This is a genomic window from Rhizobium sullae (assembly GCF_900169785.1).
In the GTDB taxonomy this organism is placed as follows: domain Bacteria; phylum Pseudomonadota; class Alphaproteobacteria; order Rhizobiales; family Rhizobiaceae; genus Rhizobium; species Rhizobium sullae.
Map to the genome: position 1 here is coordinate 1 of NZ_FWER01000043.1, position 48,282 is coordinate 48,282.

45 protein-coding genes and 1 pseudogene are annotated in these 48,282 nt (G+C 59.4%); 24 read left to right on the forward strand and 22 right to left on the reverse strand.

The genetic code is table 11. The features are described 5' to 3' along the window. From BN1800_RS28325 to BN1800_RS28335, 3 genes are all read right to left on the reverse strand, one after another. Nucleotides 1–1,003, reverse strand: a 1,003-nt coding sequence (locus tag BN1800_RS28325; RefSeq protein ID WP_179213913.1) for an SH3 domain-containing protein, incomplete at its 3' end; no start/stop codon positions are given. A gap of 86 nt (nucleotides 1,004–1,089) precedes the next feature. After that, the gene (locus BN1800_RS28330; protein WP_087002208.1) at nucleotides 1,090–2,811 is read right to left on the reverse strand and encodes a tetratricopeptide repeat protein; all 1,722 of its coding nucleotides are present in this window, start codon (nucleotides 2,809–2,811) and stop codon (nucleotides 1,090–1,092) included. A gap of 95 nt (nucleotides 2,812–2,906) precedes the next feature. Further along, complete coding sequence (locus BN1800_RS28335) at nucleotides 2,907–3,218, reverse strand: hypothetical protein (RefSeq protein WP_425299073.1); 312 nt, start codon at nucleotides 3,216–3,218, stop codon at nucleotides 2,907–2,909. 176 nt (nucleotides 3,219–3,394) lie between these two features. Here BN1800_RS28335 and BN1800_RS28340 point away from each other — a divergent pair, with 176 nt between their 5' ends. Further along, on the forward strand, nucleotides 3,395–4,189 hold the full coding sequence (locus BN1800_RS28340; protein ID WP_087002210.1) for a hypothetical protein: 795 nt from the start codon (nucleotides 3,395–3,397) through the stop codon (nucleotides 4,187–4,189). Nucleotides 4,190–4,204: 15 nt separating this feature from the next. Next, nucleotides 4,205–4,519 (forward strand): hypothetical protein, encoded by a 315-nt coding sequence (locus tag BN1800_RS28345; RefSeq protein WP_179213914.1) that lies wholly within the window; start codon nucleotides 4,205–4,207, stop codon nucleotides 4,517–4,519. A 61-nt stretch (nucleotides 4,520–4,580) separates the two neighbouring features. Here BN1800_RS28345 and BN1800_RS28350 read toward each other — a convergent pair whose 3' ends face one another. From BN1800_RS28350 to BN1800_RS28365, 4 genes are all read right to left on the reverse strand, one after another. Then, on the reverse strand, nucleotides 4,581–5,006 hold the full coding sequence (locus tag BN1800_RS28350; protein WP_143534121.1) for a hypothetical protein: 426 nt from the start codon (nucleotides 5,004–5,006) through the stop codon (nucleotides 4,581–4,583). Between the two features lie 78 nt (nucleotides 5,007–5,084). Next, complete coding sequence (locus tag BN1800_RS28355) at nucleotides 5,085–5,360, reverse strand: hypothetical protein (protein WP_087002214.1); 276 nt, start codon at nucleotides 5,358–5,360, stop codon at nucleotides 5,085–5,087. 2 nt (nucleotides 5,361–5,362) lie between these two features. Continuing rightward, nucleotides 5,363–6,115, reverse strand: coding sequence for a hypothetical protein (locus BN1800_RS28360; RefSeq protein ID WP_087002216.1), 753 nt, complete (start codon nucleotides 6,113–6,115; stop codon nucleotides 5,363–5,365). Then, nucleotides 6,115–6,726, reverse strand: coding sequence for a hypothetical protein (locus BN1800_RS28365; RefSeq protein ID WP_087002218.1), 612 nt, complete (start codon nucleotides 6,724–6,726; stop codon nucleotides 6,115–6,117). Before BN1800_RS28365 ends, BN1800_RS28360 begins: the two co-directional genes overlap by 1 nt. A 450-nt stretch (nucleotides 6,727–7,176) precedes the next feature. Between BN1800_RS28365 and BN1800_RS28370 the strand changes: the two genes are divergently transcribed. The 4 genes from BN1800_RS28370 to BN1800_RS28385 all read left to right on the forward strand — a co-directional run bounded on the left by BN1800_RS28370 (nucleotide 7,177) and on the right by BN1800_RS28385 (nucleotide 10,215). Next, nucleotides 7,177–7,761, forward strand: coding sequence for an SLATT domain-containing protein (locus BN1800_RS28370; protein WP_087002221.1), 585 nt, complete (start codon nucleotides 7,177–7,179; stop codon nucleotides 7,759–7,761). Continuing rightward, nucleotides 7,761–9,077 carry a reverse transcriptase domain-containing protein gene (locus tag BN1800_RS28375; protein WP_087002223.1) on the forward strand — a complete coding sequence of 439 codons (1,317 nt, stop codon included), beginning with the start codon at nucleotides 7,761–7,763 and terminating at the stop codon, nucleotides 9,075–9,077. Before BN1800_RS28370 ends, BN1800_RS28375 begins: the two co-directional genes overlap by 1 nt. A 494-nt stretch (nucleotides 9,078–9,571) precedes the next feature. Continuing rightward, the gene (locus BN1800_RS28380) at nucleotides 9,572–9,817 is read left to right on the forward strand and encodes a hypothetical protein (RefSeq protein WP_087002225.1); all 246 of its coding nucleotides are present in this window, start codon (nucleotides 9,572–9,574) and stop codon (nucleotides 9,815–9,817) included. 20 nt (nucleotides 9,818–9,837) lie between these two features. After that, nucleotides 9,838–10,215 (forward strand): hypothetical protein, encoded by a 378-nt coding sequence (locus tag BN1800_RS28385; RefSeq protein WP_087002227.1) that lies wholly within the window; start codon nucleotides 9,838–9,840, stop codon nucleotides 10,213–10,215. Nucleotides 10,216–10,609: 394 nt separating this feature from the next. Here BN1800_RS28385 and BN1800_RS42875 read toward each other — a convergent pair. Continuing rightward, nucleotides 10,610–10,714: pseudogene (locus BN1800_RS42875) on the reverse strand (SOS response-associated peptidase); the annotation flags it as partial. 354 nt (nucleotides 10,715–11,068) lie between these two features. Here BN1800_RS42875 and BN1800_RS28390 point away from each other — a divergent pair. Then, on the forward strand, nucleotides 11,069–12,232 hold the full coding sequence (locus tag BN1800_RS28390) for an MFS transporter (RefSeq protein WP_087002229.1): 1,164 nt from the start codon (nucleotides 11,069–11,071) through the stop codon (nucleotides 12,230–12,232). 3 nt (nucleotides 12,233–12,235) lie between these two features. On the opposite strand, the gene BN1800_RS28395 is transcribed toward BN1800_RS28390, so the two are convergent. Next, a complete protein-coding gene (locus BN1800_RS28395) occupies nucleotides 12,236–14,998 on the reverse strand; it encodes an ATP-binding protein (protein ID WP_087002284.1) in 2,763 nt (920 codons plus the stop codon). A gap of 197 nt (nucleotides 14,999–15,195) precedes the next feature. Between BN1800_RS28395 and BN1800_RS28400 the strand changes: the two genes are divergently transcribed. The 5 genes from BN1800_RS28400 (at nucleotide 15,196) to BN1800_RS28420 (ending at nucleotide 19,545) form a co-directional block, all read left to right on the forward strand. Then, complete coding sequence (locus BN1800_RS28400; protein ID WP_087002231.1) at nucleotides 15,196–15,609, forward strand: GlcG/HbpS family heme-binding protein; 414 nt, start codon at nucleotides 15,196–15,198, stop codon at nucleotides 15,607–15,609. 33 nt (nucleotides 15,610–15,642) lie between these two features. Then, a complete protein-coding gene (locus BN1800_RS28405; protein ID WP_087002233.1) occupies nucleotides 15,643–16,455 on the forward strand; it encodes an SDR family oxidoreductase in 813 nt (270 codons plus the stop codon). Nucleotides 16,456–16,539: 84 nt separating this feature from the next. Further along, on the forward strand, nucleotides 16,540–17,043 hold the full coding sequence (locus tag BN1800_RS28410) for a nuclear transport factor 2 family protein (protein WP_087002235.1): 504 nt from the start codon (nucleotides 16,540–16,542) through the stop codon (nucleotides 17,041–17,043). Nucleotides 17,044–17,057: 14 nt separating this feature from the next. Further along, nucleotides 17,058–17,882: an oxidoreductase gene (locus BN1800_RS28415; RefSeq protein ID WP_087002237.1), complete on the forward strand. Its 825-nt coding sequence runs from the start codon at nucleotides 17,058–17,060 to the stop codon at nucleotides 17,880–17,882. Between the two features lie 79 nt (nucleotides 17,883–17,961). After that, complete coding sequence (locus BN1800_RS28420; RefSeq protein ID WP_087002239.1) at nucleotides 17,962–19,545, forward strand: Na+/H+ antiporter; 1,584 nt, start codon at nucleotides 17,962–17,964, stop codon at nucleotides 19,543–19,545. Between the two features lie 70 nt (nucleotides 19,546–19,615). On the opposite strand, the gene BN1800_RS42880 is transcribed toward BN1800_RS28420, so the two are convergent. Next, a complete protein-coding gene (locus BN1800_RS42880) occupies nucleotides 19,616–20,053 on the reverse strand; it encodes a hypothetical protein (RefSeq protein WP_244564687.1) in 438 nt (145 codons plus the stop codon). Nucleotides 20,054–20,306: 253 nt separating this feature from the next. On the opposite strand from BN1800_RS42880, the gene BN1800_RS28435 reads away from it, so the two are divergent. Further along, nucleotides 20,307–20,525: a hypothetical protein gene (locus BN1800_RS28435; protein WP_087002241.1), complete on the forward strand. Its 219-nt coding sequence runs from the start codon at nucleotides 20,307–20,309 to the stop codon at nucleotides 20,523–20,525. A 293-nt stretch (nucleotides 20,526–20,818) separates the two neighbouring features. Here BN1800_RS28435 and BN1800_RS40650 read toward each other — a convergent pair whose 3' ends face one another. Next, nucleotides 20,819–21,205, reverse strand: coding sequence for a hypothetical protein (locus tag BN1800_RS40650; protein ID WP_143534123.1), 387 nt, complete (start codon nucleotides 21,203–21,205; stop codon nucleotides 20,819–20,821). 219 nt (nucleotides 21,206–21,424) lie between these two features. On the opposite strand from BN1800_RS40650, the gene BN1800_RS28440 reads away from it, so the two are divergent. From BN1800_RS28440 to BN1800_RS28480, 6 genes are all read left to right on the forward strand, one after another. Continuing rightward, a complete protein-coding gene (locus BN1800_RS28440; protein WP_244564684.1) occupies nucleotides 21,425–21,628 on the forward strand; it encodes a dehydrogenase in 204 nt (67 codons plus the stop codon). Then, on the forward strand, nucleotides 21,625–21,978 hold the full coding sequence (locus tag BN1800_RS28445) for a hypothetical protein (protein WP_087002244.1): 354 nt from the start codon (nucleotides 21,625–21,627) through the stop codon (nucleotides 21,976–21,978). The genes BN1800_RS28440 and BN1800_RS28445 overlap by 4 nt, the downstream gene beginning before the upstream one ends. A 444-nt stretch (nucleotides 21,979–22,422) precedes the next feature. Continuing rightward, nucleotides 22,423–23,118, forward strand: coding sequence for an HNH endonuclease (locus BN1800_RS28455; protein ID WP_143534125.1), 696 nt, complete (start codon nucleotides 22,423–22,425; stop codon nucleotides 23,116–23,118). Nucleotides 23,119–23,607: 489 nt separating this feature from the next. Beyond that, a complete protein-coding gene (locus tag BN1800_RS28465) occupies nucleotides 23,608–24,894 on the forward strand; it encodes a trypsin-like peptidase domain-containing protein (RefSeq protein WP_087002249.1) in 1,287 nt (428 codons plus the stop codon). A gap of 788 nt (nucleotides 24,895–25,682) precedes the next feature. After that, nucleotides 25,683–27,548 carry an adenylate/guanylate cyclase domain-containing protein gene (locus BN1800_RS28475; RefSeq protein WP_087002253.1) on the forward strand — a complete coding sequence of 622 codons (1,866 nt, stop codon included), beginning with the start codon at nucleotides 25,683–25,685 and terminating at the stop codon, nucleotides 27,546–27,548. Between the two features lie 288 nt (nucleotides 27,549–27,836). Then, nucleotides 27,837–28,781, forward strand: a complete 945-nt coding sequence (locus BN1800_RS28480) for a lysozyme inhibitor LprI family protein (protein WP_087002255.1) — start codon at nucleotides 27,837–27,839, stop codon at nucleotides 28,779–28,781. A gap of 45 nt (nucleotides 28,782–28,826) precedes the next feature. On the opposite strand, the gene BN1800_RS28485 is transcribed toward BN1800_RS28480, so the two are convergent. The 5 genes from BN1800_RS28485 to BN1800_RS42885 all read right to left on the reverse strand — a co-directional run bounded on the left by BN1800_RS28485 (nucleotide 28,827) and on the right by BN1800_RS42885 (nucleotide 33,061). Continuing rightward, on the reverse strand, nucleotides 28,827–29,699 hold the full coding sequence (locus BN1800_RS28485) for a DUF4238 domain-containing protein (RefSeq protein WP_179213915.1): 873 nt from the start codon (nucleotides 29,697–29,699) through the stop codon (nucleotides 28,827–28,829). A gap of 4 nt (nucleotides 29,700–29,703) precedes the next feature. Next, complete coding sequence (locus BN1800_RS44090) at nucleotides 29,704–30,153, reverse strand: ATP-binding domain-containing protein (RefSeq protein WP_087002259.1); 450 nt, start codon at nucleotides 30,151–30,153, stop codon at nucleotides 29,704–29,706. Continuing rightward, nucleotides 30,153–31,628, reverse strand: a complete 1,476-nt coding sequence (locus BN1800_RS28495; protein WP_087002261.1) for a UvrD-helicase domain-containing protein — start codon at nucleotides 31,626–31,628, stop codon at nucleotides 30,153–30,155. Before BN1800_RS28495 ends, BN1800_RS44090 begins: the two co-directional genes overlap by 1 nt. 162 nt (nucleotides 31,629–31,790) lie before the next feature. Further along, entirely contained in the window at nucleotides 31,791–31,976 is a 186-nt protein-coding gene (locus BN1800_RS28500) for a hypothetical protein (RefSeq protein ID WP_087002262.1), read from the reverse strand. A gap of 26 nt (nucleotides 31,977–32,002) precedes the next feature. Next, entirely contained in the window at nucleotides 32,003–33,061 is a 1,059-nt protein-coding gene (locus tag BN1800_RS42885; RefSeq protein ID WP_179213916.1) for a helix-turn-helix transcriptional regulator, read from the reverse strand. A 313-nt stretch (nucleotides 33,062–33,374) separates the two neighbouring features. On the opposite strand from BN1800_RS42885, the gene BN1800_RS41600 reads away from it, so the two are divergent. Both BN1800_RS41600 and BN1800_RS28515 read left to right on the forward strand, forming a co-directional pair. Then, nucleotides 33,375–33,539, forward strand: coding sequence for a hypothetical protein (locus BN1800_RS41600; RefSeq protein ID WP_179213917.1), 165 nt, complete (start codon nucleotides 33,375–33,377; stop codon nucleotides 33,537–33,539). Next, nucleotides 33,536–35,188 (forward strand): hypothetical protein, encoded by a 1,653-nt coding sequence (locus BN1800_RS28515; RefSeq protein ID WP_087002268.1) that lies wholly within the window; start codon nucleotides 33,536–33,538, stop codon nucleotides 35,186–35,188. Before BN1800_RS41600 ends, BN1800_RS28515 begins: the two co-directional genes overlap by 4 nt. Nucleotides 35,189–35,298: 110 nt before the next feature. Here the strand turns inward: BN1800_RS28515 and BN1800_RS28520 are convergent, their stop codons facing one another. Beyond that, nucleotides 35,299–36,654, reverse strand: a complete 1,356-nt coding sequence (locus BN1800_RS28520; RefSeq protein WP_087002270.1) for a hypothetical protein — start codon at nucleotides 36,652–36,654, stop codon at nucleotides 35,299–35,301. A gap of 251 nt (nucleotides 36,655–36,905) precedes the next feature. Beyond that, a complete protein-coding gene (locus BN1800_RS28525; protein ID WP_244564685.1) occupies nucleotides 36,906–39,152 on the reverse strand; it encodes a YecA family protein in 2,247 nt (748 codons plus the stop codon). 406 nt (nucleotides 39,153–39,558) lie between these two features. On the opposite strand from BN1800_RS28525, the gene BN1800_RS28530 reads away from it, so the two are divergent. Beyond that, nucleotides 39,559–42,807, forward strand: a complete 3,249-nt coding sequence (locus BN1800_RS28530; protein WP_143534126.1) for a hypothetical protein — start codon at nucleotides 39,559–39,561, stop codon at nucleotides 42,805–42,807. A gap of 62 nt (nucleotides 42,808–42,869) precedes the next feature. Here the strand turns inward: BN1800_RS28530 and BN1800_RS28535 are convergent, their stop codons facing one another. Together BN1800_RS28535 and BN1800_RS28540 are read right to left on the reverse strand one after the other, a co-directional pair. Continuing rightward, nucleotides 42,870–43,316 (reverse strand): hypothetical protein, encoded by a 447-nt coding sequence (locus BN1800_RS28535; protein WP_087002275.1) that lies wholly within the window; start codon nucleotides 43,314–43,316, stop codon nucleotides 42,870–42,872. A gap of 82 nt (nucleotides 43,317–43,398) precedes the next feature. Continuing rightward, nucleotides 43,399–44,151, reverse strand: a complete 753-nt coding sequence (locus BN1800_RS28540) for a hypothetical protein (protein WP_087002276.1) — start codon at nucleotides 44,149–44,151, stop codon at nucleotides 43,399–43,401. 996 nt (nucleotides 44,152–45,147) lie between these two features. Here BN1800_RS28540 and BN1800_RS28545 point away from each other — a divergent pair. Further along, nucleotides 45,148–45,339: a hypothetical protein gene (locus tag BN1800_RS28545; protein ID WP_087002278.1), complete on the forward strand. Its 192-nt coding sequence runs from the start codon at nucleotides 45,148–45,150 to the stop codon at nucleotides 45,337–45,339. A gap of 382 nt (nucleotides 45,340–45,721) precedes the next feature. After that, a complete protein-coding gene (locus BN1800_RS28550; protein WP_244564686.1) occupies nucleotides 45,722–46,075 on the forward strand; it encodes a helix-turn-helix transcriptional regulator in 354 nt (117 codons plus the stop codon). Here BN1800_RS28550 and BN1800_RS28555 read toward each other — a convergent pair. Then, entirely contained in the window at nucleotides 46,072–48,021 is a 1,950-nt protein-coding gene (locus tag BN1800_RS28555) for an AAA family ATPase (RefSeq protein WP_087002280.1), read from the reverse strand. The two genes, BN1800_RS28550 and BN1800_RS28555, sit on opposite strands and share 4 nt — an antisense overlap. A 3-nt stretch (nucleotides 48,022–48,024) precedes the next feature. Further along, a partial coding sequence (locus BN1800_RS28560) for a hypothetical protein (protein ID WP_179213918.1) occupies nucleotides 48,025–48,282 on the reverse strand: 258 nt, incomplete at its 5' end.

Below are 48,282 nucleotides of genomic sequence, written 5' to 3' on the forward strand. Positions count from 1 at the left end.
CGAAGACGAGGAGTTCCGCTGGCACGTCCGAGTAGAAAACCTTCGGCACGCCGCTCTCGCCGAACTTCGTCGCGGGCAGGGCGGCCTTCACGTCCTTCCAGGCGTCGTCGTCGGGCAGGCTGGATAGCTGCGGAGGAAGCGTCTCGGCTTCCGTCCAGTCGCCATCGAGGCTCGTCGACTTCAGCCAGCTCTTCTCGTCACGAAGGTAGAAGGTCTTGTCTGCGTCGGTCCGGAAGACGTCCCAGTTGGTGTTGACCACGAAGGAAAGCCCTTGCACGCCCTTGGCTGGGGACACCACCGCCTTGCCGTCGGTCTGCACGAGGATCGCAGGCGTCTCGCTGGTGAATACGGGCGGCGGGTCAGCCTTCAGTCCCGAGACGTCGTTCAACCGCTTGTAGTCGGCGAGGCTCGCCGTTAGGCGGTCCTGCGAGACGGTAATCGGATCCGTCGGCATGATCTTGCCGACGCCGAGGGCGAGCTTCGAAAGCTGCTCCTTGTCGAGCGTCGAGAAGTTCACTTCGGTCGGCTGCACGTCGGTCAGGACGACGTTGTCCGTCTCGTCGTCGGCGACCGTCTTCGCGGAGATGCCGATCACGCCGTAGACGGGCTGGGCGTCCTTCGAGGTCTTGAGTTCGGCCGCGACGAGCGCGTCAAGCTTTACGAAATCCGGCCAGTCGACGACCTGCGGCTGGAACAAAGTGAGCGTCGCGCCGCTGTCGGCCGTGAATGTCCTCGGCCACGAGGGCGTGTCCGCCGCCGACTGGCTTAGATACCGTCCGCTGACGAAGCCGTTCTCCTTGCCGAAAGCGACCGCGCACCATGCGCCGCTGGCGTCGCATTCCTTGAGATCGACCTGCCCGCCCTCCGGAACCTTTCCGACCGCTGCGAAGCCCGTGCCCGGTCCCGCGCGAAGATTGACCCCCGTCGTGACGAGCGCCGGATCGGCAAGGACGTTGCCCGCGAGGAACGTGGAGGCGACTAGGGAGACAAGCAGCTTTCGCATCGTGGCGGCCCTTCGACATCATCGCCCGCAGTCTGCGGACCTTGCGAAGGAATGCCATCGGAGGCTTCCGGACAAGGATGTTACTGTTACATCGGGTCGTTGCTGACGACTTCCGGCGCCTTCAGGCCGGCTTCCTGTATGCCCATCCTGAGCGCCGCCTCGAGATCCCGGTCGTAACGGGTGCCGGAGAACATCGCGGATACGGTACGGTCGAGATCGGGGTGCTGCAGCCTCGCCGCGGCGATCTCCTTGTCGGTCACCGAACGATCGCCGATGCGAGCGATCGCCGCCAGCTTCAACACCGTCGTCGGCGTGTCGGCCGCGGGAACCTGTCTCGCGAGGAACACCGCCTGCGCGTAGTTCCCCTGACGGTAGGCGTCCAGGATCATCACGAAGCTCGCGTCCCGGATCGACTGCCCGGCGATGTCCGCCGCCTGCGAGGCGAGCCGTAGTCCTTCCTCCCAGTGGCCGCTCAGAAATACGGCCATGGAAAGCTTGGCGAGAAGATCCGCGTTTTCCGGGTTGAGCGCGATGCCGCGCCGTCCGGCGGCGATGGCCATCTCGTTCTGTCCGAGCTGATACTGGGTCGCCATCTGTGCGAGCGCCGCTCTGGGCGACGACGGCGAGACGGTGGCCGCCCTGTTGGCGAGATCGACGCCTCGTCCGAAGTAGCTGTCGTCTCCGGTCGTGCGGCCCGTCCACAACATGACGCGCGCGAGCGTCGCCATCGCGTCGGCGTCCTTCGGGTCGGCGGCGATCGTCGCCTCCAGGCACGGCCGGGCGGCCTTCAGCCCCGCAAGGTCGCGAAGCTCGACTGCAAACTCGCCCCGCAGCACGCAGATGTTGCCAACTGCCGTCTGAGGCAGATTGCGCCTCAGCTCGATGGCGTTGACGATCCCGGCCGGCCCCGCGAGCCTGCGCGACACGCCATAGACGAGGTCGCGCATCGCATCGTCGCGTGATCCCGAGGGTGCCGGACGCCGTTCTTCGTCGGTCCAGACCGCCTCCCCGGTGCCTGCGTCTAAAACCTGCCACCATATCGAAAAGGAACGTGAGTCCTCCGCGTAGCGCATCTTGATGTCGTAGACGCTCTGCTCCGCCGCGTCAGTGCGCGACCGCATCGCTATCGCATCGGATGTGAGACGAACCGTGCCAAACCGGGCGAGTGACACGGCGAGGTCTTCGATGACCGCTTCCCCGTCCGCCTTGTCCTTTTGAGCCGCGTTCACCGAGAGCGCGACGAAGGGCTTCCGCGTATGCAGAACCGCCGGGCTACCGGCGCGATAGGCGAGCACCCCCGTCACTGCGAGGGCGGCAAGTACTGCTCCTCCCATCACTGCGTGTCGCAATCTCCTGCCGTAAGCCCAAGGGGCCGCTTTCGGCGTGCCGTCCACAGGATGGCTCGCGTCCTCGAGTTCGCAGTCTTCTTCGGGATCGGGCGTGTGATCGCGTTCGACGAAGATCGGGACGTATCGCCCGCGCGGGATGTCGAGCCGTGCGCCCGGCTCCTCGGCGATCTGCTCGTAGTATTTCTGAAGGGCCTCCCGCAGACGCGTCGCCTCGATGCGGACGATCGGATCGGACGAAGGATCGAACGAGGCCGGACGGTTGAAGACGTCGATGGCTATCGAATAGGCTTTCACCGCATCGCTGCGGCCCTCGAACCGGGCGTCGACGATGTATCTCAGGAAAGCCCGGTGGCGGTCCGATACGTGAAGCCTTGGATCGGCCAGCAGCCGCTCCGCTTCCATCCGCGCCTCGTCTTCACAGACTATACGCGCCCCACTGCTCACGCCGTTCGCTGCCATTCCGCACCTCACGCCCGTCCGCCCATAAGCAGTGGCAAATGTACGCTAGCGGACCTTAGGTTGCAACCTGGATCCGCCACATCATGAGCGAAATGTTAGAAGCGGGGTCTCGCGACCCGTGCACGACACCTGGCGACGACGTCGGCTTCCAGGGCCCGACACACGTTTCGGTATTCCTCGACCAGTCCATGCTCGCCGTCTGTCGCGCCTTTCAAGAGGCGGTCGAGCGTGGTCGTCGCATCTTCGTAGGCTTCGCAGAGGGGCTCCAGCCCGGCGTCCTTCTGCCAGAGCAGTTGAAGCTCTGCGCGCAGCGAAGGCAGGCGGAGCATCAGCTTCAACAATCCGCGGTGCGCGGCCTCCCTGGCGGTGCCCATGGCGTGCAGGCGTTCCTTTCGATCAGGATGCATGCGGACGAGCGAGGATAACGCCCTCGACCATTCTCACTCCAGTCAACCGCTAAAAGCGAGAATGTTACAGTAACATTCTGGACGCCGCCGGGCTTGGCTGGACCTTGTTACTGTAACAATCTGTGAGCTTGAGATCCTTTGTGCTGGATTGCGTGCCATCGAAACGGGAGGCTCTCGTGCGCCTGCGTATTTCTCCGACCCTGGCGATCTTGACGCTGCTGGCCGCTCCCGCCATGGCGCAAGAAGCCCACGACGCGGTCAACGAGGCGAACAATCCTCTGACGCCGAAGATCACGATCAATCTGCAGGACTATTACATACCGAGCTTCGTCGGTACGCCGGGCGATCCGGAGGCGAACCAGTTCCTGCTGCGCGGCCTCGTTCCCTCCGACATGTGGGGACTACCGCAGCTCCTGCGCTTCACGCTCCCCATTGCGACGTCACCCGACGTTCCGAGCGGATACGTGACCGGACTCGGGGATCTGACCCTGATGGACATCTTCATTCTGCCGAAGCACGGCGACGTCACTTTCGGCGCGGGGCCGCTGCTCGTCCTGCCGACGGCGACCGACGAATCGCTCGGCAGCGGAAAGTGGCAGGTCGGCGCGGCTGGAGTCGTGGTCGCGCCGCAGAGCTGGGGCCTGCTCGGCGGCCTCGTCACCTACCAGACTTCATTCGCCGGCGTCGACCACCGCGAGGACATGAACCTTCTAACCTTCCAGCCAATCCTGAACATAAACCTGTCGGACGGGTGGTATCTCAGATCCTCGGCGACTTGGAACTTCAACCTCGAGAGCGGCAACTCCTACGTTCCGGTCGGCGCGGGCGTCGGCAAGGTCTTCCAGCTCGACAAGGGCGTGACGATGAATGCCTTCGTCGAGCCGCAGTACACGGTCTGGCACGACGGCCCCGGCGCGCCGCGCTGGCAGATCTTCGCGGGCGTCAACTTCCAGTTTCCAATCGGCAGATAACAGAAGGCTGAAGATATGAAAGCGCTCCTTCTCGCCACCTTCGCCACGATAGGGGTGGCGCCGTTCGCGCTGGCTGCCGACGATGCAAACGTCGCGGGCATCAGAGGCCGCGTCGTCGAGCGCCGCGCCATCGAGGCCGTCAACTGGGGTATCCCCGTCGTGAACTTCGACCGCATGCTGCAGGCCTTCAAGGAGAAGGGCGGCGGCTTCAACCAGATCGCCTACTGGGGCGGTCTGTTCGATTGGAAGAACCAGACCCTGACGCGCAATCCCGACACCATCTATTTCAAACCGTTCTACGACACAAAGACTGCCGGGCCAAAGGGATGATGCGGAGTGCACTCTCGCCGCGCGCCCTGCCTTGCTTAGCTAGACCGCGGCGACGGGCAACCTAGACCCGCGCCAGGAAGGCCGTCATTCGATTGAGTGTTCGCAGATTGAATTTATGGGACGCCAGTTCGTCGAACCGGAAGACCAGGCTGTCGAGCGTATAGCTGGCACGACGAAGCCACTCATCATCGATGATGACCCGGCCCGTGCTCGAGATTTCCAAAGGGACAGCGATCTTCTTCGTTCTCGAGCTGAAGACCTCGTTCGCGACGCAATCGTTATGGGCAATCAGATTTCGGACTTCAGACGCCACGATCGTCGTCTCGAAGACATCCTCATTTGGGAAGATGTCGATGCCCGTGCGGGACGGAATGAATTTACGAAGTTCCGACAGAGGCTTGTACGAAAGCTCGCGAACCTTCTTCTCGACGATGTGCCAGACCAATTCCTGATAGTTGCCAACCTCGATGATCGTCGCTACGTCCACGGTCCCTTCGGACTTCAGCATCTCCGGCCGAGCTAGAAAGACGTCCCTGAGTATGGTTGTGAGATAGAGGTCGAAAGACTAGATGGCTCGCGACAGCACGATCTGATACATGAAGGAACCGTGCCGACTGGACTCGTAACGGAGCACCTGTAGCCCTTTATCACCCTCGTCGTCTTCGGCGATCGGGATCATCCGCCTGAGCTCGGCCGACGTTTTGACGAACCCGAAGTAGAAGGCCACGAACTCGCGAAGCTCCATGATCCTCGCCATGTATGTCAGGCACGGCTCCGTAATGTGATCCGGCGGCTGCCTGAAACCTTTCTTCGTCGAGTCTACTTCAATTCCTTCGCTCATCGTCACACCAAGGTAAGGACGACGTTGTTGACCAGGTCGGTGATGACGTCGTCAGCCTGAGATTGTTGGATAGCCACCTGCGAGGGATGAGCCGCCATGTTCCTCTTCTTCAGCTTCTCCCGGAGAATGTCGGTGGTGTTCTTGGAAAACAGCGAGGCATTCTGGCAGACGTCGATGACCTCCGCTTCCTTCAGCTCCTCGAAATGCTCGACAGACGACATTGCGAGGCCGGCCTTCTTCGGGAAACGTCGTGGGATCGCGGCGTTGAAGTCCGCAAGCCGCGTCGTGTCGGCCATGACCCATCTCAGAAGATGATCGAAGGCGAGGTTCCAGGACATGACGATGCACGCACGGAAGGCCTCTGCTCGGTAGCAGGCGAGCGCTTCGCGAAGAAAGGCGCGTTCGGCAATGTCCGGCACGCGGTCCGGGAGATCGGACAGAAGCTTGCTGACCTGGACCACGCTCTGGTGCACGCCGTACTTCTTGTCGAGTTCCGAGCGCACTCCGCGCGCCAACCGATATCTGCTCCGCTCCTTCAGAAGCTCCGGCGGCTTCGCGGCCGCCATTCGTGGAAGGTAGACTGATACGTCCGGCGACGTCAGGTGGAGCTGCTTGAAGCAGGCCCTGATGGCTTCGTTGTCGAAGGAGGCCAAAGCCTTATGCACATGAAGATACCAGCCGAAGACTTTGATCTTGTGCTTCGGCGAGAGCGCGTCGAATCCATCAACCTGCTGTACAAAATCGGCAAGCAGCATCAATCGCCGCCCGAGAGCATCGCCTCGACCTCGGCGATCCCGAGGTGGTTGATGGCGTAGTGGCCCTTCTCGGGAACCGTCATGTATTTCGTGAACTTCAGATCACGAAGCGGCTGGGAGAAGTCCGGGATGCTGGTGGGCCACTTCAAGGTCCGAAACCCGGTGTAGACGTGGGCCGCCGTCACCGCCGGCGTCTCCCGGTGCTCCTTGAACCAGGCCGCTATGAGCAGGTAACGCTTATTGTTGCTCTTGGGATTCGCCCCGTGGACGTAGTTTGCCAATGAAGTGCCGGAGGTCATGTCGATCTCGAGCACTTCGGGGGCAGGCTTGGCAGCTCGCTGAACCTTCGGCCGCGGCGGCCGCACGGGCGTCTCGATCTCGACGACCTCGGCTTCTTCCACTTCGTCGTCGCCGTCGATTTCTGCCTCGCGAGCGACGGCCTTGACGCTCGGGCCGGCAATGCGCTGGGTCGTCGCTGGAGACGATGTCTTGAGCGCATTCTGGATCGCCTGGGTGATCTGCCCGATATCGCCGTCAGCAATCTCCGCCTCGACCATGATGAAACGGATCTTGGAGGTTCCCCCGGTCTTTCCTGTCGTGCCCTTGGCCATGCAATTCTCGCTAGATTAATTGAGGCGAATCACTGCAACAAACGTATCTGGTTCTTGCCGTTTCGCGGTAACACGAGTCTTTGCTTTTACTTGGTACTCCACAGGATTCGACACAAATTGCCGTATATTTTGAACAATTCGCGGTGCGATGTGAGGACTCGATTCTTTCGACTTAGAAGTGCGAAGCGACCGGAAAGCTGAAGGCATTCTCTTGCCTGTCCCGAACTCGGCGACTTGCTGTGAGCAGAAGTCATCAGCCAGTTGAAAAAACCTACAACTACAGTTAGATCGTTTGCGGTGCGGGCGGAGCGGGTAAAACCGCTGGCTCAGCTTGCTGGGTTCTGGTCACAAAGGGGCGCGTTCTGCGCGTTGGCTTACGGCTACATTCGATCGAGTGTTTAGTTGCTTTGAGTTTTTGCGTCCGCACCACTTCACTTCTTGCGAGAAAATATGACGCTTCCTAGTCCGAGTACGATCAACGACACGATCTGGATAACCTCCCGAGTTCGAATGATCGCAGAGCGCAAGGCTTTGCGGAACCAGAACATTTCCTACCTGGCAGTCACTTACTATTCTGTATTCTCAGTCATCCTTTCCATCTTCGAGACCTTCTACAGCGTTCCGTACCCGGAACTCGGCAAGCTGAACCTGGCGTCGTCAGTGGTCGTGCTTGTCGCGTCTCTCGTTGCGGGCGGTTTCCGGATTGAGGCTCGGGCCACGTCATTTCGCGAGTGCTATCTCAAGCTGCAGAAGCTTTACGACGAAGACCTCCCGGACCAGGACAAGAAGCTTCTCTACCGGGACATCCTGCTCGACTTCCCGAACCATTCGAACCACGACTACACGGACCTTCTCGTCAATCACATGGTCCTTGAAGGGAAGGAGCTCACCAATCACGGCAAGCCCCTAAAATGGACGTGGTTCCAGTTCCTTTCCTTCTTCGGGCGGCGAATCATTTACTGGTCGATCATCGCCGCACTGTTCCTGGTTCCCGTGGCCTTCCTGGTCTGGCCGTTTCTGCACGGGCGAGGTTGATGCAGGCCAAAGAGAAGTTCGACGAGCAGTTTGCAATCGAGACCCTGCGGTCGATCTTCGACGAGCGAATTGCCGCATCCGGAACGATCGGAAAGGACGGTATCGACCCCGGAGCCTTCCAAAAGAACATCGATGCCGAGCTGGCGCTCATCAGGAAGCGGGCGTACGCCGAATCCTACCGATTCACGCCCTTCAAGCAGCGTCTGATATCGAAGGGAGCGGGCAAGGCTCCGCGCGAAATCGCGATAGCGGGCGTTAGAGACCGGGTCACCCTGAGAGCAGTCACGAACGTGCTGATGCACGTCTTTGATGACGCGAAGCTCGCTCCCGCCCACTTCATCATCAAAGACCTGTTGGAGTTCGTGCGGCCGCTGGGGGACGATCACGTCTTTCTGCAACTGGACGTCCAGGACTTCTATCCGAGTCTCGACCATCAGCTCCTGCTAAAGCGCATTCGGACGCGAACCCGATACAGGTTATTCACCTCGCTGGTGGACGCTGCGGTCAAGACGCCGACCGGCGACGGCAAGAAGGCGAACGATGTCGGAGTTCCGCAAGGACTCAGCGTGTCCAACATCCTCTCCTCGATATACATGATGCAGATCGATGAGAGTGCCCGAACCCGCTTCCACTATTATCGGTACGTCGACGACATCCTTGTAATATGCAAGGCATCCGACGCCAAGCGGCACTTTCGCTGGCTGAATGGCAGGCTTTCAAAGGTCCATCTCACATGTCATCCGCTCATCGAGGGCAGCAAGTCGAAGATCGTCCCGCTTTCGACCGGCGTCGACTATCTCGGGTACCATATCACGCCGAAGCTCGTGTCCGTCCGGAAGAGCTCTTACCGACGGATGATGACGACCATCATGTCGCTCATGACAAGCGCGAAGTACCGTGCCAACCACAAGCGCCTGCTAACGAAGCTTAACCTCAAGATTACTGGATGCATTCTCAACGACAGGCGCTACGGCTGGATGTTCTTCTTCTCGATGACGCAGGACCTGAAGCAGCTTAAACGGCTCGATCGCTTCGTCTCCCGCTTGTGGAAGAAGCTCGGCATGACCGGGCAGGGCAAGCCGAAGACCTTCGTGAAGACCTACCATGAGATTCGTTACAACATGGGGAAATCGAAATACATCCCACGGTTCGTCGACTATTCGCTCGAAAAGAAGATGCAGTTGATTGCCGATCTACAGGGCGTCGAACTCGACAGCATCAAGGACTGGACGGAGGATAAGATAAATAAGATGTTCTGGCGTCTGGTAGGAAGGGAGGTGAGCGAACTCGAGAAGGATCTTACGCCCGTTAGCTGATCGTGCCGCGCCCCTTCTTGTATTCAAATGCTGTCAATCCAGCGCGTCAAATCCCGTTTGTCCTCGATGACGCCCTTTGCAGGTCGAAATCTCCCGCCGCAGGTCGCTCGTGAGTTTTCCCGTCTCGCCGTTGCCTACCGTGAATTCACCGTCTGAAGCCTCAGGCCTTAAACTCGACGCGTTCGCTAAATCCGAAACGAGTCCGCTCTTATGTGTCGCTCTAAAAACAGTGAAGGTTGGCCCATATCTGGAAAATGCGCGCGTTGAGAATAAAGATAAAAACCGGAGTGCTGACCCCAATTTGGAGCACTCGTGACCCCATCCCCATGCAGTAATGACACCTAATACCCCATCGCCGTGAAATGTCGCGAGGCCCAAAAAGAACCCCGGCGAACACACCGGGGTCGAGGTTACCATAATATGTCCGGTCGGTAACACCGCAGTGTCCTTCGTTCCGTCTTCGTTTAGAACTGTAGCGGCGCTGGAGAATCGACGTGGACAAGTTCCAGAAAAAGCAAGAGGACTACCAGAAGCATCTCGACAAGATCTGGAGGACAGCGATCCACGAAGCCTTTGGCGATGAGGTGCCTCGGTCGCGAAGCTGGTCTAATCCCTACGATCTCGCCGACGTCCTTCGCCATTTCATGGAGGGAAACTACTCCTATCTGACGCCGGACGGCCATCTTCCATTAATGGGCGTCAGCATTCATGAAGATGGAAACGGCTCCTCTTCGATCTGAGCGAGACCGGCCTTCCCGAGATGCTCCTTGACCGAGCGACGTTTGAATACATAGAAAAGGAACCAATCGAATCCTTCTTCCTGCTCGACTTGAAGAGCATGCCGCCCAGCGGCGTCTACGACGAAGTCCGCGACAACGAACAGGTCGTTCGAGTGGATGGGGTGGACTATGACTATTCTCTCGCCGAGCACGGTATAAGGGAGCACGACGAGGAGGGGAACGAGATCCCGCTGCCCGATGACGCGAAGACTGTTCTGCGCCTCCTCAATGGGAAACTCCTCATAGTTTCAAAAGGCAGCATGTGGAACCATTCCAACACGACGTGGGCAGGTATCCACGCCACAATGTCGCCTGAAGAGATCCGTGTGGACATAGAACGGGTTTTGGAGAGGACGTAGACCGCAACGGCTCGGTTTCCAGAGAGTCACCATTCCTAGTTAATCTGTATGTCCCACTCAATGCGCCGGGTTGGCGCGAAGGGGACGCTAGTGGCTTCCGGACATCAGCCGCTGCCGGGGCGATACGCCCACGTCGTGCCACGGATGAAGACCTTGCCGCGGCGAAGGACGACCTGAACGGCATGTCGAGAAATTTATGCGGAACGGTGGGCGGGGCCGAATCCTGTGTGGAGTGAGCTGAAGCAGGCATTCCAGGAGGTAGGACGATGCACAAGCAGATCGAGCGTCGGGAGTGTGCCCGGTATCACCGCCCGCTGATTTCTCCGGTTGATTGCAAGCGAAATAAAAGGATTCCTGGTTGCAAAATCAGCGACGACCAACCACCTTGTCATCAGTCAGGGTTCATCTGATACCTTGGCATCAGGTTGATCATGCTTTCGGCATCGATCGCCCATTTCCGGACTCAGTCTATGTCGTCCATACGGTAAAGATCGCACAAGCCTGCCACCTCCCGTCGGTTGGATGCGCAACGTAGCCGACCGATTTGAAGCTGCCAACATTGGATCTGAGGATGCCCCGGCCCGGCGACAACTGTCGCGCGACTGCGAGGAGATATATGCTCGTCTTGCAAACTTAGAGTTTCTTGCTCGCACATACGAGGTTTGTTAGCTTCGCACACTGCAATATGAAGCACCCGCAGGAATACGGCACGATATATATTGGTGTGGCGGACAATTGGGCGCCTACATTCTCGCGAAACAAGTGTCGCTTAGCTGCTTTGGAGCGATGTTACCAACATCGCAGCAATATAATTCGATAAATTTCTAAAGTAATTGTGTTGGGGGCATTGGGTATGAGTCCGACTACGATATTCGGAGCCATCATCATCGGGACTGCATCGCTGCTGTCGCTTGGAGTGCTTCCAATCCTCCTTGGCGGGCTGAACGATGCAGGCCTATTGAGCAAGGCAGGCATCGGCCAAGCCGCGACGCTCGAACTGTTCGGTCTGACATTGGGCGCAACTGTTGGCGGCTACTGGATGGCGCGCGGCGCCATGCGCCTGAAGACCGCAGCGACCGCGCTCGGACTGGTGGCGGTCAACGTTGCGAACGCACACGCTGAAACTACAGCCGCCGTGTTGCTCGACCGGGCCGTCGCCGGCCTTCTTGCGGGACTTCTCTTTGGAGCGGCGAACGCGATCATCGTGCGTTCGAACAATCCCGACCGCCTTACCGGAATCCTCTGCGGCGCATCTGTGGTGCCCCAGATCGGACTTGCCTATCTTTTCCCCGTTGTTTTGATACCGACCTTCGGGGTGGCGGCAGGGCTTTACGCACTCGCCGCCGGGGCGTTGATTGCAGCGCTCTTCGCTGTCACCCTGGTAGACAAGGTCAGCGTCTTGGAGCGCCCAGAGCGAACCGGATATCGTTTCAGCGGAGCGGTGATGTTGTTCGGGGGCGCAACAGTCCTTCAAGCCGCTGGGCTTGGTGCGGCTTGGACCTATATCGAGCGCGTTGCAACTCAGCACGGTTTAAGCCCTTCCGTGATAGGCTTGGCTTTTTCGGCCAGTCTCGCCAGCCAAGTGGCCGCATCGTGGCTCTCGGCCTTGCTCGTTCCGAGCATGGCAAAATGGCCGAGCCTTTTAATGCTTGTACTGATGCAGGCAGGGTTCATCGCGCTCGCCATCCTCACCGATGCACCGACGGCGTTCATAGTTGCGATCTGCCTCTTTGCCAGCGCCGCATGTGCGCTGCAGGCTTTTCAGATGGCCGAGATCGTCAGGCTTGACACGACACGAAGAGCGGCCATCCTCATCTTGCCGATGATCCTCTTTGGCAACGGGCTGGGTCCATTGATCGCCTCGTTCGCCACGACGGAAGTCGATGTGCTCGGCGGCGGCTGGGCCGCCGTTGCCATGACCGCTGCATCGCTCCTTCTCTACGTCGCGTGCGCCTCGTGGTCCACACGGCAAAGGACTGCCGCCATGCTTGAGACGACATCCACGATGAGGCATTAGCGGTCAGCAGGCGGCAAGCAGCTCCGCCGCATATACAAGATCTGCATTGACGCGGGAACTTGCAAAGCGGTCGACGAGCGGCTCCACAACCGATCGGGCAGCCGAAACCTGCTCCTGTTGTATCCTGAGGCGCGCGAGACTTAGGATAGCTCGTATTTCCCAAGCAATGTTGCCCTGCGACTGGGATGTCGCCAGCGCATGCAGAAACAACTTTTCGGCTTCGATCGTCCGACCCGCAACAAGGTGGTGTTCACCAGCGGCGCGGAAGTGCTCCGCCGCGCACCAGTGTCGCGGCACGGCTTCAATGCGCTGAAGATCGACGGGCCTGTGAAATGCGCAATGGATACTCGTCATGAAGTCTGCATGTGAAGGAACGTGCGGCGTCCAATCGAGCGGCGCCGCGCCAAACGACCTGCGGCCATCGCGAAGGCGCTCCATGGCCTCGCGTGCACTTGGAATGTATCTTGCCCAGCCGGGGTTGCTGTATTCGCTCGCGAGATGTTCGTAGAGGTTTGCGCTGGCATCCGCACGTTCAAAGGCGCCTGCCCAAAGATAGACGCACAAGCCGCTCCAGGCCGCCCAGGCGATCGTGGGAACGTGACCGCCCGCGATTGCTGAGCGATGGGCCTCCTCCATCTCCTCCAGGCTCGATTGAAATTCGCCGCGAACCCATAGCGTACGCGAACGGAGAATTCGAACGTTCGGCACGTGGTCAAAGGCGATTGGAGTATCAAGGTTCGCCGGCGCGGCGAGAACCAGCGAGCGATCGCATTCGCCCAGCGCAGTGGCGAAGTCGGAGCTGTAGAACTTGGTATAGCCATTGAGGTAGTGCGCCGTCCGAAGGAAGTCGGGGTTCTGCGAGCGTTGCGCGAATTCAAAGGCATCCGATCCGTAGACTTCCAGCTTCTCCAAATTCGCGGCAGTCAGGGCTGCGACTGTGAGCGTCACGAGTGCACTCATTTGTTGATCGGGCGCATTCAACCGCTTCGAAAGATCCAGAGTTCGCAGTGCAGCCGTTTCGATCCGCTCAACAAAGTTCGATGGATCCGGCGGCTGCGTATCGACAAGCATCTGTGCTGTGTGGTCGCAAACGAGCATCTCCAGTCGCAAGGCATCTTCATCTCCCGCATCAGCGGGCATGGCGCGGATGGTCTCTGTGGAGCGGTTCACGTACTCCGTCTTGATGTTGAGGGACTGACAGAAGCCAATTCCGGCTCCCATCAACTTAAGCGCGGTATGCCACTCGCCGTTTCGCACTGACCAATCGTGCGCTGCGCGCCAATCGTCCAGAACGCCGCTGTAGTTTCGCTTGAGATCGCCGGCGGCGACCTCCCGTCCGTTTATCGCGGTCAGCCGACGCAGCGTGTATTCAACGAAGCGTACATAGACTGCGGAAGTTTCTTCACTGTCCAACAGCTTGAGTCTCGCGTAGACTCGCATCGTCTCCAAGAAACGGAACGATGCGCTCTCCTCGCTGAAATCAACGGTGAGGAGTGACTTTGCGACTAGGTTTGCCAACGTGTTGTGAACCGCCGCTCCGGATATTGTATCGGTGCCGGCGATCGCCTGCGCATCGTCGGCCGCGAACCGTCCGGGAAAAACGCCGAGGCGGCGCATGACCAAAGCTTCTTCCTCGCTCAGTGCATCGTAGCTCGAATCGAGCGCCGCCTGCAGCGTTCGGTGCTTCGGCAGGGCGGTGCGCATACCACGGACCAGAACAGTGAAGCGGTCGTCGAGCCGTCGGGCGAGTTCGCGTATCGTCATCGTATCGCTGGTGGCGGCGGCGAGTTCTATGGCGAGCGGGCTTCCGTCCAGTCGGCGACAAACTTCGCCCAAGAGGGACGCATCGCCGTCGTCTATGGCAAACGCGCTCAACCGGCGGCCTGCGGCCTCCACGAACATCTGAATTGCCGCGTAGCTCAGGGCAGACTGCGCCGTCAGCTCGGCGCCCTCAGGCGGACAACTCAATGGCTCCAGCGTGAAGACGCACTCGCCGGGAACCCGCAGCGGCTCCCGGCTCGTAGCAAGGATTGAAACGCCTGCGGTCCGGCTCGTCAGCCTTGCCACCATGGCAGCCACGTCGCCGACAACATGTTCGCAATTGTCGAAGACGAGCAGGATCGGCTTGTTTGCGAGGGCGCGCACAATATGAGCGGCGACGTCGTTCGGTGTCCCTTCGAGCTCAAGTGCTTCAAATATGCATCCCTGCACATGCAGCGACGACACGGACGTGGAGAAGTCGACGAATACGCACTCTGTACCCGCGTATTCCTCTATGGCCGCCAGCGCCAGCGCAGTCTTGCCCATGCCTCCGGCTCCGACGATCGTGACGATGCGATGTGCGGCGAGCGCGTCTCCGAGGTTGGCCAGCGCTTCGCGTCTTCCGAAGAGTGTGCTGAGCTGTCTTGGTACGCGCGTCAGCGGCGAAGTTAGCATCTCGGTCGCGGGTGCGGCTGAGACTGGCCCAGCGAATACGTATCCCTCACGCGGCACTGTGGTGATATCGAAGGCTCCATCAGCTACACCTGAAAGGGCCTTGCGCAGGGCCACGATATGGACCCGAAGGTTCACGTCTTCGACGTTCAACCCAGACCAGGCAGCGGCGAGAAGTTCCTTCTGACTGACGATGTGACCGGGACGCTCGACGAGAGCCAGCAACAGTCTGCAAGCCTTAGCCCCGACACGTAACTTTACGCCATCGCGCCGCAACTCGAGCCGCAATGGGTCGAGTTCGAAGGGGCCGAATGTGAACCGTGGCACTGACACGACCTGCTCCACGACAGCCATGATAGGACGTAGGTACCTGAAGTTCCGATAGGCGGCAAGCTGCTGGGCTGGCGGGTTCTCACGAGGCGCGCGGCCGCATCTTAACAACTCCTAACAGTTCCTAACTTGAAGCTCCTGCCCTCCAGGACGACAGTCCGCACATCGAAAACCAGAATGGACGGATGGGAGGTTCGCAAATGCCGATTTCGGCTCACAACGCGCAGGCGATCATCGATCATGCTGAGGCCAAGGCCCGGGAGATGGGACTTGCGGCGATCATCGCCATCCTGGACGAGGGCGGCAACCTGAAGGCCTTTCATCGTATGGACGGAGCAGTGCTCGGATCCATCGACATCGCGATGCGGAAGGCCCGGACCGCGGTGCTTTTCCAATGCAACAGCGAAGACGTGTGGGACTATCTGAAGCCCGGCGCCCCCGCGCCCCATCTCGAGTTGAGCAATGGCGGGCTGGCGCCATACGCGGGCGGCATCGCGCTCAAATGTCCGAATGGCGGGCTGGCCGGGTCGCTCGGTGTTTCGGGTGGAACCATCGAACAGGATACCAAGATCGCTAAGGCGGGGCTCACGGCCTTCGAGGCGACACTACGCTGACCATCAACCCACGAATACAAAAGGGAGAATGACATGGGCAAGACAATCCTCATTACTGGCGCTGGATCGGGCTTCGGCAAGGCGGCTGCCATCGGCATGGCCAAGAACGGCCACAACATCATCGCGACCTGCCAGGTCTCGCCAATGGTCACGGCCATGCGCGAGGAAGTGGCTGCGCTCGATCTGGGTAATCGCATACGAGTCGAGCGCCTCGATCTGACGGATCCGTACGACATCAAGCAGGCTCAGAGCTGGGACTTCGACGTTCTCTGGAACAATGCGGGGCAGGGCGAGCCGGGTCCGGTCTGGGAAATCCCGGTCGACATCGTTCGCCGCAACTTCGAAACGAACGTCTTCCTGCCGCTGACGCTCACACAGGGTGTCATCCAGCGCTGGATCCGCGAGGGCAAGCACCACGGAAAGAAGGTGGTCTTCACCTCGTCAATGGGCGGCCTGTTCACCCCGGCAAACTGGGGCACCTACGTCTCGACGAAGCATGCGCTGGAATCGATTGCGGAGGCCCTGCAGCAGGAACTCGCCGCATACGGCATCAAGATCCAGACCGTCAATCCCGGTGCCTATTATACTGGCTACAACGAGACGATGGCCGACAATCCGTTCCGCTGGATGGATGACAGCAAGAACGTCACGAAGCGTGCCGATCTCCGGAAGGGCTTCGACGATTTCTTCGCGACTCCGGAAGGAAAGATGGATCCCAAGGAGATGATCGATCGCATGATCGAGATCGTTCCGGCCGACACAGGCAGGTTCCGCAACGTCTGCCCGAAGGTGATCGAGGATATGCTGAAGGATCACCAGCTCAAGGCCTGGGAAGCTCAGATATAGGATATCGCGGCGTTGCCCCCGCCGCTCAGCTCCGCCGTCGGGATGTGCCCGCCGGCACACAACTCGTTCCAAGGGAGTCCAGAGATGAGCAACAGCAAACTATCGGTGGCAACCCTGCGAAGGATCGCTTTCGCGGCCTGCGGTTCGGTGTTCACGGCAGTCAGTGGCGTGGCGGCTGCCGATGAGGCCACCAACAAGGCGACAGTACTGAAGGCCTTCGACGCGTGGGCAACAGGAACTGGAAGCCCCTATGATCTTCTGGCCGACAACGTGACCTGGACGATCACGGGCAACTCGGCAGCCTCCAAGTCTTATGGCAGCCGTGATGCGTTCATCAACGAGGTCATCAAGCCGTTCAACGCGCGCATGAGCGTTGGGCTCAAGCCGACGATCCGGAACATGTACGCCGACGGCGATACGGTGATCGTCTTCTTCGATGCCGCCGGAACAGCGAAGGACGGCCAGCCATACAAGAACACCTACGCGTGGTTCCTTGATCTCGATGGCGGCAAAATCGTCAAAGCGTCGGCTTTCTTCGACAGTATCGCCTTCAACAAGCTCTGGGCGCTGCCGGCCGCCTCCGAGTAGAAAAGGAGACCAAGATGAAGACATGGTTCATAACCGGAGCATCGCGCGGGTTTGGCGCCCGCATTGCGCAGCTTGCTCTTGAACGCGGTGACAACGTGGTCGCGACTGCGCGCAGTGCAGGGTCGGTCAGGGAGAACCTCGGAGAACGTCGCAACCTGTTTGCGGCCGCGCTGGATGTGACGAGCGAAGAACAGGCGCGAGAAGCAACCCGACAGGCTGTCGAGCGTTTCGGCACCATCGACGTGCTCCTGAACAACGCGGGCTTCGGTCTCGTCGGCGCGGTCGAGGAAGCCACCGGAGAGGAAGTCGAACGTCTCTATCGGACGAACGTCTTCGGTCTGCTGACGGTGACGCGTGCCGTCCTCCCGCAGATGCGGGCGCAGAGGTCGGGTCGCATCCTCAACATCTCATCGATCGGTGGCTACCGCGCTGGCGCAGGATTCGGTGTCTACTGCTCCACGAAGTTCGCAGTCGAAGGACTATCCGAGGCGCTCCATGCGGAACTGGAACCGCTTGGAATCCACGTGACCGTGATCGAACCCGGTTACTTCCGGACGGACTTCCTCGACGCCAGCTCGTTGTCGTCGAGCGGCAACCGGATCCGCGACTATGACGAGACCGCCGGCGCGGTTCGCGAGCACGCGTCCTCGCTGAACCACAACCAGCCTGGCGACCCGGAAAAGTTCGCCCGGCAGGTCGTAGCCTTCGCCGATGTCGCCCAGCCTCCCGTCCGCATGCCATTCGGCAGCGACACCGTTGCCGCGATAGAGGCGAAGCATCTTGGCGATGCCGACATCATCAAGCAGTGGCGAGAGGTATCGGTCTCCACCGACTTCTGAAGAGGATGCATCTCGTCCCCTCTGTTGCGTTTTAGGCGGAGCCGTCCTTTGATGGGCCACTTTGGCCGCGGGGAGACATATGGACGGCACCCACCTCTTTGAACTCGTGATCGCGATGTTTCTTACGATCATCGCGCTCCACTATCTCTCCTATCGGCTGGGACTGCCTCCGTCGGTCGCACTGCTTGCGGGCGGTGCTGCTTTGGCCTTCGTCCCCGGGCTGCCAGCGATAACGGTGGATCCGGAGCTTGTGCTCGTCATCTTCCTGCCGCCGCTTCTGTTCGACGGGGCTTGGTCCATCGCCGTCGACAGGCTGAAGCGCCACATGTTCGGCATTGCCTCGCTCGCAGTCGGCGCCGTGCTCTTCACCACCATTGTCGTTGCTGTAGTCGCCCATCTGCTAATGCCTTCGCTGCCGTGGGCCGCCTGCGCGGCGCTTGGAGCCATCGTATCGCCGCCGGATGCGGTCTCTGCCCGAGCGATCCTCGAGCGGGTTCGCCTGCCACGACGACTTCAGATCCTTTTGGAAGGCGAGAGCCTGCTGAATGACGCGAGCGGGTTGGTGCTTTTCCGCTTCGCCGTTGCAGCGGCAGCGACTGGCGCGTTCAGTACGGTCAGTGCAGTTGGGACGTTCCTTGTGCTTGCTGCCGGCGGAGCGGCACTGGGGGGCGTGCTCGGTTTCGCGTGGGTCAGGCTCATCCGGAAACTGCGCGACGACTACCTCATGATCGCTGCGACCACATTACTCTGCTGGATCGCATACCTTCTGGGAGAGCAACTCCATGTGTCCGGTGTGATCGCCACTGTCACGGCGGGCCTGATCGCCTCGTGGCACCAGCACACCGTGATGTCGGCGGGGACGCGCATGCGCGGCACTTCATTCTGGACAGTGCTCGTCTTCCTTATGGAGGCGATGGTGTTCATCCTGATTGGCCTATCGTTGCGCGATGTCGTCGAGCGCGGCGGCGGCTTCGGGGTGCTGGTCGAAACCATGGCGTTTCCGGCGCTTGTGATCCTTGTCGCCCTTGTTACGGCTCGCTTCGTCTGGGTGTTCGGCTCCGATGTAGCGATCAGACTCGCGAACGGACTGGGATTTGCAAGATCGGTTCCGATGGGGGCGGGGGCGGCGACCGTCTTAAGCTGGGCAGGCGTTCGTGGCGTTGTCACACTCGCACTTGCCTTGAGCCTTCCCGAAGGATTTCCTGGACGGGATTTCATCCTTGTCATGTCCTTTGCCGTGATCATGGGGACGGTGCTCGTGCAGGGCACAACGCTTGGTGCGGTGATTTCCTGGGCTGGCTTGGGAGAGGCGGAAGCCGAGCGCGCACCGATGACGATGAGTCAGGCAGAAGCAGCGATGGCACAGATCCAGTTCACGAAGGTGAGCGAACTCGCCTACGATGCCGAGGGCAAGCTGATCCATCCTCAGCTACTGAAGAGATATGAGCACCGGGCTACGGCAATAGTCGACTATGCCGAGCGCACCGCGGATTACACTCCGATGCTGCACGCCCATTTCGATGTTGTTCTTGAGGCGGTCGCGGTTGGCCGGACGGAACTCATACGACTGCATCGCTCCGGGCAGATCGACGACGAGACGCTACGTGAGCTTGAACGTGATCTCGACCTGGAAGAATTGAGCGCCATCTCCGCCAAAGCCTGAACCATCCTATGAGGTTTGCAAACAGGGGAACCGGGTTTCGCACCGATCACCCGTGGCATCGACCAATCGGTCACAGCCAAGCGCTGACATCCGCCGGAGCCTTGCGAACGTCACGCTTGCGCCGGTGCTTCTTGACGAGTTCGGCGCGGACATAGCTGCCTGTCCGGCCGCAGGCCCGGCACTCCACTTCGATGATCGGATTGCGCACCTGACGCAGTGTGGCGGAGAGATTGAGCGGCTTCTTTGGCTTCCCGGGCAACGATGGCTCCATGACGAACGGCAGCGTCATTAGTCGGGCACCCGCCTGCATATCCAGCGACTTCCGGACCGGGGATGGTAGCCGGGAGCGGATTTCCTGCAGAATCCCCTTCAACCTGACACCAGATCCGAGGGTCGCCACAACGGGAAGTGGCCACTCCCTGATCAGCTCGGGATCGTCGCTTTCCTTGCTTTTCGTCTTCGTCTTGGGCATGTCGCAGCAAATGGTGTCGAAGGAGTCAAGCGTCAACGGAACTGGGGGGATTTCCCACGTTCTCGCAGCGAGGAGGATCCCATGTCTGTGCCAAACGAACCATTGTGCCGCCGCCGTCGCCGCCGCCCGTCGACACGCCACCGCGCGATCCTGACCGGATACCCGGCGAGGAACCGCTTCCCGATCCCGAACCCGACGAGGCCGCTTCTCCAAGCATACGCGCTTCCGTACATTGCCCGACGTGGGACCTTCTTTGCAGAGGCATTCGTCGTCAGCCGGAGAACGGGCAATGACCAAGGACTGGCGCGACGACCTGAGCCTGAAGCTCGAAGATTTCGTCGACACGTTCGTGGTTAAAGGCGCAAAGGCGACGGACGTCTACGATGCCATCCAGAATGAACTCGACCTCCTTAGGGTCGCGTACGACCGCGACCCTGATCCCGCAGACGACCAATCGGACGACGTTGTCGAGGAACCGTCAAACGACTGGCCGGCTTCCCAGGCCTGACCCACGCCCGGGAAGCCGGCTGGCACATCCTTCGGGTAGTTTTCTAGTTGAGACTTGTTGCGGACACACTTCAGAGGTAGAACTCTCTCATAGGCATTGCTGATGAGCGCTGAATTCGCTGCTCGCAACGCCGCATCGCTGAAATGCTTTTGACCACGGATGTACTGGCACTGGTAAGAAGGCGATGATGAGGAGGGTCGGTGCGGTTTCGCCCCGGCCTTTTTTCTTGCTTGAGAGGCTGGGGTTTCCTCAGGGCGGATCAGTGCCGCGTATCCAGCAACGGCTCATCGTCGTCAAAGTTTCCATTGCTGGCGGCATCGTACGGGTTGATGCTCCGGCAGCCGCCACGCGTGCCATATGCCGTCAACTGAACCGGTGGCCATGCCGAGCCACGCGCCCATCATGTTGCATTCCTTGGGATCGGAGAATTCCTTCACAGCCCCCGGATAGTTCTGACGAGCTTCGTCGAGCTTCCTTTGCAGATCGGCTGCCTTAGCCTTCTTGCGGACGGCCGTCTGGAGGAACTCGCACCGGAGGCGCTGCTGGCCCGCCTGAAGCTTGCAGCTATACGTCAGCGAGGAATCCTCCTGCTGGTTATAGAGCATGCCATTTGTGGGATAGTCTGTGGCGACGGCATCGAACGCCACCATTCCGACTGCAAGCATTATCAGCGTTTTCATCGATTTTCCCCCGTCCTCAACTTTGCTCCGGCAGGAAGGGGAATTCAAGCCTCAGGACACGCCGCATCTTTGATCTGCTAAGTGTTCAACGAATCCTTGCTACGACTCGTTCTGGTGTCTAGCTTTTCGGTGCTCGCGCTGTCGCGCCGTTGCATAGGCCGCATCGCTGCCGCAACATTGTCTCCGAGCATGCTCTTCCTGAACTGACGAGGATCCGACATGCTTGCTGAACGTCATATGACACCGGAATCCAACCCCGTCGACGCAGCTTTGGCCTGGCACGGAGGGGATCCGCGTGCAACCATCAATGCTCTGCTCAAGGACCGTGAACGGCTGTGCGAACAGCTCGCAATCGCTCGGGCATGCATCAGCAAAGGCTATACGCGCGGTTGGCTGCCCGGCGCTGAATTCGAGGGACGATGACGATAACTGCGGAGACGAGCAGCGTCCCGGGGTTCGTCGCAGAACTCGTAAGGGCGGCGAATGAAGTCGACCGGCTGACCGCGGGCGAAATCGAGAGCTTGTTGCTTCGTGCGATGACCACGGTGCGCGATCTGCGCGAGCAAGCTGGGATCCCTGGAAGTGGTACCGAACGCGATGCAATCGTACGTCTGGACGTCGCGGCAAAAGGTGTTGTTAGATTTTCGCATGCGAATGTCTCGGCAATTCTTCGCGAAGCCGCGGATATGGTCCGGACGCTCTGGATCGTCGTCGACAGCGGGACTGTAGTCAGCTTGAAGTCGTCAGGGTCTAGCAGCAGCGATCGTTCATGATGGGATCCCCGCGATGCAGGCGCGTACGTTTCCTGTGCTAAGTCTCCGTTCCCCGCCTAGGCGACGCCCAGCGCGGCCTTTCGCCTGACCCGCGGATATAGCGGTGTTCTCGTTGTCACGCTCAGCCTTCTCGGCAAGCGCGACAGCATTGACGACCTGGAACTCGTCTTCGTCCGTTTCGAGCAGGATTTTCACAGGAGGAACTTTCGCGTGCGCTACGAGGGCAAGCCGATCCCAAACCAGGATGCTTCTCGAAGACAAGTTGCTCACGCGCGTGACCGGTTGCGTTCGACTTTAAGGCTAGGGCAGGGCAGCATTGAAAGGACGATCCCTAGCGCGTTTCTCCTCCGGCTGCAGGGATCGCCTTTGGTGTGCATTCGAACCCATTGCCAACTTAGGAGAAATGGTCCTAGATTGCGGTCAATTCTTCACCCGCAGTCACGAATGTCCCAGCCCGCAAAACGCAACTTCACCGACGCCGAACGCTATGCAGTTTGGACCGTGCATAGTGAGCGATGCTGGCTGTGCGAGGAACCAGTTTCGTACAACACCTGCGAGGTCGATCACATCATTCCGGAATCTCTGGAAGGATCCGATGCCCTTCAAGCAATCCTGGAGGGTTTCGGCCTTGGGGAGAACTTTGCAGTCAATTCGTGGGCCAACTGGATGCCCGCTTGCCGCAGGTGCAATGGCTCAAAGGGAAATAGGGTCTTCAAGGCAACCCCAGTCATCCAACTCAGGCTCGAACGCGCCGCTGAAAAGGCAGTACGCGCCGCCGAAGTTCACGAGAGGTATCTCACTGATCGAGCCATTGGCATCGCCACTGCCCGGATCACAGAAGCCTCGGTCAGTGGGAAACTACCGGACAAATACAGGAGGAAACTCGAGCAGCTCTTCTATCGTCATCACGAGGAGAACCGAGAGCCGGAGCAGAAGGGCAGGCCATTGGAGTTCGGCCCCGGTATGACCATCGTTAGCGAAGACGACCTGCGATACATGATCCGAGGGCGCACCGGGATTGTCGGGATGCGGCCCAAGGGCGATCGGCTCGATCCTAGTTGGGACTGTCCGTATTGTGGTCCGACCAGTTGGAATGGCACGCGGTGCACAAACTGCGGTCAGATGATTGATCCGGACTGATCACTTCAGATGTCCTGGTCACTAAAGACCTGAATGTCGGGTGTTGAAACCTGAGGCGTTCGCCAGGAGAAGAATGAACTGGCAGTACCGCCGAACGGTGACCGACGGTGAACCGGACGTGGTGCAGAACGTATCGCGCTCTCAGCCACCGTGCAGGGGCTCTTCGACAGGCATTTGATCTCGCTGAGCGGCGATTACCGGATCCTCGTATCGCACAACGAGGTGCCGCTGGTGCCGCGGACACTGTTTGCGAAGCAGATGGATCGAATCCATTTGCCTGCGGATGGCAGGTTGTGGCCTCATCCGGCGTATGTTGCGCGACACCGAGAGAGGTTTAGTTCGGTGTGAGGTAACCTGCGCTCATTCCCGAAGGGGTTCTCCCGTGATGCAGGCGGGTGACACAGTACGCTGACAATTAAGCAATCTTGCAAGAAGAAGTTGAAATCCATGCCTCGATGGCTTTAGCTTTCGACCGCCTGGGGAATTCAAATGTTTGTCACTCGCCGAGTATTCGTTGCCGCGGGCCTGTCCATGGCCATCGCTTCACACTGCCTTGCCGACGAGCCCAGTTCCTCGGGAACGGGATTTGCGGTAACCACCGACGGGTGGATCCTGACGAACGCCCATGTGGTCCAGGATTGCGGGCGGATCGAGGTGAAGGGGAAGGGCGATGCCGCCGATCCCCGCATCGATGGGATCAATGATCTGGCCGTCGTGAAGATCGCGGCCGGCGAGCCACTAAAGCCACTTGCATTCCGAAAGTCTCCAACGAGGCTCGGCGAGGACATCGTTGCAGTGGGATACCCTCTGGCCGCGCTGCTCGCGGATTCAGTGAAGATCACCACAGGCAACGTGAATGCTCTCGCGGGGATCCGCAACGACACCAGATACATCCAGATCTCGACACCAATCCAGCCGGGCAACTCAGGAGGCCCTGTAGTGGACCGGAACGGATACCTTGTCGGCATCACGAGCGCGACGCTATCCAAGAAGACTGCAGATGAGATCGGTATCACTGCTCAGAACGTGAACTTCGCGATCCGCGCGTCGGTCGCCGAGTTATTTATGCAGTCTCAGAGCCTCGTTGATCAAGCCGCTGATACGACTGAGAATCCGACAGCCCTATCGACAGCCGATCTTGCTGATCGCGTTACGCCGTCGGTTTTCCAGATCCTATGCTATCCAAAGCCAGACGCGCGAGTAGCCATCACCCCTGAGTCGCCGAACTCTATCCAAACCCAGCCTCCCGCAAGCTCTGTCAACCTGCCGGCGGACAATGCGGCCACCGATGACGCGTCGCTCGAAGTTCCCCGAGCCCGGAGCGGCTTCGTGCGTCATCCCAAGGGGATAGCGCCGATCAGATCTGCGGCCGACGGCGATGCGAAGACGATCGGACAGGCGCCAAACGGAAGTCCCGTGGAGGTCACTGAACTACTAGGCGACTGGTATCGCGTCGTCGTCGGAGGATCCAGCGGCTACATGCACTATTCCTGGGTGCGGGTGAACGAATTCGAGGAACCTGCTGGTGACGGACGCTTCGTGCAGGTCAAATCCTTCCGGACACTCGAAGACGCCCGCTCGTTCATCAAAGCCTCGTCGGTCCCGCTCGCGGCACACCTAGCTGCGAACGGCTGGATCGCCGTGACACTGCATGACGTCTATGGCGAGCAGGAAGCGAAGGACCTGTCAAATGCCCTCAAGACGCACGGGCTCATCGCGAAGGATGCCATGGTGACTTTCGGAAACACCTACGTCCGAAAGGTCTGCTGTGACTGACATAATGAGAAAGAGGCACTGACTTGGAGGACCCGGTGAATAGAGCTGGCGGCATGCAGTTGTTCTTCGGTGCCGCGGCAGCACTCCTGTCGGTCGTCGTAACTGTAGAAGCTGCAAACACTCCCTGCAGCGGCAGGAAGGGGGGCATCGCGGGCTGCCAGGGCGACGCGTTCATTTGCAATGACGGCTCTGTAAGCGCGAGCAAAAGATCCTGCTCTGCGTCCATGGGAGGCGCCGTCGGCCTGCTTGGCGCCACCGGGTCACAGATGGCGCCCACTGTCAGTGGGGAGTGCTCCTGCCGATCCGGAGCATATTGCACCGGTCCCAGAGGAGGCCGGTATTGCATCACCGACGGAGGTAAGAAGAGCTGCTTGCGGAAGTGAACGTGAGCTCTTTTGGCGAAGTGAGCAGGGAAACCGGTTTCAGAGCAGTCCTGGGATCGATGCCGCTTCGACGGAGTGCGAACCATGCGGTGTTGCTTGATTGCCGATCGTGGCTCTGACTGGCTGCTCGAGGCCGCAGCCTCCTATGCTGCGTTTGCTCGGCGTGAGGAAGACGCGGATTCTGTCGTTCCGCGCCGGCAGCGCGCGAAAAGCTTGGCAGGCCCGTCGATCTGGTTGCGATCAACATGCCTCCGTCGTTGACCCGATTATCAGCCGCCGTGCGTCGGAAACATATGAATGAATAAAAGCCGGACGAAGATGGCCGCACGGGTCAAACAGGTTTATTGTCGCGCGTAACGATCGTGTGAATTGAAAATGCGGTAGCTAGAGGATGGGGGACGTCCAATGCAACGCAGGCTCTCGGCAATTCTCTCCGCCGACATCGTCGGATACACCCGTTTGATGGAACTCGACGACGTCGCCACATTGAGCAGGCTCAAGTCGCTCCGCAACGACGTGGTCGACCCGAGTGTCGTGTCTCACCAGGGGCGGATCGTCAAGCTCATGGGCGATGGCATGCTGGTGGAGTTTTCCAGCGCAGCCGATGCCGTCCGCTGTGCGATCGAAGTTCAACGAGGGGTGGCGGGAGCCGAACCCTACTCTCCACAGGGCCGCCGTCTCGTCTACCGCATCGGAGTCAATCTGGGCTACGTCATCGTCGATGACGAAGACATCTACGGGGATGGGGTCAACGTCGCGTCCCGTTTGCAATCACTGGCCGACCCCGGCGGAATAGCAATCGCGGAAATCGTCTACCAACACATCGGCAGCGACCTGAATATCGATTTTGAGGATTTCGGATGTCACTCCGTCAAGAACCACGAGCGGCCCGTGCGCATCTATATGGCGCGGTTCGAAGGGATGGCTCAGTCTCGACAGGCAGCGGTCTCGGGATATGACCGCATATCGATCGCAGTGCTGCCTTTTACCAACATGAGCGGTCATCAGGACCAGGAAAGCTTCAGCGACGGCATCACAGAGGACATCATAACGGATCTCGCAAAAGTGTCCTCGCTGAGCGTCTGTGCGCGCAACTCAAGCTTCGTCTATAAGGGCCGCGCGGCGGACGCGAGGCAGGTCGGGCGCGATCTAAGCGTTGGGCACGTGCTAGAAGGCAGCGTGCGCAGTGATGGAAGCAAAATCCGCGTCGCGGCCCAACTCATCGACGCGACGGATGGACGGCACATCTGGGCCGAGCGCTACGACCGTGAGTTCGAAGACGTTTTCGCGCTGCAGGACGAGATTTCAAAGCATGTCGTAGATGCCCTCAAGGCAAGTCTCGCTGGAAGCGAGCTGGAGACCATCACTCGGCGCGGCACCAACGATCCACAGGCCTATCAGGCCTATCTGACGGGGCGATCGTTCTTCAATCGCGGACATGAAGCGAAGAACATGACGGCGGCCAGATCGTGGTTTGAGAAGGCGATCGGTATCGACCCGTCCTACGCCGGCGCTTATGCCGGAATGGCGGACTGCGACTCCTATCTTCTGCTCGCCAATGATCCGGCGGCGACCTATGGCGGGATCATGATCAATGCGGACAAGGCATTGGAACTCGATCCCGGCCTTGCCGACGCACACGCGTCGCGGGGAATCGCAAATTTCGCCGTGGGGCTGCGGGCCGAAGCGGAGATCGAGTTCGACCGGGCGCTCGAACTGGACCCGACCTCCTACGAAGCCAACTTCTTCCGTGGACGAAACTGTCACGCGCAGCAACAGTTCGAGCGGGCGCGCGGGTTCTACGAACGCACGATCGCCTTGAAACCGGACGACTATCGGGCCTGGGATCAGTTACGAGCCGTCCAGGTATCGCTCGGGCTGCATCAAGAGGCGATGCAGTCCGCTCTGGAGTGCCTTCGGCTGATGGAGAGAGAGGTCGCCGAACATCCCGACGAGCCGATCCTGTTGTGCTACGGCGGTTGCCTGCTGGCCGATCTTGGGGAAGTGGACAAGGGGGCCCTGTGGGCATCCCGTGCAGCGGCGATCGCTGGCGACGACCTAAGGGTCCTCTACAATCTCGCTTGCTGCTATTCGAAGTTGGGAAAGGTTCCGGAAGCAATAGCCTGTCTCGAGCGCCAGACGGAGGGATCTCCTGCATACGTGACGTCGGTAGCAGCGTGGATGAAGACGGATAGTGATCTGGATCACCTTCGAGAACACCAGAGTTTCTTGGTGCTTTCTGACTGCATGCAGGCACTCGCCGTCTCATAGCATCCTCGGACCGCGGGGTGGGAACTGTCGACTTATCGTGCTCGTTCACGCCTGCGCCAATGCTCCGAATCGAGGGGGCATCGGCTTCGCTTTGTGAAGATCGATCTCGCGTCCGACTCCGAGAAGTTTCGGCGCGATCTGATCAACATTGTGAAAACACGACGATAGCTGCTGGGCAGCGATCGTCGCGGACGGAAATCATTCTGCGAAGATAGATCGGAGACTGGAATCGCGGAGGGATCAGATTTGCCGGATTGCCCGCGTCTTCAGATTTGATACCTATTCGGCATGAAATATCTTGATCCGCAGCAAATCATCGAGTGGAAGGAGCGCCACGGGAAGCCGAGGCGGGCATCGGAACTCGTTTTCCAGGTCTCCGAGCTGGCAAAGGCCTGGGAGATCAGGCCCCAGGGCGAGACCTTCATCGGCGACCATGTGGTAGTCAGACTTGCGACTATCCTTGAGGTGTTTGTGCGATCCATGGTCGGACAGATGGTCGACTCAAGCGAAGAGGTCTTCGCCGAGAGGGCGAGGCTGCTGGTGAAGGACCTCAAACTCGATTTCATCTTCGCGGATAGCATCGAGAAGCAGAAATTCACTCCTGGCGACATCGTTGCGCACGCGGTCAGTTTGAGCAGTGTTGACTCCATCATGAAGGTCCTCACGACCTTGCTTCCAGACGCGAAGGAGGAACTGCGGACGTCTCATAGGCGCTGGACAGAAGATGAGGATCGGTTCCCGCTCGAACCAATAATCGCAGACATCGATTCGACCCTGCGGCTGCTCAGTGAGATCTTCACCGCCAGGCACATTCTGGTGCACGAATTATCAGGGCAGCGGCCTTACAAGGACGAGGATGTCGCCGAGTTCTGCCGCGCGACCGCCGCATTCATCGAAGCCTGCGATTGGGTGACCGTGAAGCACATCGAAGGCACGCTCGCGTTCACGCAGACCCAGATGACGATCGATGCGGTCCAAGCCCTTGAAGCGGCCGAGGAGGAGGTCGCTGGCCTGCTGACCCGTATTCGGGAAATCCCCGGGGTCGATCTGCAGCTTCTGGAGGAGAGCCAGGCGGCATGGGAGGAATTCAGCAAGCGCGACGCGGCTCTTTTCGCCTCGTTCGCCGAAGGCGGCACCCTTCACCCGATGCTGACCGCGGAGTGGCGCCTTGCCCTTGCCGAGGAGCGTGCAGAGAGCCTCGAAGAGTTTATCCAAAGTCGCGATGGACTTTGATGCGCCCGCATACACGATGCGCCCTTGGCTGCCACAGCGGATACTTCAAAGGAATCCTTTCGCTTCCGCGTCGGCAACCATTTCGGCGCAAACCTCATCAGGGTGGCGGGGCGAGAACATGTGATTGATCGCGTTTCTCCAAACGAGCGCGTTCGATGCCTCGTGTCCCGCGGACTCGTAGAAGTTGGAGTCTGGCTCACTGTGACGGCGGTCCATAAGGAGAAGCCGCGTGGGGCTGATGGGAAAGGTCACGAGAATGCCGGGATCCTTCAATCCTCTGAACGGCCCTGTCGGATCTCCAACCATCACTGGATTGTCCGATGTTATGAACTTGCCTTCGTTGCTGACCAGCATTGCCCAGCGCATATCGAGGAATAGCCTCGCTATCTCACTCGACCGTCCGAGCCACGCATTCCATGCCGCTTTCATATCTTCTTCGCTGGCGTCCCGGTATGCCGGCCACGAAGAGGTATCGATCTCGACGCGCCGGCCATTCATCATCACCTCCTCGGGAAGTTGAGGTAGGTCCGAGTAGAAGTCACGCATCTGGTTACGTATGCGCTGCCAGTCTTCGAACTGAGCGGGCGTACGCAGCCAGGTCGTCGCCACCAGGAGCGCGACCATCATTCGGAGTGGCTTCCAGGATAGATCCGGGTATCCGTCGCATAACGCCTTCCAGACCGGATCGCCAAAATAGGATTCCAGATCAGCGAACTTCTTTTCGAGCGCGTCGTCCCGTCGGCCGCCGGTTCCCATTGGAGAATAGAGGTGAAATTTTACCGCAACCTTGTCGAGGCGCTTGAGTTCTGGCTCCCCGCCATCCTTCCCGAGACGCCAGATCTTTCCTGTGCTCTTCTCGGCGAACGCCTTCAGATAACTTTGCGGAACCCAATGGCAGCGTTTGGTGGTCTGAGCCATGCGTTCACTTGCCAAACAGCCAGCCAAGCAGGCCTTTGCGAGCAGGCCGCTGGCGGACATCCGGTGCGACTGGGGGAACTACGGCGCTCGGTGGAGGCGACGATGGTCTCGTAGGCACGGCCTGGCGTGGTGCCGGAGGCGGCGCTGCTCGAACCACGGCCCGGGGTTTCGAAGGGGCAACCTCGACACGCTCGCGCTGCGGTGCGATCCCGCGCTCAACGAAGTCCATGATCGTCGACGGAACCTCCAAGGATTCCTTCGCTCGTGTCAAGGCGACGTATAGGAGGCGCATTTCCGCGGGATCGGGTCCGCTGTCCTTTTTGTCCGCTGGACTGCTCCGTAGGAAGTCGTCCATGAGGCGAACAGACTTCCATTCCCGTCCCTTAGATTTGTGTGCGGTGGATATGACGAGGTCGGCCTTTTCCTCATCAACGGTTCTGTTCAGCGCCCACATCAGTTGCTTTTCACCCGCTTCTCCACGAGATTGACGAACATCACCAGATGCGCGCCTTCGTCGGTGCGAGCGAACTCCACGACCTCGTTCCAGGACTTGAAGCCGAAGAATGCGGGGCAGGTCGACGGTTCGTTCTCCTTAAGCGCCTGCACGCCGCGAAGCATGTCCATCAGTTCAGACTTATCGCCGACCAGATGAGGCTTCCGCCCGGCGTCAAGCGCTTCGATCACGGCACTGATTGTGGTCGCGTTCGTTCGGGCGAGAACTGCAGCCGGGTTGTTTACAGCACCGATTCTGCTCACGATGTTTGGATTCCCTCGAACGGGCTGGCTCTCGCCGAGTTTCACCAGCATCTTGGTCGCGAGATCGGCGATGGCATTCCCGAAACGAAACGAGGTCGTCAGGTAGGTGCTTGCGTCGGTCTCAATCGACTCCATGGCATTCACGGCGCCGCGCCATTCGTAGATCTGCTGATATCGGTCCCCGACGTAGATCAACTGCCCGCGCTGTCTCTGCAGGATGTCGAGGACGACAGGATTGGTGTCCTGAGCCTCGTCCAACATGATGTAGTCTGCGGCGATGATCGGGCGCGAAAGACCCCAGAGCTTCAGATAGCCGTCGTGACCCAGGGGAAGGGGATCCCGCTCTGAAAGCATCCGGCTCCAGACGTGTCGCGCGCCATCGAGCGCGAAACTTGAGACCTCTTGCAGAACATCCTCCGGGGCGGCCCTAAGGGCACCGAGCGTTGGGACATGCTGCGGGCCGATCTCGTCGTCAGCACTCTGTGCGTACCGTCTGATGGTCTCAAGGTAGAGATATCCTCGGGAGTCCGGTGTGACGGCATATTTGTCGCCGAAGCGGCGGCGCTTGATGTCCAGGACTTCCACAAGCTGCTTTGCTGTGCACTTGTTCGTCAGCTTGCCGATATCCTGCTTGTATCCCGCCGGCGCCGCGCGGAAAGCCAGACTGTGCGAAGTCGAGCAATCTACGGTGTCAGGGAATTTATCGCCGGCGTCCGAGACAATGCTTTTGTTGAAGGCGATATACTGGCCGCGAAGACCCGTCGCGTTCGCAAGGAGCTGGAGCGTGGATGTCTTGCCGGAACCTGCAAACGCATTGATCTTCAGGGATTTGCCCTGCAGAAACGCGTCGAGCGCGGCGGCCTGCTCGTCGGTCGGTTTGAATTTCGGCTTCTTGCGACTGCTGGGTTTGGTGTGAACGGTGCCGGACTTGCCACCTGGTCTCCGAGGGCTCTTGGATTGCTTGGCATCTCCGAAGAGATCCTGCTGCTTCACGGGGGCCTTCGCGAGGGCCGACGCGACCTTCGTCCTAAGGTCTGGTGTCTTCTGGTTCTTGTTTCGGAAGGAGAGTTCGTGGTCGAGGAGTTTCAGGTATTCGGCGTCTCTGTCGCGCGCCGCTTTCTTGAAGACTTCCTCCAACTCAACAAACGACTTTGAAATGAATGGGCGCTGCACGTCTTCTCACCGCTTGAATAGGAGAGCGCACTATCAACTAACGGGTGCATTAGCACAATATTGATGCGCTGGATTTGGGGCGATCTTGTTTATTTATGAATTAGGCAGCAACTGCCACCAGACTCCCGTCCGCTGAACTCAGCTCTTAGGATCGCCGCGATCCTAAAGGCGTGGTTGCGTATCGTGCATGTGGTGGAAGAATTGAAGCGAAAGAGTGCCGAAATCGGTGCAGAGATCGATGATCTCCGGAGGCGGATCGTGGCGCCTGAACAGCAGCGAACCGCGTTCAATATCGTCATCCAGACCTACGAACCCGGTTATAGGCCTGATACGGCTTCTGTCGCCCATGTGACGCGTTCGTGGGGATGGAGCGGTCAAAGAGGCCTGCTCAGATGGCCCAAGATGAGATGGACGAGTTCTGCCTGACGATGCACGCCGGTCTTCTCGAAAATGCGCGTGAGGTGTGTGCGGACGGTTGCCACCGAGACGCCCAGCCTCGCCGCGCATGCCTCCCGGCCGTCTCCGCGGGCAATTTCGAGCGCGACGCTCGCTTCGGCACGCGTCAGGCGGAGCAGTTGGCAAAGATGCGAGTTGGTCGCTTCCTGCCTCTTTGGCAAGTTATCGATCATGACAATGGCAAGAGGCTGCCCGACGCCGAATTGCGCCGGGCCGTGACAGGCTTGCCGTGGAATGGTCGCGACGGTAGCGCGTAAAGGCTCGCGATCTGGCCTCCGGATTTCGACGTCCTTGGGTGCAGAAACCTCGTTCGGCCTCGTGCAAAGACGGATGCACGTCCCAAGCTCCTTTTCTGTGTGTGCATCGGATGCCGTCAGAATCCTGCCTGATGAAGCTACACCGTCGCCGGCGGACAGAAGACGGTCCGCAATTTCATTCGTGAAGACAATTCGCGCATTTCGGTCGACGAGTATGATGCCCGCGTTTGGTCTGACGAGCGTTTCGCTTATCCCGGCAACAGCCGCGCGGGTAAGCAGGAGCTGCTCCGCCAGGCTGATCGACGTCTGAAGCGACGCCGCGAAAACCTGCAGCGTTGAGACATCTTCGCCGTCGTAGTCCGGGTATCCAAGCTTCCTGCCGACGACCAGATAGGCGGCGCGATGATATGCTTGCTCGAGTGGCAGGACCGCGCCACAAATCTTCCCCATGGCGAACGGCTCCGCGAGGTCACACGGCGCAAAGGTGGTTGACTGCGGATCGCGGTGCACGGCAGCGCTCAGCCACCGAGGCAGTCCCCCTTCGATCACTGCAGACTTGAATTTGTGAAGATGCCCGGTCGCCCCGGCGCCGAACACGGCGGCTCGTTCGGGGCCGCCATAGACCAGGAAGGCATTCTCGCTTCGAGTTGCCGCGGCAATGGACGACAGAGCGGCCATCCAGCCGTTCTCGGCGACCGGAGCGCTTTGGATCCGATGCATGGCCTCCACTAGAAGGTGTTCCATCCCTGCCATTGGTTCCCCTTTGGCCTGACAGACCACCGAGACATAGGACAAACGTCTGACGCGCTGAGAAGCGACAACTTATAGGGTGTGACTAGAATGAATGCATGGGTGGAATGACAACCCTTTCGCATGCCCCAGCGCCGCATGCCTTTGGCGGTTGTCTCCTCGGGCAATATACACGGCGCGGGGAGAGTTGCAATCCTACGTGGCGTTCGCAATGCCAGGCAACGACAGGGGCTCGCATCAGCCTCTACATCGAAAAATAGATGAGCCAATAAAGGAGGCGTTCATGAACTACCAGCCTATCTCGTTGATCGATGGTTCGGGTGAAGTCGAAGAGGCCAGGCGGCTGCAACAAAGGCAGACGATCAATGCCGCCTCGGTTCAGTTGGGCGCCGCCGTAAAGGCCGCTTCGGCTCTCGCGCGATGGGCCAACCGGAGGCGTAACCAGTGATTCAACCATCGATTTCACCAAAGGGTGTCGACGAGATCCTGTACGGACCAGGCGAGCGAAGAACTACCGTGCAATTGAGTGGCTTCACCGACCAGGCGCGACTGACGGCCGAGACTTCACTCACAAGCACCGAGGGCCTAAAGCTTCGGGTCGCATCCATGACTGCGGTCCGCTTCGTCGAAAAGGAAGTGTATATCGACGTCCTTCCCGGAGAAGTACCCGAAGGGCTTGAAACCGAAACCGAGGTTGTAACGGTCTGGGACGAGGAAGTTGTCCGGACAGTGCAGGGTGGTGGCCCCATCGACGTGGGACGTTCGGAGGCAGTCAAGCTCGATGTGTCGATCGAAGTGACTGACCCGGGGTTCAGGCGGGGTACCGGCGTTCTAATGATTACCTCGGGTGTATTCGAGAGACCAATCGCCGTACCGCTCGTCTTCCAAAGTGGAACCCTGGTCGACTTCAGCATAGCTCCCGAAGAACTTGGCGAGGAGCAGGGCGGGGTGGTTTCGGTCACGATTTCCGCAAGCCACCGCTCGGGACCGGGCGCGGAAGTCACATATGAGCTCATCGGTGATGCCGAGGCAGACCGTATCACCATGGAGCCAGCGACTGTGCGGCTCAAGCTTGAGCCCGGCGAGGCGAAGAAGGCGATTGCAGCCTTCAAGATCCCGAGAGATTGCGCACCAGAGGGTCATACACTCAGGATCCTCCAGCGTGGCGCATTTCCCGCAGATGGATGGCATGAACACACTGTCACGCTACACGTTAGGCCGGCACCTCCTCCCCCTCCACGACCGACGCTTACGCTTGAGACAGCCCGCGACAGCATTCAACAGGAATACTTGAGACATGGTGGGTCTTCCGGTCGTCTCGGATATCCCACGAGCCCAGTCAAGATGAGCCCATTCGGTGGTTTGGCGACCCGATATTATCGTGGAGGGAGGATCGATGCGACGTTGCGGGACGGACCTATTGGAGTAGTGAGCCAGGCCATCGTCACCTTCAAGGTCGGTGTGTACTTCCTGGGATTTCGCTGCATCAGGGAATCTGACCACGACCAGCTTACACCGACCGACGAGCCATATTTCATTCTCGCAATCGACAACGCCACCGGCAATCCAATTGTTCAAAAGATTGGTCCCTTCGAAAACATGGAGACTGGAAGCGAAATAGGTGCCGCCCAAATATTCAAGATCGACAATCTCACGCCAAATCCGCTCTCGATCAGGGTTATCGCCTATGAGAACGACCAAGGAGACCCGAGCGAGACCGCACGAAAGCTGCAAGAAAAAATGGTCGAACTCGCAAGAGCGGTTCAATCCCTCGCGGGAGCCGCCGGTGCAGATGCGGCCGATGGTCCGGGGATCGGGCCAACGGCCGCTGCGAGTGTGGTCGGCGCGCTCGCAGGTCCATTGGGGGCACTCCTGGCCGCGGGAATTGTCCAAATCCTTGATCTTGGCGATGACTACATCGGGCAGGGTGCGCAGCTCCTGTACGCAAGAACCGAGATGGCCGGATCCGACCCTCCCCGCCAGGGCTCATTCCAAGGGCAGGACTACAACGTGATGATCGAAATCAATGGACGGGCGGAAGGGCACTACCAACTGTTCTTCGACGTCGACGGAAAGATCATCGACGAGCGATCGTAGGGGTGTCTCCACCGAAAATCGGGCACAAACGCGCCTGGGATGCTCCTTTCCATCGACGGAGAACAGGCTCATGTAGTCCCGTCGTCGGCTATCCGATCAACGGTAACATGTCATCCGTTAGTCAACGCGTTTTCCGCTTGCTCTGCTGCCATCAGAGGATCCATGCTCGTTGGCATCGGCAGCGATCGTCGCAGGATCTCGTCCGTCAGTTCATGGACGAGTTCGATCATCGCGAGGATGCGGTCGTCCTCCTCCTTGTCCGAATCGATCGAGACGAGGGCGCCATGCATCACCCTGTTGCGCACGTAATCCCAGGCCTTCACGCCAGCAGTGCTGACGCGGCCGTCCCCGGCGAGGTGCCGCAGGCCTTTCGCAACCGTCAGGTCAGCCTTTCCCTTCACTGCGCGGATTGCCGCGGACTTCAGATCGTGGTCGCCTGACCATTTGTCAATGTGCGCAGCGAGCTCATTGATCGCCTTCTCGTCGGGGGTCGTGTCCTTGGTCTTCCTTGGAAACAGTTCAAGTGCCAACGCCTCCACCGTACTCGCGATCGTCAGAACCCAGACCCGGCGGGAGCCCAAGGCAGAGTGTATGATCTCCTCGTAGTGGCGTGTGATCAGATTCGCCTCGAAACATGGCTCGCCGTCGGAATCGTTCGAGGAGGCAAGGCGCACCAGCAAATGGCCGTACATCTTCCAGAACGCGGCCCTATCCGCTAGGTACCCTTTTCCACGCCAGAGACCGACCCAGTGCGGCAATCTGCGACCATCATCGAAGTCCCTCAGACCCACGGTCGCCGAGCCGTTCCCGAAGTCCCGATGGACCAGCTTGGGATAAATGAGCTCGCCGAACATGATCCGGAACGGTTCGGCAAGCCAGTTCTCCGCATAGGGAATCTGCAAACTGTCGGAGGTTGCGGCGGTCACCGAAAGGATGCTGGTTTCGGAGTCGAATTCGAAACGAATCGTTGTGCCGAGCAGATCGAGATCATGGCGCTCACCCGCGAAGTGATGGAACGCGTAGAACGATCTGCGTGAACGTGGGATTGCAATGCACAGCGCGATGGATGGCCGCGAAGCGTTGCCGGGAAGCCCTCCGACGAGAAGAGTATCGCTCTTACCCCGGCACAACATCTGGCCGGGCTGCCCCCCTTCGATCGGCTGCATGTGGGGTTCAATCCATCCGCCATTGCAGTGAAGGCCATCCCCTGTTTCGAACACCAGTCTGCATCTCAGCGCCGGGTCGTATTGGTTTTCCCGAACCTTGGTAAGCCAGCTCAGTGAATGCCGTAGATCTGGTGCGGTTCCGATCATCTCGAATTCGAAGGATCCGTCGTCGGTGATCCTGAACAGGCCGGATCCGACAAGGATGGGCTTGTCGAAATCCTTCCCGATGACCCTCATCGCAGGCGTGCGAATCTCACGCGGAAACCGGGTTAGATCAGTCCAGTCCGTGATTGTCGGCATGCTGCAATCTCCTTGCCTAGTCCTTGGTGACAGTCATTGATTTTCGATTGTGAATCGGATGATCCATTACAAGATGCGGATCTTGCGAAGCTCCAATGGGCCGTGCCGCAGAGAATGATGAGTACCTTCCGGTTTGGAAGATCTCGAGGTTCACGGCGGTTGTGGTGATCGCCTGTCAGCTATGCGGCTTCCGCGCCGGGTAGGTTTTGCGCGATACTGCTGCCCCCAAATCGCCTGGGCATCACGTTACGTTACCTACCGTGGCAACGCTTGAACTTCGTTCCACTTCCGCACCAGCAAGGTTCGTTGCGGCCCGGCCTAGTGTTAACGTTGGGCGTGAGGGCGATCAGACGATTGGGATCGCGAAGACGCTGGGCATCAAGGTAGACGTGCTCGTTTTCCGCTGTCCGAGCGGTGGGAACGGAAACCACAACATGCATGGCTCGAACGTAGCCGCCGCCATAATGTGCCCACGCTACCAGCGCTACCACCTCCTTTTCTCCCATCGCCATAGCGGAGGCGGCAGCCTTGTCTCTCATTCTTGCGAGGTTCGGCTCTGTCCCAGCCCGCTGAAGCCAGGCGAACAGGCCTGGGCGGCCTGGCATGTGGAAGTATCGACTTTCATGTGTATCAAGCGTCCGTCTGAACCTCGTCATTGTGTTTGCGAGGTTCTCGCGCCCATCAAAGCCGTAGTTGCGTACGGCGCTGTCGGCCGCGAGCCAGTTTGGCATCCTGGAGGAGGCCAACGCATCCAAGAGCGCCGCAATCTCGTCAGGCATATGCTGGCGAGGCGGAGGCCGCCTATCCCAATCTTCGCCGGCGAAGTGGCTATCGACGACCTCGCTCATTCCATCCCAGATCATCAGGCCCGGTCTTTTCTGTGCCCGCTGTTCAGCGATTGTCATGTCGAAGCGGTTCTTCTGGATGTAGGCGCCGAGATGGTCGAGTTCATCGAACAGCATCGCATCGCGCATTCCGGCGATAGCCTGCCGAACTTCCAGGTAATGCGCCAATTCTCCCATCGTGGGAAGGAATCGCTTCAGCACAAAGAGATCGTCGATCGACATGGAAATGAAAGGATGGTGGCCGAGCAGGGGCTGAACGCCCGGCAGTTCCTTGCACATCGCGGAGAAGGGCGAGAAGGATTCGACGGTGAGTCCGATTGGCAAGGCAAGTCTGTAGTCCGCGCGGCGAACACGCATCACTTCCACATGGCGTCCGTCTTCGAGCTTGAATAGCGGAACCTCATTAGCCGATGCAAGATACTCGAAGAAGCGGGCGCACTGCTCGTAGGCTTTCACGACGAGATCCTGAACCGAGCGGGTATGACGTGCGAAGTCTAATGCCGGCGACGCGACTGTCGCGGCGGCTCCCGACTTCGCTTCGACCAGGATCAAAACATCGTCAAGCATGATCAGTGTGTCGTTCTCCACCCACTGACGTGTCTTGGTATCGCGGTAATAGACCTCGCGGAGCACCTGCGCGCCATCCAATTGCGCCTTCAACAGGTCATGGAAGGCGTTCTCCGTGAGATCCCTCTGGCGATCGTCGAACTGCTTCTTGTAGTCGCGTCGACGTTCGCGGAGGCAATGAAGAAGGGCGCGGTAGCCAGAATCGCGGGTGAAGCAGGGATCGACGGCGTAGTATTGTCCCTCGAGTTCGATCAGCGGCTTCTTGCGAGCGGGAAGGGTGCGATAGGGAGTTCCTGACAGTTCTCCCTCGGCGAAGAATTCGGTTTCCTCTCCGCGACGAAACGCGAGATCGGAAAGCAGGGCTTCGGGAAGCTTGGTGTGCCTGCTTACATTGCAGATCCCACCACGCATCGCATCGTCCATGACGAAAGCCAATTCGTTCGTATCGGAGTTTTGAAGAAATGAATCGGTCGCGGACTCGAATGAAAGGCCGTTAGCCTCGGCGAATTCCTGCGTCTCGTCGACCTTCCGGGCGAGCATTTCAAACGCGATCCCTTGGCCTTCTCTTGATGCATTGGAGATGGCCTGAAACCCGGCAGCGATCTCCGCGCTTCCTACTCCATATACTTCGCGAAGGAGATCGTCGTGCGGTTGCAGAACGTAGGCGTAGAACTCCTCCTCGAGAACCTGATACCGATGGCCTCGAAGAAGAACCCATCCAGTCTTCGCACGAAACTCGACATCGCCGGTCTTCCGTCCGAAGACACCTTCATCCAAGACCTCGGAGCTTGCAATTGCGTAAGTCATCGCCTTCGAACGCAGCTTGTCGCCGATGTCGTGCAACGCAGCAGCCTTCTCCTCATCGAAGACAGGTTCGTCCGGCGGCGGCGACGCGGCGAGGATTGCGTGAAAGTACTCGAGCACGAATTGATCGCTGCCGATGCTCTGAGACCACAACGCCGCTCCGTCGGCATCCTCCATCGCGAACATCGCACGCACGGCACGCTGCCCGTAGATGTAACCGAGCAGATCTTTCGGTGGCATTGTCGAAACGATGTCGTAGAGTTGCTTTGCGAGTTCTTGCATTTCGGTTCTGGCACGCGTTAGCATGCGTTGCCGGAGCTCGGGCGAAATGCCTGTGAACTTTCGTTGCCTCGCTTTGCCCATTCGTCCCTCGTAATGATCTTGCCTGCGCTTAATCCTTGGCGGTTCAGGCGTCGTCGGGAAAGAGGACGCCGTGGCTTCGAGACATTCACCCCCAGAATTTAGTCCCACGCCCCCGCCGAGAAGGAAATCTTCTACCGTCGTCGCACTGCGAGCAAGAATATTGGGGATGGAAGTCCTTTATCGCTTAGTCTCGCAGCGCAGACATTGAGCTCTTGCGATAGCATGGCGCATGTCTGATTTTTCCGATGAACCGCACGAGAAACGGATCTTCCAACCGTCTGAATACATGCGGCAAAGGCGACCGCATTTGTTCTCGGATACCACCGTGCGCTCCGCGCCAGCGATAGACAGGGACACCCTGTCCTACCACCTCGAATCCTTGACGAGTCGCAAGGATGAAGGCGTTTTCGAATCCTTTGCCAAGAGGCTGGCCGAGAAGTTCATCTCGCCCAATATTCGGCCCCAGACTGGACCCATCGGCGGCGGCGACGGAAAGACCGACGCCGAGACTCACCCAGTCTCCAGAATTGTCGCTCTCCGCTGGTGGCTCCCGGATATCGACGCGGCCGATCAGCGCTTCGCGTTTGCATTTAGTGCGAAGAAGGACTGGAAGGCGAAGGTTAAGGCCGATGTCGCATCGATCGCCGGGACCGGTCGTTCGTATCCGAGAATCATCTTCATCACGAGCAGGTTCGCTCCGGCCAAGGACAGCGCCGGGATCCAAGACGAGCTGGAGGCTCAACACGGAATCCCAGTAACCATACTTGACCGAACCTGGATCCTTGAGAAGGTCTTCGAAGGGGACAGTATCGATATCGCCGTCGAGATCCTTGGCGTGGGGAAAGGCACCGAAAAGGCAGTTCCGGAAATCGGGCCGGAAGACGCCCGGCGGCTTGGGGAGCTCGAAAAGCTTGAGCGGCGGATCGCGGACGGAGCCGAATACAAGGTCGCCCCTTCTGCACTGATCGAGGATTGCCACACGGCGGCTCTGCTCGCGCGCGGCGTCGAAAAGCCGCGGCACGAGGTCGATGGACGCTTCCTCCGAGCCGTGCGCCTGGCGAAGGAACACTCGCTACCGAAACTGGAGCTGGCCGTAACTTATGACTGGGCCTGGACCACGTATTTCTGGTTCGATGACGTGAAGACATTGAGCCAGTTGTACGAGGAGGTCGAACGACTTGCGCTGCCTAGCGACACGTCCGTTGATCTCGAGCGCATTTCGAATCTTCTCACGCTTTTCCACGCAGCGGTACGATTTGGGACGATCAGTCGGGATGATGCAAAGCTGGATCAGCGCACCCGGAGTCTGGACGAGGCACTTGCCGCCGTAAGAGCCGACGGTTCGCGTCCTAACAATGCACTGCACGCGCATGCCTTGGCGCTCATGTTGAGGCTGACCCAGTACGTGAACGGTACGACGGTCGATCCGATCGACGATGGCAGCCTTCGCGCCTTGTGGGACGAGTTCACGGAAGTCATCAAAGACTCGAAAGGGCTCGGAACATTTCCGTTCGAACAGATGGCCGACACCCTTACCGAGGTCGGGCACTTCGTTCCCGAATGCGATGAATTCGATCGTCTCTACGAGGCCCTGACGGACGCCGTTGTCGAGCGCCGCAGCGAAGGCGAGGGAGCGAAACGCAACTGCGAGCGCGCTTGGCAGAAGCTCGAAAAGGATCTGCCGTATGAGGCGATCCGCTGGTTCGGCCGCGCTGTCAGTCTGCTGGTCAAGGCCGAATACAGGCATGAGCTGATCGACGCCCTCGTAGGATCGAGCGCCGCGTACGAGAAAGCCGGACTGCTATGGGCGTCACGGAACTACGCGCTTGCGGCGGTCTCCATGCACTGCGGCGAGTTTCAGCGCTCGGGCTCGATATCGGATCTCTCGCCGCGGACGCTTGTGAGATGGCTGGCGACTGAAATCCAACTCGGACGAATCCCATACATCCTCGATGCCTACCACATGTTTATGACAGTTCTCTCTGGTCGACTGCCTACAGCGAGGCGCGACGAGGTTCTCTCCCGGGAGCAAACGCGCTTTGGCGGGGTCATCGGAACCCTGTTGCTGAGAACGCCGTTCGATGTCCTCGGCGACGTGGCGAAACTACCTGATGGCTTGGAGCGCATAGGACTGTTGCAGGCACGCATGGCACTCCTGCATCTGATGGGCCAGGAGGATCTTCTTCGCGAGGAGGGTTCGGTTCCGGAGGAGGTGCCGCCTGAGGAATACGCCGACTTCTTCGATCAGTTTGCCGCCGTCGGAAATGAACTCGGTGTCGCCGAAACTCCTGACTACCTACTATCTCCATCGGTGATCTTGCGGTCGAAGGTGCTCGGTTGCGAGATCGAAATCGTCTGCGACAACAACACAACGTCGATCTCGATCAGCGAGAGCTTGCTTGGAACCATTGAGTGCATCCTGGCGACGAGCCTCGGCCACCGCATGTTTCCGATGGTCGACAAGCTTCGGCTAAGGGTGAGAGTTGTCAGCGAAGCCGGGGTCGCGCCAAAGCTGACCTTCGCTGACGAGAATGGCCGCTCCGTGGGTACGGTGACCCACCGCGGGCGCCTGACATATCGCACCGTCGAGGAAACCAGAACGTATCCGGACTGGCTGGCCAAGGCTTCCACAGAGATCTTCCAGAGGCTTGTCCAGCCGGACGACCTCGACGGCTGGGGCCGAACCGTCATCAAACAGGAGAGCGGCTTCAGCCGAGCAGTGACGTTCTCCAACGTTCCGAACAATATCGGTGTGATTTTCGGTGATCGCAGCGCGCCGACGATCGACGAGTGGATCGAAGAGGAAGACATTCGATACGATGTCTTGCGGGACCGCGCCTGGAAGCCATCTCATCGGAACACCGCTGAGGATAAACGCAACGAACCCGCCGTATTCGGCGAAGGTGAACCGCCGGAAGGTATGTTCGACCCCGAGCGCATGAGGCACAGCGACTTCCGGGTGATCAGTCCGATCGACATCGAGAAATGGAATGCAGGTAAGTGGCGGGCCGTCTTCTTCATGACGGTCGATGGAAACGGTCCTCCGCCAGTGATGTGCCTTGCCTTTCTCAACGCCGATCCGGGCAGAGCGATCTTCGAATCCTGGCAGGCGCTGTATGGTCTCGATGATCCTGACGGAAACATCCGGATTGCTTTCATCCGCCGAGTTCGATCGTCGAACCCGCATGCCTATGCGGTAATCGTCGGACCCGATCCCAACAAGCTCGGCGAACAGTCGGGAAATTTTTTCGAGTTCGTCTCTCGATATCAGGTGATGACTCCCGACTCTTCCGAGAATCTCGATCGGTTCTTGAAGTCTTATGAGGACCATGGACGATTCCTGATCGGGCCTGCCTATCTGCCGTCACTCACCGCGGCTCCTCGTCCGATGCTTGAGACCGTCCTCGGCAAGTATTCACTCGTAGTGAGAGAGGCGTGGGAGATCGGCGAGAACGATCCAGACAGCGTCGTGTTCGACCTCGATGACCCTCCAGTCATTCCGGCGAACCAGCCGAACGCACCTGCCAAGAAAGCATTGGAAAGGCTGCGTACGCGTCGAAAATCGCGTCCGTGATAAGAAGCAGCCTTGTTGCGGAAACGAGTTGCCGCTCCGCAGTGCGAGAGATGAGCTACGCTTCATCCGCCTCCGACTTTACTTCGTTGTCCGGTGTGATCACCCGAGCATGCGCATGAGCTGAAGCAAACTCGTCGGTCGCGCTGCGCCTTCGTTGGGCGCGCGTTTTGCTTCCGGAACCTGAGGGTATCGATCAGCAATCGCTTGCAATGGCGTTTCACTTGATCATCGAGGAGACCTTGAAATCCGGCTGCCGACGGATCTTGACAATTGACGAACCGACGCCGCGCTCGGACGCGGACCTCAACAATGTAGTCCCTCTCGCTGGCATCGACTTGCTCGGACTCAACTTTTCCCCCCACTGAAAAAACGCGTGTCTGCATTCCGGCAAGTTGCCTTTCTCCCGCCTTAGGGATTGTGCGGCTCTTCTCTTCCTTCGACGAGACTTTCTTACGAATTCTTTCCTCGAAGGTTTTGACAATTTGGTCGGCTCGTTCGGCGTCGCTCATGGGTTTTCCCTCTATGGATTTCATCAACAAGGGTCTGCCCCGCGGATGCACTCGTCAACTGCCCGCGTCGCGCAGGCAGACCTTATCGCCCCAGGGTCTTGGTGGTCGAGTGATCCGCCGGGCCGCCGGGAGTGGTGTTGGTCTCTGGCTGCGCGACCGGATCGAATTCGTCGGAGACATCTGGCGCTACAGTCGGGTAGATCAATTGCTCCGGTATGAGTGAGCCTGAAACAAGCAACTCTTTGGTCGAACCCAATTTGTAGCCGAGCCGTCCGTCAGCGGATGCCAACAGCAATCGGATATCCGGCGCGGTTTCAAGCACTCCATCGACCACCTCGCCGACAAGCTTTTCCGAGAGTATGAGGCCGTATGGGGATTCCGCAGCAAAGATGGTCTGGTGAAACAGGTCCGTGAAGGCTACTGGGTTCGCTTCCAACGAATATTGTCTGGGGCGGTCCTTGTCGCCATTCGCAATGGTAGTGGCTGCCAGCGTACGAACGTCGACCGCTCGCGGCAGGTGCTTTGGGAACCAACCCGCATAAAAGCACCAGTCGCGATTCGTGCGGGTAAGCACTCGCCCGCGCAGGTCGGTGCGCAATATTGTCTCCAACTGGTATCGCGTATCCCCGGGCTCGAAGCCTCTGTTCGCAATATTGACCGCCTCCCTCAGCGAGGGAGAGAGGACAAAGGCCCGAGCTGCTCTCGAACGGGCCGCGGCTGCGAAAATCTTTGATGCGTCGTCGGTCAGTTCCGGCTTCGCTTTGCCGTTCGAATTGGTCTCGTGGTCGATGGCGATTTTCAGATTCTTTGCTCCACCCAGTTTTGCCTGAACCACATCAACAGCTCGTCGAAAACCTCAATTGCTTCCAAATTCATTGGAAAACTCCGCTCTTGCGCATGCAGTGCGCCTCGATACGATGTCGATGGGCACGCTGCCAAAATTGTAGGATTACTCTGGTTGTGATCAGTCGCTGTTCTCGGGGCAGCATTCGGAATCTAGGGTTCCGTGGTGCGCTACCCGATGGAATCAAACACCGAGCTGGACAATCAGCCTTGCGGCTCCATAGCTAGTCACATCTTCGAAGTCGATCCAAGCTGTTGGCGGGGGTGTCTTCGTCAGACACGTAAATGGCGTTGGGGTTTTCATAGAGAGGGTGGTGATCGGGAACGATCAGTGTTTCGAGCATAGTTGACCTGCCTGAGTTGCGGTGCGGCCCACCTACTAGGCATGGGGAATTAATGGGTTGTAATTTTTAGGCGCGCCCGTTCGTCTGGTTGTGGACGCGGTAAAACCTTCCTAAACGAGAAAGGTCAAAGTTCCTTAGAAAGCAGTAACTTTGATGCCGCCAATGTCTTCGGAAACCGTCATTCGACGGCGTTGAAGAGTCGGTCATCTGGGGCAAGGTCGCCCGCTTGACGCTTCAGGCGCACACCTAACGCGCAGAAACTACCAAACCAGGGCTCTCAGGCGCAAACCTACGCGGGCGCACTATGCCAAGCTGGTGGACGCTGATGCCAAGCACTACAACAGACGTAGCGTTGGTGATGCTTCGAACCTTCAGCCTTTGGAATCGGAATCGGCAAATCTATCTAACTGAGCTACGGGCTTAGGTGTTGCCGCGCGCCCAGGCGCAAGCTGGCGCATATCGGCTCAGACGCGGGCGCGCTGTAAGGAACTGGTGGGTTGGAGCTGCTCGAGAGGCTAAAGCCGAGACGAGGCCGAGCCTGTTCACAATCGTGCGCGTTCCTGACGCCCGTGCACCTCAGGCGCTGCTCCATGGTTGACGCCGGTCTCCTGCAAGCTAAGCTGCAGTGATGTTCGGAGGAGCGGATGAATAGACGGACCAAAAACGATGTTGATAAGGCCGCGACCTCCAAGGACCGGGTAGAGCCCAATGCATTCGAGGGGATGACGGTCATGGAGGCGCTGGAGGTGGTCGGCTTCAGCTCGGCACTTAGGCCCAGGATCCTTCTGCCGCAGGGCAAGCCGAGGGAGCCGCTAAGGCGCTCCCGCAAGAAATAAGTGGCAAGGCCTGCACGGCGAACGTGACTGGTGCCGCTTCCGAAATGTCCTCGCCCGCAGGTCGGGCCGACTTATCGAGTTTGCGCTGACGGGTCGAGGCAAAAACCATGTCCGATCGAGAACTCTCGGATCCAATCACCATGCGGCTGCCCTGGAGGAGCTGTGAGAGATCGAAGAAATTGCCGCAATATGCACCGCACAGACTCGTAGCAGGGCAGGGCGGCTGTCACGGCGTCCGTTAACGCATTTGCTCTGTTCACGACAGGGGCAATAATCATCCAGGCGAGCCTCAGCACAAATCCTTGCCAATCCTATTTTAGTAAGAGTTCAGTAGCTGCCCGAGGATGGACAGGAACAGCCCGAGTCCGGACTTCACTATACGATGGTTGCCGTAGCGGCCGAATCCTTAATTGTTGACAAATTTGTAGATTTACAGCCTGCTCCATTCATGGATTCGATCTCTGAAATCATGCGCGTGCTCAGGGCTGCACGCGCGCTGGCAGGACTCAGTCAGGAGGAAGTGGCGGAGCTAGCCGGCGTCAGTCGGCAGATCGTCGTAAGGATCGAGCAAGGCCAGAACAACGTGCTGGTCGAGGCCGTCGACAAGGTGCGCATGGCACTCGAATCCAAAGGCGTGGCGTTCATCGACGCCACGCGGGAGCATGGTCCGGGCGTCGCCATGACGCGGCGCCCGTCCGCAGTCGACACAGACGCTCAAGGATTCGGCGACGGCTAGCGGACGTTACCTTTCTTCGGTCGGTCCGGCGGATGCCTCCGGACAATGGCCTGCACGTCCTCCGGCTCGAGGATCTCCCGTTCCAGCAGTTGTCCAGCCAGGGCCTGGACCGCGCCGAGATGACTCCTGACGATGGCCTTCGCCCGCGACAACTGCTCTGCGAGAATGCCGTCGATCTCCCTTCTCGCCATCGCGGGAATGCCGCCGCTCCAGTCCAGGCCGGGATGGTCGTCCTCCACCAGAAATGACAGGCTTCGCCCCATGCCGTAGCTGCAGACCATCCGCGTGGCGATCGATGTTGCCTTGTGAAGGTCGCTGCCGCGCCCCCCTCCCGCACCGGCCGATCGTGCGCCGAACAGCACCTCTTCCGCCGCAGTTCCCCCGAGTATTCTGCATATTTGCACTTCCAGCGAAGCCCGTGTCTCCAGCCCTCCTGGATCGTCCAGGTATCGCGTCATGCCCTGGACGGGTGCATCGGATGAGAACGTCCTGAACTGCTTGCGCATCGAGACGCTCGCCCTGCAACCCGGCTGGAGCGCGATGGCGACAACGGCATGGCCGCTCTCGTGCGCCGCGACGCGGCGCGCGGTTTGCGCGGAAAGTGTCTGGAGCGGCGGCAGCGCTCCGGCGACGTGGGCGGGACCGGCCGGCTGCCGCACCGCCCTGGCAATTCGCCTTGCCTCCCTGGCCAGCTTCTCCAGGTCGGAGCCGCTCCATCCCCTGAGATCGGTGGCGATCGTCCGAATCTCCTGTTCGTCGGCCGAGACGCGCAGGTGGAAACGCAATATCTCCGCGCGCTCGTCTTCGTCCGGCAGATCCATTCTGACATGGCGTTCGATCCTGCCGCTTCGGAGGAGGGCGCGGTCGACCGCTTCCGGGAAGTTGGTGGCTGCGACCACTACGATTCCCTGCCTCCCGTCGACGCCGTCGATGCATTCCAGGAGCGAGTTCACGACCTGGGTCTGATAGCCGACATGATGGCCCGAGAATTTCGTTCTGTCGCCGATCGAATCCAACTCGTCCAGGAACACGATCGCCGGCTGCGATTCCCTGGCCTGCTCGAAGGTCGATCTCATCGCCGCAAGGAGATCCCCGAGATGTCCCTTGGCCTGCCATTTCGCCACCGATGCCGCTATCAGCGGGATGCCGCACATCTTCGCGAGAGCGCGGGCAAAGAGGGTCTTGCCGGTTCCGGGGGGGCCGTGGAGAAGGATTCCGCGATCGAGATCGGCCCAGGCGATCTCACCTGACCGCGCACGCTCCAAATCCTTGGCGAAGGAACGCGCCCAAGGCTTCACGCCCCTGTATCCGGGCAGTTCTTCCAGGCTGGGTTCGTCGTCCGCTGTGGTGCCAGGCGCGGAGGAGCGGAGGATCCGCGCATGGTCCGATGTGAGGCTGAACTTCGTGACGACCGGAGCCAGCATCACGACGTCGTTGCCGGCGAGGAGTTCCGCCGTGTCGGGCCGGATCGGGTTTCGGCCGAGCAGCGACCGGGCCGCCACGATGTGCGCGGCCGAGGGCCGCGGCAAGTCGATGACCGCGTCGGCCGCCGCCGCCAGTTCTATCGGCAGGTCCCTTCTGTGCCTGGCGAGGACGAGGATCGCAGGAAACTTCCCATAGGATCGAAGAAGCTCATTGCCTTCCGGCGTCGGGCTTTTGTTGCGTGGCTTGGACTCGATGGAATGGACCAGCGCCTTGCGAGGGCGCGTCTCGGTCCAATCCTGGGAGCGGCCGTTCACGAAAAACTCGGTCGCCGCCTCGTAGATCCCCAGATTGATCGCCGCCTCCGCGATCAGCACGACGATGGTCGGGCGCCCCCGCCTGAGCAAGTGCTGTGACCGCAACGCCCTGCCCACGCAGCAGTAGGCTAGGAAAAGCGCCGGCGACTGCCAGATCTTTCGAAACTGCCCGGCTTCGAGCATTCCCAGCGATGAGTTCTTCCCCATTTCTCAGATCTCCCCGTCCACGCTCCATCGCCGCAGCGAGTCCTCGGCCACCGGCGAGGGGTGACCGATGCGGTACCAGCGCTGGGACGAGCGTGCGATTCCTTGCTGAAGCGAGAAGATGTGGAGCGGGGCGGTGAAGCTCATCGAACTGCGCTCCCCGTGATGCTCGCCGCTGTCGCCGGGATACGTGATGAACCCCACCAGCGTCGGCACGATGAACTTCTCGATGAACCATTGCTCGACGACAGGCGTCTGGCTGGC

What these genes read in the sequence shown, in the direction of transcription:
- BN1800_RS28330 (WP_087002208.1), bottom strand. Translation starts at nt 2,811, where the DNA reads ATGGCAGCGAACGGCGTGAGCAGTGGGGCGCGTATAGTCTGTGAAGAC.
- BN1800_RS28335 (WP_425299073.1), bottom strand. Translation starts at nt 3,218, where the DNA reads ATGCATCCTGATCGAAAGGAACGCCTGCACGCCATGGGCACCGCCAGG.
- BN1800_RS28345 (WP_179213914.1), top strand. Translation starts at nt 4,205, where the DNA reads ATGAAAGCGCTCCTTCTCGCCACCTTCGCCACGATAGGGGTGGCGCCG.
- BN1800_RS28355 (WP_087002214.1), bottom strand. Translation starts at nt 5,360, where the DNA reads ATGAGCGAAGGAATTGAAGTAGACTCGACGAAGAAAGGTTTCAGGCAG.
- BN1800_RS28360 (WP_087002216.1), bottom strand. Translation starts at nt 6,115, where the DNA reads ATGCTGCTTGCCGATTTTGTACAGCAGGTTGATGGATTCGACGCGCTC.
- BN1800_RS28365 (WP_087002218.1), bottom strand. Translation starts at nt 6,726, where the DNA reads ATGGCCAAGGGCACGACAGGAAAGACCGGGGGAACCTCCAAGATCCGT.
- BN1800_RS28370 (WP_087002221.1), top strand. Translation starts at nt 7,177, where the DNA reads ATGACGCTTCCTAGTCCGAGTACGATCAACGACACGATCTGGATAACC.
- BN1800_RS28375 (WP_087002223.1), top strand. Translation starts at nt 7,761, where the DNA reads ATGCAGGCCAAAGAGAAGTTCGACGAGCAGTTTGCAATCGAGACCCTG.
- BN1800_RS28385 (WP_087002227.1), top strand. Translation starts at nt 9,838, where the DNA reads ATGCTCCTTGACCGAGCGACGTTTGAATACATAGAAAAGGAACCAATC.
- BN1800_RS28390 (WP_087002229.1), top strand. Translation starts at nt 11,069, where the DNA reads ATGAGTCCGACTACGATATTCGGAGCCATCATCATCGGGACTGCATCG.
- BN1800_RS28400 (WP_087002231.1), top strand. Translation starts at nt 15,196, where the DNA reads ATGCCGATTTCGGCTCACAACGCGCAGGCGATCATCGATCATGCTGAG.
- BN1800_RS28405 (WP_087002233.1), top strand. Translation starts at nt 15,643, where the DNA reads ATGGGCAAGACAATCCTCATTACTGGCGCTGGATCGGGCTTCGGCAAG.
- BN1800_RS28410 (WP_087002235.1), top strand. Translation starts at nt 16,540, where the DNA reads ATGAGCAACAGCAAACTATCGGTGGCAACCCTGCGAAGGATCGCTTTC.
- BN1800_RS28415 (WP_087002237.1), top strand. Translation starts at nt 17,058, where the DNA reads ATGAAGACATGGTTCATAACCGGAGCATCGCGCGGGTTTGGCGCCCGC.
- BN1800_RS28420 (WP_087002239.1), top strand. Translation starts at nt 17,962, where the DNA reads ATGGACGGCACCCACCTCTTTGAACTCGTGATCGCGATGTTTCTTACG.
- BN1800_RS28435 (WP_087002241.1), top strand. Translation starts at nt 20,307, where the DNA reads ATGACCAAGGACTGGCGCGACGACCTGAGCCTGAAGCTCGAAGATTTC.
- BN1800_RS40650 (WP_143534123.1), bottom strand. Translation starts at nt 21,205, where the DNA reads ATGAAAACGCTGATAATGCTTGCAGTCGGAATGGTGGCGTTCGATGCC.
- BN1800_RS28440 (WP_244564684.1), top strand. Translation starts at nt 21,425, where the DNA reads ATGCTTGCTGAACGTCATATGACACCGGAATCCAACCCCGTCGACGCA.
- BN1800_RS28445 (WP_087002244.1), top strand. Translation starts at nt 21,625, where the DNA reads ATGACGATAACTGCGGAGACGAGCAGCGTCCCGGGGTTCGTCGCAGAA.
- BN1800_RS28455 (WP_143534125.1), top strand. Translation starts at nt 22,423, where the DNA reads ATGTCCCAGCCCGCAAAACGCAACTTCACCGACGCCGAACGCTATGCA.
- BN1800_RS28465 (WP_087002249.1), top strand. Translation starts at nt 23,608, where the DNA reads ATGTTTGTCACTCGCCGAGTATTCGTTGCCGCGGGCCTGTCCATGGCC.
- BN1800_RS28475 (WP_087002253.1), top strand. Translation starts at nt 25,683, where the DNA reads ATGCAACGCAGGCTCTCGGCAATTCTCTCCGCCGACATCGTCGGATAC.
- BN1800_RS28480 (WP_087002255.1), top strand. Translation starts at nt 27,837, where the DNA reads ATGAAATATCTTGATCCGCAGCAAATCATCGAGTGGAAGGAGCGCCAC.
- BN1800_RS28485 (WP_179213915.1), bottom strand. Translation starts at nt 29,699, where the DNA reads ATGGCTCAGACCACCAAACGCTGCCATTGGGTTCCGCAAAGTTATCTG.
- BN1800_RS44090 (WP_087002259.1), bottom strand. Translation starts at nt 30,153, where the DNA reads ATGTGGGCGCTGAACAGAACCGTTGATGAGGAAAAGGCCGACCTCGTC.
- BN1800_RS28500 (WP_087002262.1), bottom strand. Translation starts at nt 31,976, where the DNA reads ATGGGCGACAGAAGCCGTATCAGGCCTATAACCGGGTTCGTAGGTCTG.
- BN1800_RS42885 (WP_179213916.1), bottom strand. Translation starts at nt 33,061, where the DNA reads ATGCATCGGATCCAAAGCGCTCCGGTCGCCGAGAACGGCTGGATGGCC.
- BN1800_RS41600 (WP_179213917.1), top strand. Translation starts at nt 33,375, where the DNA reads ATGAACTACCAGCCTATCTCGTTGATCGATGGTTCGGGTGAAGTCGAA.
- BN1800_RS28520 (WP_087002270.1), bottom strand. Translation starts at nt 36,654, where the DNA reads ATGCCGACAATCACGGACTGGACTGATCTAACCCGGTTTCCGCGTGAG.
- BN1800_RS28525 (WP_244564685.1), bottom strand. Translation starts at nt 39,152, where the DNA reads ATGCAAGAACTCGCAAAGCAACTCTACGACATCGTTTCGACAATGCCA.
- BN1800_RS28535 (WP_087002275.1), bottom strand. Translation starts at nt 43,316, where the DNA reads ATGAGCGACGCCGAACGAGCCGACCAAATTGTCAAAACCTTCGAGGAA.
- BN1800_RS28545 (WP_087002278.1), top strand. Translation starts at nt 45,148, where the DNA reads ATGAATAGACGGACCAAAAACGATGTTGATAAGGCCGCGACCTCCAAG.
- BN1800_RS28550 (WP_244564686.1), top strand. Translation starts at nt 45,722, where the DNA reads ATGGTTGCCGTAGCGGCCGAATCCTTAATTGTTGACAAATTTGTAGAT.
- BN1800_RS28555 (WP_087002280.1), bottom strand. Translation starts at nt 48,021, where the DNA reads ATGGGGAAGAACTCATCGCTGGGAATGCTCGAAGCCGGGCAGTTTCGA.